At 67.8% G+C, this 56,634-nt stretch carries 51 protein-coding genes, 2 tRNA genes and 1 pseudogene (1 of these 54 only partly in view); 22 read left to right on the forward strand and 32 right to left on the reverse strand.

What is annotated here, in order from left to right; genetic code table 11:
- Positions 1–114: 114 nt before the first annotated feature.
- From H5U26_RS00005 to H5U26_RS00015, 3 genes and pseudogenes are all read left to right on the forward strand, one after another.
- Positions 115–750 (forward strand): annotated as a pseudogene (locus H5U26_RS00005) (cation transporter); the annotation flags it as partial.
- A 3-nt stretch (positions 751–753) separates the two neighbouring features.
- Entirely contained in the window at positions 754–1,266 is a 513-nt protein-coding gene (lspA, locus tag H5U26_RS00010; RefSeq protein ID WP_290615542.1) for a signal peptidase II, read from the forward strand.
- Positions 1,267–1,287: 21 nt separating this feature from the next.
- A complete protein-coding gene (locus H5U26_RS00015; RefSeq protein ID WP_004574636.1) occupies positions 1,288–2,577 on the forward strand; it encodes an ISL3-like element ISPpu12 family transposase in 1,290 nt (429 codons plus the stop codon).
- Between the two features lie 231 nt (positions 2,578–2,808).
- Here the strand turns inward: H5U26_RS00015 and H5U26_RS00020 are convergent, their stop codons facing one another.
- The 9 genes from H5U26_RS00020 to H5U26_RS00060 all read right to left on the reverse strand — a co-directional run bounded on the left by H5U26_RS00020 (position 2,809) and on the right by H5U26_RS00060 (position 13,512).
- A complete protein-coding gene (locus tag H5U26_RS00020) occupies positions 2,809–3,570 on the reverse strand; it encodes a copper resistance protein B (RefSeq protein WP_290615543.1) in 762 nt (253 codons plus the stop codon).
- Complete coding sequence (locus H5U26_RS00025) at positions 3,567–5,531, reverse strand: copper resistance system multicopper oxidase (RefSeq protein ID WP_290615544.1); 1,965 nt, start codon at positions 5,529–5,531, stop codon at positions 3,567–3,569. The genes H5U26_RS00020 and H5U26_RS00025 overlap by 4 nt, the downstream gene beginning before the upstream one ends.
- Complete coding sequence (locus H5U26_RS00030) at positions 5,521–6,165, reverse strand: cytochrome c (RefSeq protein WP_290615545.1); 645 nt, start codon at positions 6,163–6,165, stop codon at positions 5,521–5,523. Before H5U26_RS00030 ends, H5U26_RS00025 begins: the two co-directional genes overlap by 11 nt.
- Positions 6,166–6,282: 117 nt before the next feature.
- The gene (locus H5U26_RS00035; protein ID WP_145931136.1) at positions 6,283–6,708 is read right to left on the reverse strand and encodes a DUF411 domain-containing protein; all 426 of its coding nucleotides are present in this window, start codon (positions 6,706–6,708) and stop codon (positions 6,283–6,285) included.
- A gap of 109 nt (positions 6,709–6,817) precedes the next feature.
- Positions 6,818–7,249 carry a MerR family transcriptional regulator gene (locus H5U26_RS00040; RefSeq protein ID WP_068803549.1) on the reverse strand — a complete coding sequence of 144 codons (432 nt, stop codon included), beginning with the start codon at positions 7,247–7,249 and terminating at the stop codon, positions 6,818–6,820.
- Positions 7,246–10,410 (reverse strand): efflux RND transporter permease subunit, encoded by a 3,165-nt coding sequence (locus H5U26_RS00045; protein WP_290615546.1) that lies wholly within the window; start codon positions 10,408–10,410, stop codon positions 7,246–7,248. The genes H5U26_RS00040 and H5U26_RS00045 overlap by 4 nt, the downstream gene beginning before the upstream one ends.
- The gene (locus H5U26_RS00050) at positions 10,407–11,714 is read right to left on the reverse strand and encodes an efflux RND transporter periplasmic adaptor subunit (RefSeq protein ID WP_290615547.1); all 1,308 of its coding nucleotides are present in this window, start codon (positions 11,712–11,714) and stop codon (positions 10,407–10,409) included. Before H5U26_RS00050 ends, H5U26_RS00045 begins: the two co-directional genes overlap by 4 nt.
- Positions 11,711–12,985 (reverse strand): TolC family protein, encoded by a 1,275-nt coding sequence (locus H5U26_RS00055; RefSeq protein ID WP_290615548.1) that lies wholly within the window; start codon positions 12,983–12,985, stop codon positions 11,711–11,713. The genes H5U26_RS00050 and H5U26_RS00055 overlap by 4 nt, the downstream gene beginning before the upstream one ends.
- 119 nt (positions 12,986–13,104) lie before the next feature.
- On the reverse strand, positions 13,105–13,512 hold the full coding sequence (locus H5U26_RS00060) for a hypothetical protein (RefSeq protein WP_290615549.1): 408 nt from the start codon (positions 13,510–13,512) through the stop codon (positions 13,105–13,107).
- Between the two features lie 217 nt (positions 13,513–13,729).
- Here H5U26_RS00060 and H5U26_RS00065 point away from each other — a divergent pair, with 217 nt between their 5' ends.
- Both H5U26_RS00065 and mobH read left to right on the forward strand, forming a co-directional pair.
- Positions 13,730–14,299: a hypothetical protein gene (locus H5U26_RS00065; RefSeq protein WP_290615550.1), complete on the forward strand. Its 570-nt coding sequence runs from the start codon at positions 13,730–13,732 to the stop codon at positions 14,297–14,299.
- Positions 14,300–14,401: 102 nt separating this feature from the next.
- On the forward strand, positions 14,402–16,246 hold the full coding sequence (gene mobH, locus H5U26_RS00070; protein ID WP_068804053.1) for a MobH family relaxase: 1,845 nt from the start codon (positions 14,402–14,404) through the stop codon (positions 16,244–16,246).
- Positions 16,247–16,272: 26 nt separating this feature from the next.
- Here mobH and H5U26_RS00075 read toward each other — a convergent pair whose 3' ends face one another.
- Complete coding sequence (locus H5U26_RS00075) at positions 16,273–16,572, reverse strand: helix-turn-helix transcriptional regulator (protein ID WP_068804055.1); 300 nt, start codon at positions 16,570–16,572, stop codon at positions 16,273–16,275.
- A gap of 108 nt (positions 16,573–16,680) precedes the next feature.
- On the opposite strand from H5U26_RS00075, the gene H5U26_RS00080 reads away from it, so the two are divergent.
- Positions 16,681–17,307: a LysR substrate-binding domain-containing protein gene (locus H5U26_RS00080; RefSeq protein WP_290615551.1), complete on the forward strand. Its 627-nt coding sequence runs from the start codon at positions 16,681–16,683 to the stop codon at positions 17,305–17,307.
- Between the two features lie 16 nt (positions 17,308–17,323).
- Here the strand turns inward: H5U26_RS00080 and H5U26_RS00085 are convergent, their stop codons facing one another.
- The 6 genes from H5U26_RS00085 to coaBC form a co-directional block, all read right to left on the reverse strand.
- On the reverse strand, positions 17,324–18,592 hold the full coding sequence (locus tag H5U26_RS00085) for an integrase arm-type DNA-binding domain-containing protein (protein ID WP_068804059.1): 1,269 nt from the start codon (positions 18,590–18,592) through the stop codon (positions 17,324–17,326).
- A 440-nt stretch (positions 18,593–19,032) separates the two neighbouring features.
- A complete protein-coding gene (gene trpE, locus H5U26_RS00090; protein WP_290615552.1) occupies positions 19,033–20,514 on the reverse strand; it encodes an anthranilate synthase component I in 1,482 nt (493 codons plus the stop codon).
- 44 nt (positions 20,515–20,558) lie between these two features.
- Positions 20,559–21,230, reverse strand: a complete 672-nt coding sequence (gene rpe / locus H5U26_RS00095) for a ribulose-phosphate 3-epimerase (protein WP_290615553.1) — start codon at positions 21,228–21,230, stop codon at positions 20,559–20,561.
- Positions 21,231–21,232: 2 nt separating this feature from the next.
- Positions 21,233–22,618: a phosphomannomutase/phosphoglucomutase gene (locus tag H5U26_RS00100; RefSeq protein ID WP_290615554.1), complete on the reverse strand. Its 1,386-nt coding sequence runs from the start codon at positions 22,616–22,618 to the stop codon at positions 21,233–21,235.
- A gap of 34 nt (positions 22,619–22,652) precedes the next feature.
- Positions 22,653–23,108: a dUTP diphosphatase gene (gene dut / locus H5U26_RS00105; RefSeq protein WP_290615555.1), complete on the reverse strand. Its 456-nt coding sequence runs from the start codon at positions 23,106–23,108 to the stop codon at positions 22,653–22,655.
- On the reverse strand, positions 23,095–24,306 hold the full coding sequence (gene coaBC, locus H5U26_RS00110; RefSeq protein WP_290615556.1) for a bifunctional phosphopantothenoylcysteine decarboxylase/phosphopantothenate--cysteine ligase CoaBC: 1,212 nt from the start codon (positions 24,304–24,306) through the stop codon (positions 23,095–23,097). Before coaBC ends, dut begins: the two co-directional genes overlap by 14 nt.
- 56 nt (positions 24,307–24,362) lie before the next feature.
- Between coaBC and radC the strand changes: the two genes are divergently transcribed.
- Positions 24,363–25,037: a DNA repair protein RadC gene (radC, locus tag H5U26_RS00115; protein ID WP_290615557.1), complete on the forward strand. Its 675-nt coding sequence runs from the start codon at positions 24,363–24,365 to the stop codon at positions 25,035–25,037.
- Between the two features lie 91 nt (positions 25,038–25,128).
- Positions 25,129–26,433 carry an MFS transporter gene (locus H5U26_RS00120; RefSeq protein ID WP_290615558.1) on the forward strand — a complete coding sequence of 435 codons (1,305 nt, stop codon included), beginning with the start codon at positions 25,129–25,131 and terminating at the stop codon, positions 26,431–26,433.
- Here H5U26_RS00120 and H5U26_RS00125 read toward each other — a convergent pair.
- The gene (locus H5U26_RS00125) at positions 26,430–26,867 is read right to left on the reverse strand and encodes a TIGR04211 family SH3 domain-containing protein (protein ID WP_290615559.1); all 438 of its coding nucleotides are present in this window, start codon (positions 26,865–26,867) and stop codon (positions 26,430–26,432) included. The genes H5U26_RS00120 and H5U26_RS00125 overlap by 4 nt on opposite strands.
- 110 nt (positions 26,868–26,977) lie before the next feature.
- Here H5U26_RS00125 and H5U26_RS00130 point away from each other — a divergent pair, with 110 nt between their 5' ends.
- Both H5U26_RS00130 and H5U26_RS00135 read left to right on the forward strand, forming a co-directional pair.
- A complete protein-coding gene (locus H5U26_RS00130) occupies positions 26,978–28,105 on the forward strand; it encodes a GNAT family N-acetyltransferase/peptidase C39 family protein (RefSeq protein ID WP_290615561.1) in 1,128 nt (375 codons plus the stop codon).
- 7 nt (positions 28,106–28,112) lie between these two features.
- A complete protein-coding gene (locus H5U26_RS00135) occupies positions 28,113–29,591 on the forward strand; it encodes a RimK family protein (protein WP_290615563.1) in 1,479 nt (492 codons plus the stop codon).
- 31 nt (positions 29,592–29,622) lie between these two features.
- Here the strand turns inward: H5U26_RS00135 and H5U26_RS00140 are convergent, their stop codons facing one another.
- Positions 29,623–30,399, reverse strand: a complete 777-nt coding sequence (locus H5U26_RS00140; RefSeq protein ID WP_290615565.1) for an SDR family oxidoreductase — start codon at positions 30,397–30,399, stop codon at positions 29,623–29,625.
- Positions 30,400–30,921: 522 nt separating this feature from the next.
- On the opposite strand from H5U26_RS00140, the gene H5U26_RS00145 reads away from it, so the two are divergent.
- Entirely contained in the window at positions 30,922–31,404 is a 483-nt protein-coding gene (locus H5U26_RS00145; RefSeq protein WP_290615567.1) for a hypothetical protein, read from the forward strand.
- 784 nt (positions 31,405–32,188) lie between these two features.
- Here H5U26_RS00145 and H5U26_RS00150 read toward each other — a convergent pair.
- The 7 genes from H5U26_RS00150 to H5U26_RS00175 form a co-directional block, all read right to left on the reverse strand.
- Entirely contained in the window at positions 32,189–32,578 is a 390-nt protein-coding gene (locus H5U26_RS00150) for a type II toxin-antitoxin system VapC family toxin (protein ID WP_290615569.1), read from the reverse strand.
- Positions 32,565–32,828 (reverse strand): AbrB/MazE/SpoVT family DNA-binding domain-containing protein, encoded by a 264-nt coding sequence (locus tag H5U26_RS00155; RefSeq protein WP_290615571.1) that lies wholly within the window; start codon positions 32,826–32,828, stop codon positions 32,565–32,567. The genes H5U26_RS00150 and H5U26_RS00155 overlap by 14 nt, the downstream gene beginning before the upstream one ends.
- A gap of 89 nt (positions 32,829–32,917) precedes the next feature.
- Complete coding sequence (locus H5U26_RS00160) at positions 32,918–33,724, reverse strand: enoyl-CoA hydratase/isomerase family protein (RefSeq protein ID WP_290615572.1); 807 nt, start codon at positions 33,722–33,724, stop codon at positions 32,918–32,920.
- 101 nt (positions 33,725–33,825) lie between these two features.
- Positions 33,826–34,029, reverse strand: a complete 204-nt coding sequence (locus tag H5U26_RS14865) for a hypothetical protein (RefSeq protein ID WP_366055853.1) — start codon at positions 34,027–34,029, stop codon at positions 33,826–33,828.
- Positions 34,030–34,153: 124 nt separating this feature from the next.
- A complete protein-coding gene (locus tag H5U26_RS00165) occupies positions 34,154–36,193 on the reverse strand; it encodes an NADPH-dependent 2,4-dienoyl-CoA reductase (protein WP_290615573.1) in 2,040 nt (679 codons plus the stop codon).
- A gap of 58 nt (positions 36,194–36,251) precedes the next feature.
- Complete coding sequence (ispA, locus tag H5U26_RS00170; RefSeq protein ID WP_290615574.1) at positions 36,252–37,160, reverse strand: (2E,6E)-farnesyl diphosphate synthase; 909 nt, start codon at positions 37,158–37,160, stop codon at positions 36,252–36,254.
- An 8-nt stretch (positions 37,161–37,168) separates the two neighbouring features.
- Positions 37,169–37,405 carry an exodeoxyribonuclease VII small subunit gene (locus tag H5U26_RS00175; protein ID WP_290616825.1) on the reverse strand — a complete coding sequence of 79 codons (237 nt, stop codon included), beginning with the start codon at positions 37,403–37,405 and terminating at the stop codon, positions 37,169–37,171.
- A 135-nt stretch (positions 37,406–37,540) separates the two neighbouring features.
- On the opposite strand from H5U26_RS00175, the gene parE reads away from it, so the two are divergent.
- Positions 37,541–39,421 carry a DNA topoisomerase IV subunit B gene (gene parE / locus H5U26_RS00180; protein WP_290615575.1) on the forward strand — a complete coding sequence of 627 codons (1,881 nt, stop codon included), beginning with the start codon at positions 37,541–37,543 and terminating at the stop codon, positions 39,419–39,421.
- A gap of 15 nt (positions 39,422–39,436) precedes the next feature.
- Here parE and H5U26_RS00185 read toward each other — a convergent pair whose 3' ends face one another.
- Complete coding sequence (locus H5U26_RS00185; protein ID WP_290615576.1) at positions 39,437–40,192, reverse strand: alpha/beta hydrolase; 756 nt, start codon at positions 40,190–40,192, stop codon at positions 39,437–39,439.
- Positions 40,193–40,532: 340 nt separating this feature from the next.
- Between H5U26_RS00185 and htpX the strand changes: the two genes are divergently transcribed.
- The gene (gene htpX, locus H5U26_RS00190; protein WP_290615577.1) at positions 40,533–41,405 is read left to right on the forward strand and encodes a protease HtpX; all 873 of its coding nucleotides are present in this window, start codon (positions 40,533–40,535) and stop codon (positions 41,403–41,405) included.
- 78 nt (positions 41,406–41,483) lie between these two features.
- Entirely contained in the window at positions 41,484–42,707 is a 1,224-nt protein-coding gene (locus H5U26_RS00195) for a DUF1015 family protein (RefSeq protein WP_290615578.1), read from the forward strand.
- 66 nt (positions 42,708–42,773) lie between these two features.
- Here H5U26_RS00195 and cysS read toward each other — a convergent pair whose 3' ends face one another.
- Positions 42,774–44,150, reverse strand: a complete 1,377-nt coding sequence (gene cysS, locus H5U26_RS00200) for a cysteine--tRNA ligase (RefSeq protein ID WP_290615579.1) — start codon at positions 44,148–44,150, stop codon at positions 42,774–42,776.
- Positions 44,151–44,346: 196 nt separating this feature from the next.
- Between cysS and H5U26_RS00205 the strand changes: the two genes are divergently transcribed.
- Positions 44,347–44,862 carry a peptidylprolyl isomerase gene (locus tag H5U26_RS00205; RefSeq protein WP_290616827.1) on the forward strand — a complete coding sequence of 172 codons (516 nt, stop codon included), beginning with the start codon at positions 44,347–44,349 and terminating at the stop codon, positions 44,860–44,862.
- A gap of 21 nt (positions 44,863–44,883) precedes the next feature.
- The gene (locus H5U26_RS00210) at positions 44,884–45,612 is read left to right on the forward strand and encodes a UDP-2,3-diacylglucosamine diphosphatase (RefSeq protein WP_290615580.1); all 729 of its coding nucleotides are present in this window, start codon (positions 44,884–44,886) and stop codon (positions 45,610–45,612) included.
- A 138-nt stretch (positions 45,613–45,750) separates the two neighbouring features.
- Here H5U26_RS00210 and secF read toward each other — a convergent pair whose 3' ends face one another.
- From secF to queA, 5 genes are read right to left on the reverse strand one after another with little or no spacing between them, the layout of a single operon-like run.
- Positions 45,751–46,671 (reverse strand): protein translocase subunit SecF, encoded by a 921-nt coding sequence (gene secF / locus H5U26_RS00215; RefSeq protein WP_290615581.1) that lies wholly within the window; start codon positions 46,669–46,671, stop codon positions 45,751–45,753.
- Between the two features lie 4 nt (positions 46,672–46,675).
- Positions 46,676–48,547, reverse strand: coding sequence for a protein translocase subunit SecD (gene secD / locus H5U26_RS00220; protein WP_290615582.1), 1,872 nt, complete (start codon positions 48,545–48,547; stop codon positions 46,676–46,678).
- A 9-nt stretch (positions 48,548–48,556) separates the two neighbouring features.
- A complete protein-coding gene (gene yajC, locus H5U26_RS00225; protein WP_366055866.1) occupies positions 48,557–48,895 on the reverse strand; it encodes a preprotein translocase subunit YajC in 339 nt (112 codons plus the stop codon).
- 60 nt (positions 48,896–48,955) lie between these two features.
- A complete protein-coding gene (tgt, locus tag H5U26_RS00230; RefSeq protein WP_366055867.1) occupies positions 48,956–50,071 on the reverse strand; it encodes a tRNA guanosine(34) transglycosylase Tgt in 1,116 nt (371 codons plus the stop codon).
- Positions 50,068–51,114, reverse strand: coding sequence for a tRNA preQ1(34) S-adenosylmethionine ribosyltransferase-isomerase QueA (queA, locus tag H5U26_RS00235; protein WP_290615585.1), 1,047 nt, complete (start codon positions 51,112–51,114; stop codon positions 50,068–50,070). Before queA ends, tgt begins: the two co-directional genes overlap by 4 nt.
- A gap of 79 nt (positions 51,115–51,193) precedes the next feature.
- Here queA and H5U26_RS00240 point away from each other — a divergent pair.
- The 6 genes from H5U26_RS00240 to lon form a co-directional block, all read left to right on the forward strand.
- Positions 51,194–51,280 (forward strand) — tRNA-Leu (locus tag H5U26_RS00240).
- Positions 51,281–51,402: 122 nt separating this feature from the next.
- Positions 51,403–51,487 (forward strand) — tRNA-Leu (locus H5U26_RS00245).
- Positions 51,488–51,521: 34 nt separating this feature from the next.
- Entirely contained in the window at positions 51,522–52,805 is a 1,284-nt protein-coding gene (tig, locus tag H5U26_RS00250; RefSeq protein WP_290615586.1) for a trigger factor, read from the forward strand.
- Between the two features lie 44 nt (positions 52,806–52,849).
- The gene (clpP, locus tag H5U26_RS00255; protein ID WP_290615587.1) at positions 52,850–53,473 is read left to right on the forward strand and encodes an ATP-dependent Clp endopeptidase proteolytic subunit ClpP; all 624 of its coding nucleotides are present in this window, start codon (positions 52,850–52,852) and stop codon (positions 53,471–53,473) included.
- 141 nt (positions 53,474–53,614) lie between these two features.
- Positions 53,615–54,892 (forward strand): ATP-dependent Clp protease ATP-binding subunit ClpX, encoded by a 1,278-nt coding sequence (gene clpX, locus H5U26_RS00260; RefSeq protein ID WP_290615588.1) that lies wholly within the window; start codon positions 53,615–53,617, stop codon positions 54,890–54,892.
- A gap of 124 nt (positions 54,893–55,016) precedes the next feature.
- Positions 55,017–56,634, forward strand: the 5' portion of a protein-coding gene (gene lon, locus H5U26_RS00265) for an endopeptidase La (protein WP_290615589.1). It continues 800 nt past the right edge of the window; the window shows 1,618 of its 2,418 coding nt (coding positions 1–1,618); it begins with the start codon at positions 55,017–55,019; its stop codon lies off the right edge, out of view.

The raw sequence follows: 56,634 nt of genomic DNA on the forward strand, positions 1-56,634 counted from the left end.
GCGTACTCGAGATCGGAAAAGCTCGTTTGCATGACGTCTGCTCACCCCCGCTGCGGACCAGACCGCATTGTCTCAGGACCAAGGTCTCACGCCACCAAGACGTGGGAATAAATCAGCGTTTCCCTAGGCGCCTCGCTTCAGGAAACCGTCGCTGCAAATCCGGAGACCATCAAGGCCGCCGAGTTTTCGGCAGCTTCTGCTAAGCAAGAATCCGGGACCCTGCGCTGGTTGCTCGGCATCAATGCACTTCTGTTCGTGGTGGAAATGACTGCCGGTCTGATCGCCCGGTCCACCGGCCTGATTGGAGAATCCCTGGACAATTTTGCCGATGCGGCGGTGTACGGGCTTGCCCTTTATGCGGTTGGACATAGCGTGAAAATGCAGGTACGTGCCGCGCATCTTGCTGGTGTACTGCAACTGATCTTGGCTGTGGGCGTGCTCGTAGAGGTGGTGAGACGCTTTGTATTCGGTAGTGAGCCTGAATCGCTGGTGATGATGGCTATCGCATTCGTCGCATTGATTGCCAATACCAGTTGTCTGCTGCTCATATCCAAACATCGGGAAGGCGGGGCGCACATGAAGGCAAGCTGGATATTCTCGGCCAACGACGTGGTGATCAACCTGGGGGTCATCACCGCCGGCGCCCTGGTCGCGTGGACCGGTTCCAATTATCCGGATCTGATTATCGGCACCATCGCGGGGGGCATTGTACTTAACGGTGCCAGACGCATTTTGGCGTTGAAGGGTTAAATAATGCTCATTATTGGCAAAAAGCTCTCGCCGTATGCCCTATTGTCCATATCGGGCCTGCTGGCAGCGTCTGATCAGGCTGTAAAGTGGCTGGTGCAGCAATCAATGGCCTATGGCGAGTATGTTTCGGTGACCCCGTTCTTTAACTGGGTGCACCTATGGAACACCGGTGCCGCATTCAGTCTTTTTGCGAATGGTGGAGGCTGGCAGCGCTACTTTTTTACCGGAATCGCGGTAGTGGTCTCGATTTTTCTGATCAAGCTGATCCTTGAAAATCGTCATAAAGGAGAAGCCATCGCTTACAGTCTTATCCTCGGTGGCGCCATGGGCAACCTGATTGACCGGGTCTTTCGCGGCTATGTTGTGGATTCCTTTGATTTCTATTGGCGAGACTGGCATTGGCCGGCCTTCAACCTGGCTGATATTGCAATTGTCCTCGGTGCCTTACTTTTCGTTTCCAGCAGCTTGTTGGGTAAAAAAGCAAACACCAATGCCGAGTCGGATGGATCTGACTGACACCTACGCCTATACAACACCATGACCGAACTTCCCGACAACATCCTTCACCTGCCGCAATACCAAGTACTGGGCTGCAAATCAACCGACGACGAAATGCACTTCCAGGTGGACGTGCCCGATCCCATCGCCTGCGAGGAATGCGGCGTGCAGGGTGAGTTCGTACGGTTCGGCAAGCGTGACGTTCCCTATCGTGATCTGCCCATCCACGGCAAGCGGGTCACTCTCTGGGTGGTCCGCCGCCGATACACCTGCCGGGCCTGCAAGACAACATTCAGGCCCCAGCTACCGGAGATGGTGGACGGATTCCGTATGACACTGCGGCTGCATGAGTACGTGGAGAAGGAATCCTTCAACCACCCCTACACCTTTGTGGCGGCACAGACCGGCCTGGACGAGAAGACGGTGCGCGACATCTTCAACGCCCGCGCCGAGTTCCTGGGGCGCTGGCACCGCTTCGAGACGCCCCGCATCCTGGGCATTGACGAGCTATACCTGAACAAGCGCTACCGCTGCATTCTGACCAACATTGAGGAGCGAACCCTGCTCGACCTGCTGGCCACCCGCCGCCAGGACGTGGTGACCAACTACCTGATGAAGCTGAAAGACCGGCAGAAGGTCGAGATCGTCAGCATGGACATGTGGAACCCCTACCGGGCAGCGGTCAAGGCTGTGCTGCCCCAGGCCCGTATCGTGGTCGATAAGTTCCATGTGGTGCGCATGGCCAACGATGCCCTAGAGAGAGTGCGCAAGGGCCTCAGAAAGGAGCTGAAACCGTCCCAGAGCCGGACTCTCAAGGGAGACCGGAAAATCCTGCTGAAACGCGCTCACGAAGTCTCAGACCGGGAGCGCCTCATCATGGAGACCTGGACAGGCGCGTTCCCGCAACTGCTGGCCGCCTACGAGCACAAGGAGCGCTTCTACGGCATCTGGGACGCCACCACACGGCTCCAGGCAGAAGCCGCCCTGGACGAGTGGATAGCCACCATCCCGAAGGGCCAAAAGGAAGTCTGGAGCGATCTGGTCAGGGCAGTGGGAAACTGGCGCGAAGAGACCATGACCTACTTCGAGACGGACATGCCCGTCACCAACGCTTACACGGAGTCCATCAACCGACTGGCCAAGGACAAGAACCGTGAAGGGCGCGGTTACTCCTTCGAGGTGATGCGGGCACGAATGCTCTACACCACGAAGCACAAGAAGAAGGCACCGACTGCGAAGGTCTCTCCTTTCTACAAGAAAACCATCGGTTACGGACTGCCGGACTTCGCAGAGGAACTCAACTACGGAGTCGATCTATCAACCATCTGAGGGTGGTATCAGATTGATGGGGTGAAGGTGCCCCATCAACCATTAAATCCGTATACCCATAAATAACTAAGTCATTTTGAATTATTACGTTAATTTTGTTCCTGTGACTTTCGTTGGCTTCCTCTGCGAGGGTGTAAAAATTCCTAACACTTACGGTTGCCGTCTTTACAAGCCCAATGGGATGGGACAGATGGGTTACGCGCAACGTAACGCATCGCTCTTGTAGCGCCATCAAAACCACAGCCGCAACCCGGCCACCAGACCGAGGTTGCCGGTGTCCTCCCCTTCCGCGCGGGCGAAGTCGGCGGTGTCGCCGAGCTTCCTGACCCACTCGACGCCCACGTAGGGCGCGAATTCGCGGCGGATTTCGTAGCGCAGGCGCAGGCCCAGTTGCAGGTCGTTCAGGCCGCTGCCGACACCCCAGCTTTTCACCTGCTGCGCGGCGGCATTGACCTCGACCCGCGGCTGCAGGACCAGGCGCTGCGTGAGCAGCAGGTCGTACTCGAACTGGGCGCGCGCGCTCAGGTCGCCGTCCTCACTCACGAACAGGGCCAGATCGGTCTCGAAGCGGTACGGCGCCAGGCCCTGCACGGCCAGCACGCCGAAGGCGCGGTCGCGGTCCGGCCCGCTGCCGAAGGTGCGGTCGTAGCGCAGGCCGGCCTGCAGGTCCCAGTACGGCGCAATCAGCCGACCGTAGAGCGCCTGCCCTTCGAACTCGCCGTTGCTGTCCGAGACCGGGCTTTCGCCCTCGGTCTTCAGCCACAGGCGGTTGTAGTCGCCGCCGTACCAGCCCTGCGCGTCCCACAGCAGGTGGTTCGGCCCCTCGTCGTCGCGGTATTCGAGGCGGTCGATCAGGGCCAGCCCGAAGGGATGATCGTCTTCGTGCACGTGCGGGAAATCCGCCGGTGCGCCGGCGCCGGGTTCCGCCCCGTGAACCGCCGCGCCGACCAGGCCCAGCAGCGCCGCGCCGATGCCTCCGATAATGGGCTTCATGACACCACCTCCATGACGCGGAACATACCCATGTGCATGTGGTAGAGCAGATGGCAGTGCCAGGCCCAGCGGCCGGGTTCGTCGGCAGTGAGCAGCAGCGTCATGCGCTCGGCCGGGCGCACGTTCACGACGTGCTTGCGCGGGAGGTACTCGCCCTGGCCGTTGTCGAGCTCGACGAACATGCCGTGCAGGTGGATGGGGTGCTCCATCATGGTGTCGTTGACCAGCACGATGCGCAGGCGTTCGCCGTAGCCCACCTCGATCGGCGCCTTCACCTCCGAGAACTTCTTGCCGTCGAATGACCACATGAAGCGCTCCATGTGCCCGGTGAGGTGCAGCTCGAGCGTGCGCCCGGGCGGTCGCGGATCGGCGCCGGGCGCGCGGCTGCGCAGGTCGGCGTAGACCAGCACGCGGTGCTCCTCGCGGTCGAGGCCCAGGCCGGCCTCGGCGGTGCGGTCGCGCTGCACCATCGCCACCGCCTGGTTGCCGACGCCGTGCGTATCCGCGTCGTGCTGGCCGGCCACGGGCCCCGGCGCGGCGCGCTCGCGGCCGGTGCGCGCGCTGCGCACGCGTCCGGGCGCGAGGTCGAGGGGCGCGGCGTGCGCGCCATGCGGCGCGTGGTCGGTGCCGCCCAGCACGCCGCGGGACGGCGCGGCCGGCTCAGGACCGGCGTGACCGGCGTGGGGCGCACCGCCGGCCGGCGGGCCGTGGCCCATGGCGGCGTGATCGGCTGCGCTCGCACCGGCCGGCGCTGGGGCCGGCATGGCGTGACCCATCGCCGCGTGGTCCATGCCGGGCATGGCGGCCGCGGCCGACCCGCCACCGCCGTGGCCTGCGTGGCCGCCGGCGCCATGGTCCATGCCCATGTCCACCATCGTGCGGCGCACCGGTTTGCGCAGCGCCGGCACCGCCGCTGCCATGCCCGGCCGCGGGGCGAGCGTGCCGCGCGCGTAGCCGCTGCGGTCCATGGCCTCGGCGAACACGGTGTAGGCACGGTCCTCGCCGGGGGTGACGAGCACGTCGTAGGTCTCGGCCACGGCGATCTGGAACTCATCCGTCTCCACCGGCTCGACGTCCTGCCCGTCGGCCTGCACCACCGTCATCGGCAACCCGGGGATGCGCACGTTGAAGTACGTCATCGCCGAGGCGTTGATGAAGCGCAGCCGCACGCGCTCGCCCGGGCGGAACAGGCCGGTCCAGTTGCCGTCCGGGTGCAGGCCGTTCAGCAGGTAGGTGTACGTGTAGCCGGTGATGTCGGCGATATCCGCCGGGCTCATGCGCATCGCGCCCCAGGCAAGCCAGTCGCGCCAGCCCGCCGCGCCGCCGGCGATCACCTCGGGCAAGGTCACCTGCTGGAAGTTGTAGTAGTCGCTCTGCTTCTTGAGCTTCTTCATCACGGCCCACGGGTCCTCGAAGGTCCAGTCCGACAGAATCACCACGTAGTCGCGCTCGAAGGGCTCGGCGTAGCCGCCGGCGGGGTGGATCACCAGCGGGCCGTACACGCCGGTCTGTTCCTGAAAGCCGGAGTGGCTGTGGTACCAGTAGGTGCCGGCCTGACGCACCGGAAAGCGCGCCTCGAAGCTCTGCCCCGGCGCGATGCCGGGAAAGGTCACGCCCGGCACGCCGTCCATCTCGAACGGCAGCAGGAGGCCGTGCCAGTGAATGGAGGTGGGCTCGTCGAGCGTGTTGTGCACCCGCAGCCGCGCCTCGTGGCCCTCGTGCAGCTCGATGAGTGGCCCCGGCACGGTGCCGTTCAGGGTGTGGGCGTAGGCCTCGCGCCCCGCGATCGGGATGCGCGTGCGCGCGATGCGGATGTCGTACTCCGACGGACCGGGCTGACGGGCGCCGACCGCCCCGCCGATCGGCCGCGCCCACGCCGGCGCCAGCAAGTCGAGACCCGCGAGCGTGCCGCCAGCGGCCAAGCCAGCGAGCACGCGCCGGCGGGTACGGTCAGTGCGCATGGGCGTCGTCTCCTTGGTGGTGGTCGTGACCGCTGGGCGCCGGTGCGGCGGCGGGCGCCTGGTCGGGCGGATCAGCGCCGTCCGGGCCGTGGCGGTGGGCGTGGCCGTCGCCGGCAGGCAGGCGGCGGGCGCGTGCAAGCAGCGCGTCGTAGCCGGCGCCGTCGAGCCCCCGGGCCCGCCACAGAAAGGTCACGAGCTGCCACAGCTCGGCGTCCGTGTGGGTCGGGCCGAAGGCCGGCATGGCGGTCATGCGCACGCCGTTTTGGATCACCCAGAACGCCTCCTCGGGCGTGCGCCGCGCGGTGAGCTCGGTGAGCGCCGGCGGCGATGGGTTCAGGCCCGCGCTCTGCACCGTCGGCTCCCGCCCGGGCGGGGTGTGGCAGATCGTACATATCTCCTCGAAGGCGCGCGCGCCGGCGAGCGCGTGACCCGGATCGGCGGTGGACGGCACCTCGATGCCCGCGGCGCGGCGGGCCACCGAGCGCTCATAGGTGGTGTGCAGCAGCCAGGCCAGGATGGGCGGATCGCGCCAGCCGGCGGCGACGTTCGGCAGCCCGCCCAGGACCATGGCAAGCCCGCCCGCCAGCATCAGCAGCAGGCCCAGGACGACGCCCATCAGAAGCTGCTTGATCACGATTCACCTCCGCCCGGTGCGGCCGGGCACCTCACGCCGTGCGGCATATGCAGTCATGCTCGGACCTGGCACCAGGACACAAGTCAAGCGGCCGGTGCCGAGGCGCCGGGCACGCCCTCAGCGCCCGGCCGCCGGGTACTCGGCGAAGGTCCGCGGCGCACCCGTGCCCCACAGCAGCACCCGGTAGGGTTCCTGCCGATCGCCATGCTCCATGCCGGGCGAGCCCAGCGGCATGCCCGGCACCGCCAGCCCCTTTGCCGCCGGCCGCTGCTCGAGCAGACGGGCGATGTCGGTCGCCGGCACGTGGCCTTCGATGACATAGCCGCCGACTGTGGCCGTGTGGCAGGAGCCCAGCGACTGCGGCACGCCCAGGCGCGTCTTGACCGCCTGCAGGTCCGCCACGTCGTGCACCTGGGTCACGAAACCCGCCCCCCGCAGGTGCGCGACCCAGGCGCCGCAGCAGCCGCAGCTGGCGGTCTTGTAGACCGTCACTGCCGGTGGCGTCGCCTTGGCCCCACCGGGCAGCCAGCCGGCCACCAGCATCAACGCGGCGCCGATGGCCAGCACGCCGAGCGTTCGGCCCAGCGGCCGCGCACCAAGCTTCGAAAATACCCTCATGTCGTGTCCCCCATGACAGTGCGTGATGCGGCGTTCAGGCGTCGCCGACCCCGTTCAGAACATCGACCGGAACGCTGTCGAGCAGCGGGCACAGCCGCTGCGGGTCCGGCTGGCCGTCCGGTGCGGCCTGCCAGCGCGCCCGAAGTGCCTTCAGTCGGGCCTGCTTGCGTGCCAGCGCGCGGCGCTGCGCAGCGATGTCGGCCAGCCGCCGGTCGAGCAGCTCGCGCACGCCCGGACAAGGCGAACGGCCGGCGTCGGCCTCGTGCAGCAAGCGGGCGATGTCGCGCAGCGTAAAGCCCAGCGCCCGGGCGGCGACGATGAAGCGCAGCCGCACCAGCGCCGGCCAACCGAAACAGCGGTAGCCGTTGCCCGCATCGCGGCGGGCCGGCAGCAGTCCGCGCCGGGCGTAGTAGCGCACCTTGGCCGCCGGCACGCCGGCGGTGCGGGCCAGTTCGTTCACGGTCATGGCGATTCCTCCACGGCGAACAACCCAGGTGACGTCGAAGCGCCGCGATCACGGCGCCGCAGCAGCCGGTAGGCGGCCGGGATCACGAACAGGGACAGCAGCGGCGCCGTCAGCATGCCGCCCACCATGGGTGCGGCGATGCGGCGCATGATTTCGCTGCCGGCGCCCTCACCCCAGAAGATCGGCAGCAGGCCGGCGACGATCACCGCCACGGTCATGGCCTTGGGCCGCACGCGCAGCACGGCGCCCTCGCGGATGGCATCGCACAGGTCCGCTTCGCTCGATTGGCCCCGCTGCAGGCGCTCGCGCCAGGCGTTTTTCAGGTACAGCAGCATGATCACGCCAAACTCGGCCGCGACCCCGGCCAGCGCGATGAAGCCGACGCCGGTGGCCACCGACAGGTTGTAGCCGAGCAGGTACAGGAACCACACGCCGCCTGTGAGGGCGAACGGCAGGGTGGCCATGATCAGCAGCGCTTCGCCGCCGCGGCCAAAGCTCAGGTACAGCAGCACGAAGATGACCCCCAGCGTCGCCGGCACCACCAGCCTGAGGCGGGCGTTGGCGCGTTCCAGGAACTCGAACTGCCCCGAATAGACCAGGCTCATGCCCGGGTCGAGCTGCACGTCCCGCCCGATGGCGCGCCGCAGATCGCCGACCACCGCGGCCAGGTCGCGGCCATGGGCATCGATGTAGACCCAGCCACCAGGACGCGCGTTCTCGCTCCTGAGCATGGCCGGGCCATCGGCGACCTCGACGCGGGCGACCATCCCCAGGGTGATCTGGCTGCCGGCCGGAGTGATAAAGGGCAACTCGCGCAGCCGCTCCAGGGTGCCCCGCCAGGCGCGCGGGTAGCGCAGGTTGATCGGGTAGCGCGCGCGGCCGTCGACGACCTCGCCGATGGTCTCGCCGCCGATCAGGCCGGCCACCACCGACTGCACGTCGGCGATGTTCAGACCGTAGCGGGCAGCGGCGGCACGGTCGATGTCGATGTCCACATAGCGCCCGCCGGTGAGGCGCTCGGCCAGCGCGGAGCTCACGCCCGGCACCGTCTTGGCGACGCGCTCGACCTGCTGCGCAACACGGTCGATGGCGGCCAGGTCATTGCCGGCGATCTTGACCCCGATCGGGCTCTTGATGCCGGTGGCCAGCATGTCCAGACGGTTGCGGATGGGCGGGATCCAGATATTGGCCAGGCCCGGCACCCGCACCACGCGGTCCAGCTCGGCCTGCAATGTTTCCGGCGTCATGCCGGGCCGCCACTCGCTGCGCGGCTTGAACTGCACGGTGGTCTCGAACATCTCCAGCGGCGCCGGGTCGGTGGCGGTATCGGCGCGGCCGGCCTTGCCGAAAACGCGCGCCACCTCCGGCACGGTTTTGATCAGGCGGTCGGTCTGCTGCAAAAGCTCACTCGCCTTCTGCGCCGACAGCCCCGGCAGGGCGCTTGGCATGTACAGCAGGTCGCCCTCGTCCAGCGGCGGCAGGAACTCGCCGCCCAGGCGCGCCAGCGGCCACAGCGCGGTCAGGAACACCAGCCCCGCCACCGCCAGGGTGAGTTTTGGCCAGGCCAGGACCGCTTCGAGCAGCGGCCGATAGAGCCTGATCAGCACGCGGTTCAGGGGATTGCGGGTCTCGTCCGGCAGCCGGCCGCGAATCCAGTAGCCCATCAGCACCGGCACCAGCGTCACCGACAGTCCGGCCGCGGCCGCCATGGCGAACGTTTTAGTGAAGGCCAGCGGCCCGAACAGCCGGCCCTCCTGCGCCTGCAGCAGGAACACCGGCAGGAAGGACACGGTGATGATCAGCAGCGAGAAAAACAGCGCCGGACCGACCTCGGTGGCGGCCTCGGTCATCACCTGCCAACGGGCCTCGCCGGCCAGCGTCTGTCCCGGATGCACGTGCTGCCAGGCCTCGATCTTCTTGTGCGCGTTCTCGATCATCACGATGGCGGCATCGACCATGGCACCGATGGCGATGGCAATGCCGCCCAGCGACATGATGTTGGCGCTCAGGCCCTGCTGGCGCATGACGCCAAACGCGATCAGCACGCCCAGCGGCAGCGCCACGATGGCCACGCCGGCCGAGCGCAGGTGCCACAGGAACACCGCGCACACCAGCGCCACGACGATGAACTCCTCGATCAGCTTGCGCGCGAGGTTGTCCACCGCGCGGTCGATCAACTGGCTGCGGTCGTAGGCGGTGACGATCTGCACCCCCGGCGGCAGGCCGGCGCGCAGTTCGGCGATCTTTGCGTGCACGGCGCTCAGCGTGCTGCGCACATCCTTGCCCGAGCGCAGGATCACCACGCCGCCGACGGCCTCGCCCTCGCCGTCGAGTTCCGCCACGCCGCGGCGCATTTCCGGGCCGAGCTGAACCTGCGCCACGTCGCCCAGGGTGACCGGCACGCCGCCGACGAGCTGCAGCGGGATGGCGCGAAAGTCCTCCAGCGTCTTCAGGTAGCCGCTGGCGCGCACCATGAATTCAGCCTCGCCCAGCGTCAGCACGGCGCCGCCGGTCTCCTGGTTGGCGCCCTCGATGGCGGCGCGCAGCGCCTGGTGAGTGATGCCCAGCGCCGCCAGCTTCACCGGATCGGGCACGATCTGGTACTGCCTGACCATACCGCCTATGCTCGCCACCTCGGCCACGTTGGGCAGGGTTTTGAGCTCGAAGCGCAAAAACCAGTCCTGCAGGGCGCGCAGTTGCGACAGGTCGTGCCGGCCACTTTTGTCGACCAGCGCGTACTGGTAAATCCAGCCGACGCCGGTGGCATCCGGCCCCAGCGCCGGTCGGGCACCCGGCGGCAGGCGCGACTGCACCTGGCTCAGGTACTCCAGCACCCGCGAGCGCGCCCAGTAAAGATCAGTGCCGTCCTCGAACAGCACGTAGACGTAGCTGTCGCCAAAGAACGAGAAACCGCGCACCGTCTTCGCCCCCGGCACCGACAGCAGGGTGGTGGTCAGCGGATAGGTGACCTGATCCTCCACCACCCGCGGCGCCTGGCCGGGATACGCGGTGCGCACGATGACCTGCACGTCGGACAGGTCCGGCAGGGCGTCGATGGGCGTGCTGCGCAGGGCCCAGATGCCCCAGGCGGTGACCAGCAGCGTCGCCAGCAAAACCAGAAAGCGGTTGGCCACGGACCAGCGGATGACGCGGGCGATCACGGCGCGGCCCCCGCCCCATCCCCCTGAACATGCCCGCTGTGTGGCGCAGCCACTGGCCGGTCCGCAGCCGGGCCAACGCCGATGCCGAGCAGGCTGGCTTCCGAATCGACCAGGAACTGGCCGCTGGCAACGACTTGCTGGCCCTCGTCCAGGCCGGCGCGGATCACCGTTTTGTCGCCCAGCTCCGGGCCAAGGGTGACTTCCTGCGGCCGGTAACGTCCGCCGTCGCTCGCTACCATCACCAGCGCCCGCCGACCAGTGCGGATCACCGCCTCGGTCGGCACCGCGAGCGCCGTGTCCGCGCCGTCGCCGACCAGCTGCACCTGCGCCGACTGGCCGGGCCGCAGCCTGCCATCCGCGTTGGGCAGCTCGACCCGCACCCGCAGGCTGCGCGTGGCGTCGTTCAGGGTCGGCAGCAGCGCGGTCACCCGCCCGACAACCGTCTCCCCAGGCGCTGCGGCCAGGTGGGCTTCAGCACGCGCACCAACCGTCACCTGACGCGCCTGCGCCTCCGGCACTGCCACTTCCAGCCACACCGGATCGAGCCCGTTGATGCGCGCCAGCGTCTGGCCGGCGGCCAGGGTCATGCCGGCGCGCACGTCGAGGGACTCCAGCACGCCACCGATGGGCGCGCGCACCGTATGGCGCGCCTGTACAGCATCACCTCGCTCCAGTGCGCGAACCTCGGCCAGCGTCATGCCAAGCGACAGCAGCCGCTCGCGCGCCGCCGCCAGCAGGGCGGCATCATCCGCGCCGCGCACGGCGATGAATTCGTGCTGCGCCGCCGCCCATTCGGGCACCCGCAGCTGCGCCAGCGGCTGCCCGGCAGTCATCACATCGCCCGGCGCCAGTGGCCACACGCGCTCGACGAAGCCGGCAGCGCGGCTTTGCAGCACCGCCACTGCGCGCTCGTTCAGGCCGACGATGCCGCTCGCGTCGACGTGTGCCACAAGGGAAACGCGCTCCACCGTGGCCAGCCGCATCCCCAGGTTCTGGGTGAGGACCGGATCGATTTTCACGCCGCCCTGCCCGGCGGCCGGGTCCACCCCCTCGTCGGCGTAGCGCGGCACCAGCTCCATGTCCATGAACGGCGACTTGCCGGGCCGCTCGAAACGCTGCTGCGGGTACATGGGGTCGTACCAGTACAGCACCTCGCGCCGGGCGCCCGCGGCATCGCCCGGCGGGGCGTCAGGGGTAGCCGGTTCGGCGCTGCGCAGCGTCCACCAGCGGCCGGCCAGCGCGCCGGCGCCGCTACCGACAGCCGCCGCCACGAGCAACAACAAGACACTTCGGAACGCTTTCATGGCAGCTCCCCGGAGCCGGCATCGGCATAGGCGTAATGCAGCCGGGCCGCCATCTGCTGGCGCTCGCCGTGCAGGGCAATCGCCTCGAGTTCAGCCTCGATCCGCTCGCGACGGGCGCCGATCAGCTCGGTCAGGCTGGCCTGGCCGCCGCGCCAGGCGGCTTCGATCAGCGCGACCTTTTCCGCCGCCAGCGGCAGCAGTTGCCGGTTCTGGCGCGCCAGCGCCCGGCCCAGCCGACGGTACTCGGCAAGATCCGTGTCCAGCTCGGCGGCGTGTTCGCGCAGCGTGGCCTCCCGCTGTGCATCGAGCGCGTCGCGCTGCGCGCGGCGGGCGGCGATGGTCGGGTCCTGACGGCGGGCGGTGAACAGCGGCAGGTCGAAGCTCAGCTCCAGCATCGCCATGTCGCTGAACTGCGGGCCGCGCTGCTGATAGGCCAGCGCCAGCGCCCAGTCGGACTTCTTGGCCGCCTGCGCCTGGGCGATGGCGGCCTGGGCCACGCTCGCCCTGGCGTCGAAAACCGCCAGGTCCGGATGCGCGTGCAGGCGCCGCAGCAGCGCATCCCGGTCGATCGGCCAGTCGGGCACGGCGCCGGTGAGCGGCTCGCGCGCCGCCGCGCCGACCCAGCGCGCGAGGCGGGCGATAGCCTGCTCGCGCCGGGCTTCGAGTCGATCCTGCAAGGCGTCGATCGCGGCCGCTTCCTGGCGCGGCGCCACGGCGTCCGCCGCCGCGGCGCCGCCACCGGCAATCCGTGCCCGCACGCCAGCATCCAGCAGCCGGTTCTCGGCGCGCAGCGCGTCGATATGCGCCAGTTGCCGCTCCACCGTGTGGCGGGCGATCCAGGCCAGGGCCGCCTGCTGGCGCACCTGCTGGCGGGTGATCGCGATCTGCGCTGCAGCAACCGCGGCCTCGCCCTGCGCCACTGCCACGCGCGCCTGGCGCTTGGCCCGGTTGGGAAACTCCTGCCTCAACCCGACCCGGCGCATGGTCATGAAGTCCTCGCCGACCCGGTACCGGTCAGGACCGTTTATCGGCAGGTTGTCCAGGCCCAGGACGAGCTTCGGATCGGGCAACTGCCCGGCCGGCAACACGGCGTGGCGGGCGGCGGCGAGCTGCGCCGCGTCGGCACGCAGCGCCGGTGTTTCGCCAACTGCCAGCTCCAGTGCGCGGGCGAACGACAAGGGCTCGGCGCCCGCCAGGCCGGCGCATCCGGCCAGCAGCGCAAGCGCCGCCGCGCGGCCGAACCGGCCGGCAGGGGAAATAGGCGAGTGCATGCTCCAACTCCAAGCGAATCCGGTCGATTCGGGCGAGCGGTGGGCACGGTTCAAGCGCGCCCACCGACCGCACGAGAGCCGCTGCCCGGGCAGCGGCGACACGCGAGATCGTCAGGAAGTCAGATCAGAGTCGGGGGTCGCCAGACGGCGCAGGAATGGCAGGCAGCCACCAGTAAGCGCACGGGCAGCGCCCGCAGCGCAGCCCGCGGGCCAGGCACGGCGCCAGCGGAAGTCACCGCAATGCCAGGGCCACCGCACGGGCAATCCTGCCCGGCCTTGCACGCGCCGCCGGCCTGGTCGCCATGCTCACAGCAGGCATCCATGCCGGCCAGATCGCTGGCGGCATCGGTGACCGGCGCCGTCGCCTGCGACTGCGGGGGCGACATCGGGCACGGCGCCGGAACGTCAAGCACCCCCGCGCCGACCCGCAAGGGCAGCGCGGCACACAGCACACACAGCAGGAAGCGTTGCAGACGGCGCATGACGCGCCCTGTATGCCGCAACTGCCGGCGCGTGTCCAGCGCCACGGCGGATCCTCGCCGGCCACGGTTATGCTCGCCACCCCGCCTTGCCCAGGAGCCGGTCATGACACTCGCCACCGACACGGTTGCCACGCTCGCTGCCCGCTTACGGCAGGCCGCAGGCCAGACCTAGGCCACAGCGCCACTGAGCGACGCTTACCCCGACCTGACCGAGGCCGACGCCTACGCCATCCAGGCCGAGCTGCTGCGCCTGCACGGCGGCGTGCGCGCGGGCTACAAGCTCGGCTTCACCAGCGCCGCCATGCGCCAGCAGATGGGCGTGGAGCATCCCAACAGCGGCGTGCTGCTGGCGGACATGCGCCTGCCCGAGCCGCGCCTGCCGGCCGGCGCGCTGATCCAGCCTCGCGTGGAGCCGGAGATCGCCATCCTGCTCGGGCGCGATCTGCACGGCGAGGCGGTGACGTCCGAGCAGGTGGCGGCCGCCACCGCCGCCGTGCTGCCGGCCATCGAGGTGGTCGACAGCCGCTACCGCGACTACCGGTTCAAAGCGGTCGACAACATCGCCGACAACAGCTCGGCGGCGCGTTACCTGCTGGGCGCGCCGCGGGCGCTGTCCGATTGCGGCGACCTGCGCCTGGTCGGCGTGCTCCTGAGTATCGACGGCGTTGCCGTGGATCAGGGCCTGGGCGCCGCTGCGCTGGGTTCGCCGCTGGCCGCGGTAGCCTGGCTGGTCCGGCATTTATCGATTCGGGGGGCTTGCCGGGAGTACCCCATGCCGCATTCATCGTGGCGCCCGCGCAGCAGCGGCCCTATACCCAAAGGCTTCCGATAAAGGCCAAAGGGCCAGGAAGGGACAAGGGAAGGGAGGCCAAGGGGAAAGGCCCTACCCGAAAAGGCGACAAGGCCCCGCTCCCGCCGCTACCGCAGGTACTTCATGCTCGCGCTGTTCCAACGCAAAGGGCTGCCGCCTGGTCCTGGTCCATCGTCCGCCGGCATGCCGACGGGACTGACGCGGCCGGAATCGGCCGCATCGCTGCTGGCCACGCCGCGTCGGCAGAAACTGCTGGAACACATCTGGCAGCGCACGTCGCTGTCGCGCCGGCAGTTCGCCACGCTCTACCTCGCCCCACTGGAGCGCTACGCCGAGCTGGTCCAGCAGTTCCCGGCCTCCGAGAACCACCACCACGCCTATCCGGGCGGCATGCTGGACCACGGCCTGGAGATCGTCGCCTATGCGCTGAAGCTGCGGCAGTCATACCTGCTGCCCGCGGGCGCCACGCCGGAGGCACAGGCGGCCCAGGCCGAAGCCTGGACCGCAGGCACGGCCTACGCGGCCCTGCTGCACGACATCGGCAAGATTGCGGTCGATCTGCACGTCGAGCATGCCGACGGCAGCGTCTGGCATCCCTGGCACGGCCCGCTGCGAAAGCCCTACCGCTTTCGTTACCGTAAGGCGCGCGAGTACCGCCTGCACGGCGCCGCCACCGGGCTGCTCTACGCGCGCCTTCTCGATCCGGACATCTTCGACTGGCTGAGCGGCTATCCCGACCTGTGGGCCGCGCTGCTGTACGTGCTGGCCGGCCAGTACGAGCATGCCGGCACGCTCGGCGAGCTGGTCGTGCAGGCCGACCAGGCATCGGTCGCCCGGGAACTCGGCGGCGATCCCGGCAAGGCGCTGGCGGCCCCCAGGCATGCGCTGCAGCGCAAATTGCTCGACGGCTTGCGCTACCTGCTCAAGGAGGAGTTCAAGTTGAACCAGGCCGGCCCGGCGGATGGATGGCTGACGCAGGACGCACTCTGGCTGGTGAGCAAGACCGTCTCCGACAAGCTGCGCGCACATCTGCTGTCGCAGGGCATCGACGGCATCCCGGCGAGCAACACGGCGGTGTTCAACGTGCTGCAGGATCACGGCATCGTGCAACCGACGCCGGATGGCAAGGCGATCTGGAAGGCGGCCGTCACCAGCGACGCTGGCTGGTCGCACGCCTTCACCTTCCTGAAGCTCTCGCCGGCGATAATCTGGGAGGCCGCCGACCGGCCGGCGCCGTTCGCCGGCCGTGTGCAGGTCGAAGCGGAACGGGCGGAGCCGACGCCGCAGGCGCCGGCCGTGGCCGATGGGCCGCGCGTGGACGGCATCGAAGCTGCACCCGCGAGCACGGCGCCGATCGCATCCGCAGCGACGGACACCGGCATGGCCGCGCTGCTCGACCTGCCGGGCGACGCCGCTCCGCCCGTCGCACTGGAGGCCCCGAGTTGCCCTGTTGCCGCCGCCGAGCCGGCCCCTTCGACCGTGCCCCCGCCGCAGATGAGCCTCGCGCCTGCCCAGGATCGCGTGGAGCCCTCCGGGGCGCACTTCATGGCCTGGCTGCGTCAGGGGATCCAGACGCGCAGGCTCATCATCAACGACGCCAAGGCGCTGGTGCATACCGTCGCCGGCACGGCCTACCTCGTCAGCCCCGGCGTGTTCCAGCGCTACGCGCAGGAGCACCTTCAAGTCGCCGCGCTGGCCAAGCAGGAGAAGCTGGAGGGGTGGCAGTGGGCACAGAAGCGCTTCGAGAAGCTCGGGCAGCACCGCAAGCAGCCGAGCGGGCTGAACATCTGGACCTGCGAAGTCACGGGGCCGCGCAAGTCGCGCCGGCTGCACGGCTATCTGCTCGCCAGCCCGGATGCACTGTTCCAGGAGAAGCCGCCCGACAACCCATACCTGCGGCTCGTCAACGAGGCCGCAAAGCGCGAAGATTCAGCCCTTGGCGGCAAGGACGGCGACGATCAGAGGTAGGCATGCCGCCGCTGCGCAGGCCGGATTCAATCCGGGGATGGGGCCGACTCTGCCAGCTTGGCTTCGGTCAGCGTCATCAAGTGGGCGGAACTGCATTTCAGCGCACGGGCGATCTTGAGGATAAGCGGCAGCGTGGGGACATGCTCGCCGCGCTCGATCTTGCCCATGTGCGACCGTTCGATGCCGGCCAGGTGGGCCAGCGTTTCCTGAGCGATGCCCTGGCTGGTTCTTTCTTCCCGCACGGCCGTCCCAAACGCGATGGCGGGTTCCGCTTCGTAGGTGGTACTGCCGGTGGGGCGGCCCCTTTGGATCGAACGCTTTGGCATTGCCAAGAGCGTCGAACACGGTCACGATTTAAACCACGTTAAACTTAACTCATTCAGCGGCTTCGAGATTCAGGTGCCACCATATTCACTGCCTGAAGGGAGCCCGACGTGGAATCGAGTGACAGCACCGCCGAGATTCGCATGGCCGTCCTGGGCGAATGGGTGCCGCCCCAGCTCGCCGACGTGCTCGCCCTGCAGCGCGCCGAAGAGCCGCAGACTCACGCCGTCCTGGCCGGATGGACAGCTCCCGTTCAAGGCGCGGAGCTGCCGGGCGACGGCTTCGACTTCGCCCTGTCTGCGGCTGTCCGGCAGTGGCCTGGCTGGGTATGCGAGCCGCTGTGGCATGACACGCTGGCGGTCGCCGTGGCCAAGCGCTCCCACCTGCTGGCCCACCGTGAAGTGCCGTGCCAGGAAGTGCTCAAGCAGCCCTTGATCTGCTCGCGGTCCACGGCCGATGAACCATGGCGCGTGACCGCACAGTGCGTGTTCGAGAACGCGCTGCACGAGCGAGAGCAAACGGTGGAGACATTCGAGGTGACGATGACGCTGGTTGCCGCCGGGTACGGGATCGCTATTGCGCCTGCCGCGCGACTGGCGGGCTACCTGCGCCGAGGCATCGCCGTGCGGCCGCTGGCCGGCGCACCGACCATCGTGATGGTCTATCTGCTTCGCCCTGATGTCTCACTGGCAGGCTCACGGGCAAGATTCGTTCGACGTGCGCGCTCGCTGTCCTGAATACACCCCGCGGGCATCACTCGCGCTCGATGACTCTCAGCAGTGCCCTGCGCCGCTTGGACAGCGGGCCGAAGGCTTCCATGATCTCGCTCATCGAATCGCCGCGGGCCAGTGCATCCAGGATGTCAGCCCAGTCCTGCATGATGATCGCCCGCGACGCGATGTACTTCGTGTGGTCATACGGCGCGCGTGAGGAATCCTTCTTCCGCTTCGAGTGCGCCAGTTGCAGGTCGACTCGATTCTCGGGATAGCTCAACAATCCGAGCAGCGTCGTCGCTGTCGAACGGAAACCGTGCGACGAGAACTGGCCGCCGTAGCCCATGCGCTCCAACACCTTGTTGAGCGTCGTGGCGGACATCACTTCTCCCGGCTTTCGATAGCTGGGGAACAGCACCTTGCCACCACCAGTCAGCGTGTGGAGCTCCTTCAGCAGCATGATCGCCTGCTTCGAGAGCGGAACGATGTGAGGCTGGCGCATCTTCATGCGCCCTTCGGGAACCGTCCACATCGCATTATCCAGATCGAACTCAGACCAGTACGCCTTGCGCAGCTCGGCCGTGCGGACAAACGTCAGCGCCATCAGCCGCTGCGCGATCACGGTAGTCCGGTAGCCCGCATCATCCACGCTGTTCAAGAACTTCGGGATGTCCTGCCACGACAGCGGCGGGTTGTGCCGAACCCTCGGGCGCTTCACTGATTGCTTCAGCAATGCAGTCGGGTCGTTTTCGCAAAACCCCTCTCCCGATGCGTATGCGAAGAGCTGACCACTCCACTGCCGGATCAAGATCGCCACCGTAGGAGCGCCGCGGTCAACCACCCCTTGGATGATGGGCCGCAGGTGAGACGCCTTGATCGCGCCGATCGGCAGCTTGCCGAGCTTGGGAAACACGTCCTTCTCAAGATAGGTCTTCACCTGGCCGGCGTAGTAGTCGCTCCAATGCGCGTTGCTCGCCATCCACCTGCGGGCAACCTCCTCGACAGTGTGCTCGTTCCGCTCGACTTGGTTGGCGATCTTGACCCGCTTCTCCAGGATAGGATCGCGCCCCTCGCGAACCAGGTTGCGCGCCCAATCTCGCTCCTGTCGCGCAACCTCCAGAGTCACCTTGGGAAACGAACCAATCGAGTAGACCTGCGCGGCGTTGCCCAGGCGATACCGATACCACCAGAGCTTGCTTCCATTGGGCTGTATGCGCAGGAACAGGCTGCCGCCATCCCTGAGCGTGTAGGCCTTGGGCTTGGCTTGCGCCGTCTCGATCTTGCGTACGGTGAGGAGATTGAGAGCCATGTGTATAACGCCCTGCAGGGGACTCGTTACTCACATTGTTATACACTTTGGCAGTGGATTGGTCTAGCAAGTGACAGAACCCACCAGACTCTCAACCATTGCAAATCAACGCATTATGTATGCACCATGGAACTCGGTGGCATCCGGTGGAGCTCAATCGTAGTTGTCGAGCATGAAAACCATGCGCGCGGGGTCTCGGTGGCAGTGGGGCACAAACGCAAAGGGCGCGTATTTTCCGCTCAATGGCGGCGCAGGGGAAATCGCCCTGCCAGCCATCGGGAGACCGGACATTTTTCAGTCGGGGCTCAAGCCGGGCGCCACTGCGGCCGGTGCCCGGGAGGGACCTGGCCCAAGCACCCGCCCTGTAACGCCCCCTTTTTGAACCCGGCGCATTGCAGGCGCGCGGTTGCCTCAGATGCTGCCGGCCCGCTCCAACGCCCTCACGCCACCGCGTCCAGCCCGGCCTGCGCCATCTCGGCCGCCCGCAGCAGGGCGCGGGCCTTGTTCTCGGTTTCCTGCCATTCGCTCTCGGGCACCGAGTCGGCCACGATGCCGGCCGCTGCCTGCACGTACAACTGGCCATCCTTCACGATACCGGTACGAATCGCGATCGCCAGGTCCATGTCGCCCGAATAGCTGAGGTAACCGCAGGCGCCGCCATAAATGCCGCGCTTGACCGGTTCCAGCTCGTCGATGAGTTCCATCGCCCGCACCTTGGGCGCGCCGGTCAGCGTACCGGCCGGGAAGCTCGCCCGCAGCACATCCAGGTTGCCCATGCCCGGCCGCAGCAGGCCTTCCACGTTCGACACGATGTGCATGACGTGCGAGTAGCGCTCGATCACCATCTCGTCGGTGACCTCGACGCTGCCGATCTGCGCAATCCGGCCGATGTCGTTGCGGGCCAGGTCGATCAGCATCACATGCTCGGCGCGCTCCTTCGGATCGGCCAGCAACTCGTCGGCGAGGCGACGGTCCTCCTCGGGCGTGGCGCCGCGCGGGCGGGTGCCGGCCAGCGGACGGATGGTGACGCGGGTGCCGGCGGCGGTCGCCTCCTGGCGCACCAGGATTTCCGGCGAAGCACCGACGACCTGGAACTCGCCAAAGTCGTAGAAGTACATGTACGGCGAGGGATTGAGCGAGCGCAGCGCCCGGTACAGCGTCAGCGGCGACTGCGCAAAGGGCGTGCGGATGCGCTGGCCGACCTGCACCTGCATCAAGTCGCCGGCGGCAATGTAGTCCTTGGCACGTGCCACGGCGGCCAGGAAATCGGCCTTGGCGAAACCGCGCACCGATTCGCTGACGGCACCCGGCGGACTGGCCGGCGGCGCCAGCGGACTGCGCAACCGGACAAGCAAGGTGCGCAGGCGCGCCATGCCCGCCGCGTAGGCATCCGGCATGGCCGGATCGACGTAGACGATCAGGTAGATCTTGCCGGCCAGGTTGTCGACCACGGCCAGTTCCTGCGTCTCCAGCAGCAGCAGGTCCGGCGTGCCGATCTCGTCCGGCTGGTCGAAGCGGGCCAGCCGCGGCTCGATGTAGCGCACCGCGTCGTAGCCGAAATAGCCGGCCAGCCCGCCGCAGAAACGCGGCATGTCCGGCGGCACGTACACGCGCTGACGCTGCTGGTAGCGCTCGACGAAATCGAGCGGATTGCCGTCATCGCGCTCGATCACCACACCGTCCTCAACCACCTCGGTCGCGAAACCGCGGCTGCGCAGCAAACGCCGCGCCGGCAGGCCGATGAAGGAATAGCGCCCGAAACGCTCGCCGCCGACCACCGATTCCAGCAGGAAGCTGTTCGGTGCGTTCGCCAACTTCAGGTACAGCGACAGCGGGGTGTCGAGGTCGGCGTAGGTCTCCAGCGTCAGCGGGATGCGGTCGTAACCTTGCGCGGCAAGGGCGGCAAATTGGGCGTGATCCATGGCGCGGGCGGCGGGCGGCAAAAAAGGCCGGCAGTCTTGGCCGCTCAGGGAGCGCCGTCAAGCGCCGCGCGCATGGCGGCAAGGGTGGCCGCGTAATCGGGCGAGTTGAACACTGCCGAGCCGGCGACGAAGGTGTCGGCGCCGGCCCGCGCCACCTGCGCGATGTTGTCGACCTTGATGCCGCCGTCGACCTGCAGGCGAATGTCCCGCCCGCTGGCGTCTATCCGCGTGCGCACCTGCGCCAGCTTCGGCAGCGTGGACGGGATGAAGCTCTGCCCCCCGAAGCCCGGGTTCACCGACATCAGCAGGATCAGGTCCAGCCGCTCCATGACGTGATCCAGATGACACAGCGGCGTGGCGGGATTCAGCACCAGCCCGGCCTGGCAGCCGTGGTCGCGGATCAGCGACAGCGTGCGGTCGACATGCCGCGAAGCCTCCGGGTGAAAGCCGATCAGGCTGGCGCCGGCGGCGGCGAATGCCGGCACCAGCGCATCGACCGGCTGCACCATCAGATGCACGTCCAGGAAAGCCTGCGGCGCGTGGCGGCGCAGCGCCTCGACCACCAGCGGGCCAATGGTCAGGTTCGGCACGTAGTGGTTGTCCATCACATCGACGTGGATCCAGTCCGCGCCCGCCGCCAGCACGGCGTCCACTTCGGCGCCCAGGCGCGAGAAATCGGCCGACAGGATGGAAGGAGAGATGATGTAGTTCGACATGGTCAGAATGGCAGTGTCAGATCGGGCCGGACGCGCGCGAACAGCGCCCGGAATTGCGCCTCGATGCGCTCCAGCGCCGCCTGGTCGTCGGCCTCGAAGCGCATCACCAGCACCGGCGTGGTGTTGGAGGCCCGCACCAGGCCAAATCCGTCCGGATAATCGGCGCGGATGCCGTCGAGCGTGCTCACATCGGCGCCCGGAAAATCGGCCGCGGCGGTCAGGGTCTTCATCAGCGCGAAGTGCTCGCCTTCCTGCAGGTGCAAATGCAGCTCGGGCGTGCTGGCCGAGTCCGGGATGGCGGCGAAGACCTGCTCCGGCGTTTCAGCCTGGCGACTGAGGTACTCCAGCAGCCGGCAGGCGGCGTACACGCCGTCATCAAAGCCGTACCAGCGTTCCTTGAAGAAGATGTGCCCGCTCATCTCGCCGGCCAGCGCGGCGCCGGTCTCGGCCATCTTGGCCTTGACCAGCGAGTGGCCGGTCTTCCACATCAGCGGCCGGCCGCCGGCGGCGGCGATGGCACGCGGCAGGTGGCGCGTGCACTTGACGTCGAACAGGATGGTGGCGCCCGGCACGCGCGAGAGCACGTCGCGCGCAAACAGGATCATCAGCCGGTCGGCGAACACGATGCGCCCGCTGGCGGTGACCACGCCCAGGCGGTCGCCGTCGCCGTCGAAGGCCACGCCAAGGTCGAGACCTTTTTCGCGCACGCAGGCGATCAGATCCTGCAGGTTCTCCGGCTTGGTCGGGTCCGGGTGGTGGTTCGGAAAATTGCCGTCCACCTCGGCGAACAGCGGCACCACCTCGCAGCCGAGCGCCTCGATCAGCGCCGGCGCGCTGGCGCCGGCCACGCCGTTGCCGCAGTCGACGCCCACGCGCAGGCGCCGGGCCAGCTTCACGTCGCCCAGGATGCGCTCGCGGTACGGGGCGAGCGCGTCGGCCTCGCGCACGTGGCCGAAGCCGGTTTCAAGATCGTCCGCCTCGATCAGCGCGCGGATGCCCAGGATGTCCTCGCCGGACAAGGTCTTGCCGGCCACGACGATCTTCAGGCCGTTGTAATCGGGCGGGTTGTGGCTGCCGGTGACCGCCACGCCGCAGCCGGTGTCGAATTCGTAGCTTGCGAAATAGACCACCGGCGTCGGCACCATGCCGACGTCGATCACGCCGCAGCCGCTGGCCGCCAGGCCGCGCACCAGCGCATCGGACAGCGCCGGTCCCGACAGGCGCCCGTCGCGGCCTACGACCACCTCGCGGCAGCCGGCGCGGCGCACCAGCGTGCCGATGGCGCGGCCGATCTGGTACACGCCGACCTCGGTCAGGCTCTGGCCGACCACGCCGCGGATGTCGTAGGCGCGGAAGATTTCCAGGGGTGGCAGGCTCGCTGCGTTCATTGCGCGCTCGTCAGGTTGGGTTGAAAGGCAATTCTCAATCGCGGCCGGTGTGGCCAAAACCGCCGGCGCCGCGCGCCGACGGCGTGAAGCTGTCCACCACCGCAAACTCGGCCCGCACCACCGGCACCAGCACCAGCTGCGCGATGCGCTCGCCCGGCTCGATGGTGAACGGCGCCGCGCCGCGGTTCCAGCACGACACCATCACCTCGCCCTGGTAGTCGCTGTCGATCAGCCCGACCAGGTTGCCGAGCACGATGCCGTGCTTGTGGCCGAGGCCGGAGCGCGGCAGCAGCACGGCTGCCAGGCCCGGATCGGCGATGTGCAGGGCAAAGCCGGTGCGGATCAGCTCGGTCTGGCCGGGCGCCAGCGTCAACGGCGCATCCAGACACGCCCGCAGGTCGAGGCCCGCGGCGCCGTCGGTGGCGTGCTGCGGCAGCGGAAATTCGCGGCCCAGACGCGCATCCAGAACCTTGATCTCAACCCGGCGCATGCAGCCGCTGCGCAATCACGGCGATCAGGTCGCGCGCCAGCGTCGCCTTGCTGGCGCGCGGCAGTTCCCGCTGCCCGCCCGGCCACAGCAGCGTCAGCGCGTTGTCGTCCACCTCGAAGCCCTGGCCGGCGCCGACCGTGTTGGCGCCGATCAGGTCCAGGCGTTTTTCCTCCAGCTTGCGCCGCGCGTAGCCGAGCACGTCGTCGGTCTCGGCGGCGAAGCCGACCGTGAACGGCCGCTCGGCGAGCGCCGCCACCTCGGCCAGGATGTCCGGATTGCGCACCAGCTCGAGGGTCAGCGACTCGCGGGTCTTTTTGATCTTGTGCGCGGCCGGCTGCGCCGGACGGTAATCGGCCACCGCCGCGGTGCCGATGAACACATCCATGCCGGCCACCGCCTCCAGCACCGCGCGGTGCATGTCGAGCGCCGAGCGCACGCGCCGCACCGTCACACCCGGCGGGTCCGCCAGCGCCACCGGGCCGCTGATCAGCAGCACCTCGGCCCCCGCCGCGCGGGCGGCCTGCGCCACCGCGTAGCCCATGCGCCCGGAGCTGCGGTTGCCGAGGTATCGCACCGGGTCCAAGTCCTCGAAGGTCGGCCCGGCCGTGACCAGCACCCGCCGCCCAGCGAGCGGTCCTGGGGCCGGCTCACCGCCCAGCAGCGCCGCGCAGCGGTCGACCAGCTCCATCGGCTCCAGCAGGCGCCCGGCGCCGACCTCGCCGCAGGCCTGGCTGCCGCTGGCAGGACCCCACACCTGCACGCCGTCGGCCTGAAGCTGGCGCAGATTGCGCTGCGTGGCCGGGCTGTCCCACATGCCGGCGTTCATGGCCGGCGCGATGGCGATCGGCACCCGCGCCGCCAGGCAGCAGGCGCCCAGCAGGTCACCCGCCAGACCGTGCGCCAGGCGCGCCATGAAATCGGCCGTGCAGGGAGCGATCAGGATCAAATCGGCCCAGCGCGCCAGCTCGATGTGGCCCATGCCGGACTCGGCCTCGGCGCTGAGCAGGTCCTGATGCACCGGCTGGCCGCTGACCGCCTGCAGCGTCAGCGGCGTGATGAAGGCACCGCCGGCGGCCGTCAGCACCACCTGCACCTGCGCGCCCGCATCGCGCAGGCGGCGCACCAGCTCCGGCGCCTTGTAGGCGGCGATGCCGCCGGTGACGCCCAGCAGGATGTGTTTATTGGCAAGAGCGTTCATGATTGTGGGGCAGTTTAGCAGCGCGTTGTGACGGCTACTTTTACCGGAGGACCCGCATGGCAATCGTGGACTGGCACCCGGACGAGCGCCCCCGCGAGCGGCTGCTGGCCAGCGGCCCGGCGGCGCTGAGCGACGCCGAACTGCTGGCCATTTGTCTTCGCACCGGCGTGCGCGGCGAATCGGCGGTCGATCTGGCGCGCAACCTGCTCGCCGAACACGGCGGCGTGCGCGGCCTGCTGACCGGCGATCGCCACGCGCTGCTCGGGCGGCGCGGCCTGGGCGCCGCCAAGTACGCGCAGCTGCTGGCGGTGGCGGAACTGGGCCGCCGCTACGCGCAGGAAGTGCTGCGCCGCGGCGAGGCGCTGGCCTCGCCACAGGCGGCGCGCGATTACCTGGCCATGCAGCTGCGCGACCACCCGCAGGAGGTGTTCGGCTGTTTGTTCCTGGACAACCGCCACCGCGTGCTGGCCTTCGAGGAACTGTTCCGCGGCACCGTGAACGCCGCCAGCGTCTACCCGCGCGAGGTGGTGCGCGCGGCGCTGCGCCACAACGCGGCGGCGCTGATCCTGGCCCACAACCACCCATCCGGCGTGGCCGAGCCCAGCGACGCGGACCTGAGCCTCACGCGACGCCTCAAAACCGCCCTGGAACTGGTCGACGTGCGGGTGCTGGACCACATCGTCATCGGCGATGGACAGAGCACCTCGCTGGCCGAGCGCGGGCAGTTGTGAGCAGCCCGGCAGCGCGGCGGGGCACAATCGGACCATGCCGCCCGATCCCGCCTCCATGATTTCCGACCCACCCGCGTCAGGCGGACCGTCGATGCTGCGGGCGCTGCGCCACCGCAACTTCAAGCTGTTCTTTTTCGGCCAGCTGCTGTCCCTGCCGGGCACCTGGATTCAGATGGTGGCGCAGTCGTGGCTGATCTACCGGCTGACCGATTCAGCCGTGCTGCTGGGGCTGGCGGGCTTTGCCAGCCAGTTTCCGGTGTTCCTGATCGCGCCCCTGGGCGGCGCGCTGGCGGACCGGTTCAGCCGCCACCGGCTGCTGATCGGCACGCAGCTGGCGTCGGCCGTGCTGGCGCTGGCTCTTGCCGCACTCACGCTCAGCGGGCAGGTCGAGGTCTGGCATGTATTCACGCTGGCCTCGCTGCTGGGCGTGGTCAACGGCTTCGATCTGCCGGCGCGCCAGGCGTTCACGGTCCAGCTGGTGGGTCGCGACGATCTGCCAAACGCCATTGCGCTCAATTCGTCGGCCTTCAATGCCGCGCGCCTGGTCGGCCCGGCGGTGGCCGGCGTGCTGGTGGCGGCCGCCGGCGAGGGCTGGTGTTTTCTGCTCAATGGCGTCAGTTACGCGACCGTGCTGGCGGCGCTGCTGGCGATGCGCCTCACGCCGACCGAAAAGCCGATTCATACCGGCTCCGTGCTGGCGCACATCGTGGACGGCGTGCGCTACGTGCGCGGCCATCTGCCGATCCGCAGCCTGCTGTTGCTGCTGGGCATGGTCAGCCTGGCCGGCATGCCGTACGCGGTGCTGATGCCGGTGTTCGCGGACCGCATCCTGCACGGCGGGCCGCAGGGACTGGGCATTCTGATGAGCTGCGCCGGCGGCGGGGCATTGGTCGGCGCACTGCTGCTGGCGGCGCGGCGCAGCCCACGCGGGCTTGGTGCCTGGGTGCCGTGGGCGGCGTTCGGATTTGGGCTCGGCCTGGTCGGCTTTTCGCTGTCGCGCAGCTTCTGGCTGTCCGGCGCGCTGCTGGTGCCGACCGGCTTTGCCATGATGGTGCAGATGGCCGCTTCCAACACGCTGCTGCAGATGATGGTGCCCGATGCCCTGCGCGGACGGGTGATGTCGCTTTATTCGATGATGTTCATGGGCATGGCGCCGCTGGGCTCGCTGCTGGCCGGCAGCCTGGCCGGGGTGATCGGCGCGCCCGGCACGGTGGCCGGCGGTGGCGCGCTGTGCATGCTGGCGGCGCTGTGGTTCAGGCGGCGCTTACCGCAGATTCGCGGCGCCATCCGCGGAGCCGGTTCGGGCGAGCCGGCTGCCGATGGCCGCGGCGCGCAGCCGGTGGACGGCGCCCGGCGGCCTGAGCCGCAATCCGGGGCGCCGGAACGGCTGGACTAGCGAAAGCCGCCGTAGCCGCGGCGCTTGCGGCCGCCCAGCCATGGCAGGATGAGGCCGAGCAGCAAGCCGGCCATGAGCACCGCGGCGCCGGTCACGAACCAGCGGCGGCGGTCATCGGTCCGCAAGGCAGCCGCTTCGTCGCGCAGCCCGTCCACCTGCGCCTGCAGGGACTGGATCTGCTCTTCGAGCTGCCGGTTCTGGCTGGCCAGCGCCGCCGCTTGGCCGGCCGCTTCCTGCAGGGCCGGTTGCTGCGCCACCAGCGCCTCGTGTTCGCGCTGCAGGGCACGCAGTGCCTGCGCCGGCTCCACCGCCGGCTGGCGCGCCGGTTCCACCATGGGCTGGCGCGGCGGCTCCTGGCCGGCTTCGATGGCCAGGGCCCGGCCGCTCACCAACACGGCAAGCGCGAGCGCGAACACACATCGATTCAAGGTCATGGGCGACAGGTCTCCGGCAACGCAGCGCGGCATTCTAGCAACCCGCCCCGGCCAGCCCGGGGCCACGCCTTACAATGCGCGCCAACCCTGCCCGCGGTATGCGCCCGCCGATGATCCGCCCCGCCACGCTGGACGACCTGGATGCCCTGGTCGAGATCGAGGAGCGCTGTTTCGACAGCGATCGCCTGAGCCGGCGCAGCTTTCGCCACCTGCTCACGCGCGGTCACGCCGCAACCCTGGTCGCCGACGAGCATGGCGCGATCCGCGGCTACGGCATGGTGCTGTGCAACGCCGGCACCTCGCTGGGGCGCCTGTATTCCTTCGCCGTCGATCCGGCAGCCCGCGGCCGCGGGCTCGGCCATCGGCTGCTGGAGGCCTGCGAGCAGGCGGCGCTGGCGCGCGACTGCGTCACGCTGCGCCTTGAAGTGCGCCCCGACAACGCGGCCGCGATCCGGCTCTACGAGGCCCACGGCTACCGCCGCTTCGACGTGGTGGAGGACTACTACGAGGACCACGCCGAGGCGCTGCGTTACGAGAAGCAGGTCGCGCCGCACCTGAAGCCCGACCTGGTGCCGGTGCCCTACTACCAGCAGACGCTGGATTTCACCTGCGGACCGGCGGCGCTGATGATGGCGATGAAGGCCCTGCAGCCGACCCTGCGCACCGACCGCAAGCTCGAACTGCGCCTGTGGCGCGAGTCGACCACCGTGTTCATGACCTCCGGCCACGGCGGCTGCGGCCCGTATGGCATGGCGCTTGCGGCCTGGCAGCGCGGTTTCGACGTCGAGGTGTTCGTCAACGACGAGGGCGCGCTGTTCGTCGATTCCGTGCGCAGCCCGGACAAGAAAGCCGTCATCACCCTGGTGCAGGAGGACTTCCTGGACCAGCTGCGTGCCCTGCCGGTGCCGCTGCACCGCGGTGCCGCCAGCCTCGACCGCTTGCAGGCGGCATTCGCCGACGGCGGCATCCCGATCGTGCTGATCAGCTCGTACCGCATCTATCACGAAAAATTTCCGCACTGGCTCGTGGTCACAGGCTTCGACGACCGCTACGTGTACGTGCACGATCCCTTCGTCGACGCCGAAACCGGCAAGACCCGCATGGACTGCATCAACATGCCCATCCTGAAGAAAGACTTCCAGCGCATGGCCCGCTACGGCAAGGCCGGCCAGCGCGCCACGCTGGTGATCCGCCGCCGCGCGAATGCCGCCAGCGTGCCGGCCGTGGCCGCCGGCTGAGGCGCCGATGTCGGTTCATCTGATCGTGGTGGAACACCGCCGGGACTGGCCGGCCCACTTTCCGCCGGCCATGGTGGTCACGGTGCAGGACTACCTGGCCACGCCCGAGTACCAGAAGCTGCGCGACGTGCGCGTGCTGAACCTGTGCCGTGGCTACCGGTACCTGAGTCTGGGCTACTACTGCTCGCTGCTGGCCGAGGCGCGCCGCCACCGGGTGATCCCGGCCATGCGCGCCATCACCGACCTGTCGGCCAAGGCCATCTACAGCCTGGGCGCGGAGGATCTGGACGCGCAGGTGCACCGCTCGCTGTCGAGGCGGATCGCGCGCCAGGCCGGTCGCAGCGAATTCGAGATGGACATCTACTTCGGTCGCTGCGCCGACGAGGCGTTGCAGGACCTGGCCGAGGAAATCTTCGAGCTGTTCCCGTGCCCGCTGCTGCGGGTGCAGTTCGAGCACGACAGCAAGTGGCGCATCAGCGCCATCCGGCCGCTGGCACTTGGCGCCATCCCCGCCGAGCAGCAGGCGCTGTTCGTGGCCAGCTTCGAGGCCTACGTCAGCCGGCGCTGGCGCTCGCCGCGGGTGCGCGAGTCGGCCCGCTACGACATCGCCATCCTGCACAACCCGGCCGAGAAGCTGCCGCCGACCAGCGCCCGCGGCCTGCAGCGCTTCATCCGCGCCGGCAAGAAACTCGACCTGTCGGTGGACCTGATCGAGCGCAAGGACTACGGCCGGCTGGCCGAATATGACGCGCTGTTCATACGCGAGACCACGGCCATCGACCACCACACCTACCGCTTCGCCAAGCGCGCGCAGGCCGAGGGCATGGCCGTCATCGACGACCCGGACTCGATCGTCAAGTGCACCAACAAGGTCTACTTGCACGAGCTGCTCAGCGCCAATCGCGTGCCGGTGCCACGCACGCGCGTGCTGCAGAAAGGCCAGCTCGATGGCCTGGCGCTGGATGCGGTGACCTACCCGGCAGTGGTGAAGATTCCGGACGGTTCGTTCTCGCGCGGCGTGCACAAGGCCGAGAATCGCGAGCAACTGGAGCAGTACGCACGCGAGCTGTTGCGCGAGTCGGACCTGATCCTGCTGCAGGAATTCGTGTACACGGAGTTCGACTGGCGCATCGGGGTGCTGAACCGCAAGCCGATATATGCCTGCCAGTACTTCATGTCCAAGCACCATTGGCAGATCGTCAAGCACGGCGCCGACGGCCAGTTCACGGAAGGCAACGCCCGCACCGTGGCGGTGGAAGACGCCCCGCCGCAAGTCGTGAAAACCGCGCTCGCCGCCGCCAACCTGATCGGCGACGGCTTCTACGGCGTGGACATCAAACAGGCCGGCGAGCGGGTGGTGGTGATCGAGGTCAACGACAACCCGAACGTCGACCCGGGCATCGAGGACGCGGTACTGGGCGATCGCCTGTACGAGCTGATCCTGGAAGACCTGGCGCGGCGCCTGGACGAACGGCGCGCACGCTAGGGCCGCCGCTGCCGCCTTTTCTCGATTCGGCTCAGCGCAGCGTCAACCCGCCGTCGGCGACGATCACCTGACCGGTAATCCAGCGCGCGTCGGTCGAGCACAGCAGCGCGATCACGCGCGCGATGTCGTCGGCCTCGCCCACCCGCCCGCGCGGCGTGCGCTTGACCCACTCGGCCGCTGCGGCGGCGTAACCGCCCGGCTCGTGCGTGTCCGCCCACAGGCGCGCCGAATCGGTGGCCACGAAGCCCGGCACCACGCAATTGGCGTTGATGCCCAACGGCGCCAGCTCCGCCGCCAGGTAGCGCGTCAGCGTCTCCACCGCCGCCTTGGCGGCGCCCAGCAAACCATGCCCCGGCAGACAGCGCAGCGTGTCGAAGCCGGACACGGTGACGATATTCCCGGCCCGCCCCTGCATCAGCGGCACCGCCGTGCGCACCAGCGTCAGCAACGACTGCACGCTGGTGTCCAGCGTCATGCCGATGTTGTGGGGGGCCAGCTCCAGCAGCGGCTTGAAGGCTGTCGAGGCGGCATTGGCGACCAACACATCGAGCCGCCCGAACTCGGCTCCCACCTGCTGCACCAGCGCCGCGACGGCCTCCTGGTCGCGCAAGTCGGCACGCACGGCGATGGCGCGCACACCGGCCGCGCGCGCCTCGCTGCACACCGCCAGCGCAGCTTCCTCGTCACGCCGGTAATGGACCGCGATGTCTGCGCCGCGGCGCGCCAGCAACAGCGCCGTGGCGCGACCAATGCCGCGCGAGCTGCCGGTGATCAGCGCCACCTGGCCGCGAAAAGGCTGTTCTGCCATGACTCCCCCAATACTCATCGTGCTGACTGCACGCGCAGCGTGCCCAACAGGCAGTGTGCCGGAGTGGACGTGCCCGAACAAAGGCCGGCGCCCGCGCCAGGGTGACAGCGATCAGCGCCGTGGGTAGTTCGCGTGGTCCGCCAAGGCGCGAGGTCATATCCCGCGCGAACTGTGGTCAGCCGCCTACCCAGTTTGTCCCCCTTACCTCGCGGAACAGCCTTCGACATGGGAACGGGGCCTGTCCCCGGTTATTCCTTCGGGGGTGGCGCTTGCCGTGGAACAGGATGTATCGTTTTATTCAGTGGACGTAGGGAGTCTCGGCCCGCTTGGCGTACCCCCGCCGCCGGACCGCTCCCGAACTTGGTCCAGCAGATCGGGTAGCGAAGCGGAGGGCGAATGGTGGATAATCCGGCATGGCCATTCAACTTGCGAATTTATAAAGACTGTTCCGGAAATTCATGCCAGATTGCACGCCAAATGGTGTACATATTACGCTATGTGGCTAGATAATTAGGAGTGTGCATGGTCGAGTGTCAGCAATTGGCTTCAGTGCCGCCCATCTGGGTGACCACTCTAGCCGCACTACTCACACCGACAATCGCGATCATCGCGGTTTACATCGGATGGCAACAATGGCGCACGAATAGAAACAAACTGAAGTTGGATTTGTTTGATCGTCGATTCACGGTGTACGACGCCGCTCGAACTCTGATAGGTCGCGTGCTTACACAGTCCCATGCCAAAAATGACCAAATCTTGGAGTTCCTTACTGGAACACGAGAAGCAAGGTTCCTTCTCGACAAACAGATTGCCGAATACCTGTTTAAGGAGTTTCATCTCAAAGCCATCTTATTGTTGACTCTACATTCTGAACTTGAAGGGTCGCCGGGCGGGACTGAGCGGACCAAGAACATAGAGCACAGGCGCGAGGTGCGCAATTGGTTCGAGCAACAGTATGACGTACTAGATGAAAAATTCTCGAAGTACATTCAACTTGAGCACTAGCTACATAACAGCACATTCGAGTGGGACGCGCGCAAAAAGCGGCGCGCGCCCCACAATGTGCACGTTGGGCGTCTAGCTCGCGAAGGAATGCTTATGGCAAATAATTCAAACGAAATCACCAAGGCATTTTGCGCGCTTGGCGACTACTTCTCCCGAATGGGGGGCGCCGCTCGATACTTCAACATGCCTGAGTCCGACATACCGCTCTACATAGCTTGCCAGTTGGCAAGTAAACATTGTCCATCCTTCGAGCAGAACGAGTATGTAGTTCCTCAATTCATCGAGGCTGCATCACCCGTATTGAAGGAAGTTCACTCTCACTTGGAAGTGGTTACTGCTCAGGGCGATGAACTGGCGGGCCTAATTTGTGAGTTTGTGAATTTTGTCAACTCAAAGCTGAAGGAACATGACCGGTCATCCCGTTGGAACCGATTCACTGAATGGTCAAGCAGAACATACGCCCAACCCATCATTCCACACGACGCTGCGCGATAAAGCCGCGCAGCAACCGTAGCCTGGATGAAGCGCAGCGGAATCCGGGATGATCCGCCCAACGCGGACTTCGTTTGCTACGCCATACTACGGACGGCGATAGGCCGCGTTCGGCGCGAGCCGAATTTCGGACAGCCCGCCGTAGGATGGGTGAAGGCTGCCAAGCCGCAACCCATCATCCGGGGCCGGGCACACGCCGGACCCCGCGCCGGCAATCCGGCAGCCTGTGCCTATTTGCGGATTGATGGGTTTCGCTGTGCTGCACCCATCCTACATTCGGATTTCAGCCCGCCTAGGGCCGCTCCACGCGTCGGTCGGTGTGCTTCCTGGCGTTCTTGATGAAGCTGGTATCGAAGGTCTTGAGCGAGTCTTGTTCCTTGCTCAGGGCAAGGTGAAAGGCATCCGCGAAGTCAAAGCCGGCTTCATGCCAGTCGATCACCTGGGCAATGAGTTGCCCGTCGCTCACCGTGACGTTGCGCAGGCCGCAGATCCGTCGCAAGGCCGTGCATATGTCTGCGGGGCTCAAGTCAAAGGCAGCGCGCAGGACCCATTCGGTTTCCAGCAGCACCGTATCCGGGATGAAGATGTCATCGGAAGCGAACAGCTTTTGGCTGGCCTTGCTCTGCGCCGCGTCGTCGCTTACTAGAAGGCGCACCAGAACGTTGGTATCAATTGCTGTCACGCCACTTCCTGCGCATGTCCTGAAGCAGTGCAGCTTCGATCTGGGCATCGGTCTTGGCGGCAACCTTGCCGCTGAACATGCCGATGACCTCGGAAAGCTCCGAGGGGGCAAAGGGGGCCTTGGGCTTCAGAAGCAGGCCATCCCCGGTGTCTATCACCATGAGTTCAAGGCCAGGTTCCCAGTGGTGGGTGCTGCGGAAGGCCTTGGGGATGATCACCTGGCCCTTGCTGGAAAGCTTGGTGGTTTTCATGAGGCGCTCGGGAAGTAAGAGTCAGGTAAGACTATGCCTGGGGGGCAGGCCGGTCAAATCGAGCGGCGCTGACCCTGCCCGGCAGGCGCTTACTCACCCTCCCGCCCCAAACGCTCCCAGTCGAAGGCCAGCGGCTGGCGATCCAGCGTGCGCTGCACGGCGTCCTGGTAGTAGTCGGTGCCCATGCATACGGCCTGGGCATGGCTTTCCAGGTCTTCGAGCGCGTGCGCGTCCAGGTGCAGGGCCTGGTTCAGGATGTTCTTGGACAGGCCCAGCGCCTCGCGCGAGGCGTGGCAAAATCGCTTGGCCAGCGCCTGCGCGGCGGGCATCAGCTGCTGCGGCGGGTGCAGGGCATAGACGATGCCGAGTCTCTGCGCTTCCTCGGCCGGCAGGACGCGGGCCGAGTAGATCAGCTCCTTGGCGCGCGCCAGGCCGACCACGCGCGGCAGCAGGTGGAACATGCCAAGGTCCGGCACCAGACCGATGCGCCCGAACACGGCGCAAAAACGGGCACGCGGCGTGGCCAGGATGAAATCGGCCGCCAGCGCGAACGAAAAGCCGGCGCCGTAGGCCGAGCCGTCCACGGCCGCGATGACCGGCATTTCCAGATCCACCAGATCGCGCAGCCAGCGGTGCACGGCCTTCACCCGGCCGCGCGAGGCGTGCGGCGGGCGTCGCTGCTCGCTCATGCTGCGCAGATCGCCGCCGGCGCAGAAATGCTCGCCGGCGCCGGTCAGGATCAGCGCGCGTATCTGGGTGCTCGCCGCCAGTTCTGCGACCACGTCGGCCATTTCGGCGCGCATGGTCATGTCCAGGGCGTTGCGGGCCTGCGGACGGTTCAGGGTCAGCGTGGCGATGCCGTCGGCAACGACGAAGTCGAGCGTGGTGTAGGGCATTGACGGCTCCGGCGGGTGTGCGGCCAGTCACTCCAGGACATTCACCAACGAACCGGCATGCCGGCGGCTTGGCTGCCGGGATGAACAGCCGCGCACCAGTGTCAGCGCAGCAACTTCGTCAGAATGCCCCAGAGGCTGAACGTCGTCCTCGAATAGACACAGTTATAAGCGGCCCGCCTCGGGTTCGTCAGCCAGCCCCAACCGCGGGGAGCTTTCAGGCCCAGGTTGTGGCGGATGAATCGGGCGGGAGAGGTACGCGCCGCGATCATCTTTCTCAGAGACGGCTTTCGGACGCCGAATTTCATACTGGCCCCTCCGCTACAGGGCTGCTGAACCCGCCTGAGCATGTCCTTTTGGAAACAGACACTGCGGTGCGAGGCCATCGACGCCATGAATTTCCGCCAGGCCGCCTCGGCTGCATCGTAGTCCCTAGCCCAGCGTGGCGGCCAGCTGCGTTCCCTCGGCAATCGCGCGCACGGCGTTGAGCTCGCCGGCCTCACGCGCGCCGCCAATCAGGTACGCCGCCACGCCGGCTGCCTGCAGCGCGCTGAACAGTGCCTGCTGCGGTTCCTGTCCGGCGCAGATCACCACGTTGTCCACCGCCAGCAGGCGCGGCTCGCCCTGCACGGCCAGGTGCAGCCCGGCATCGTCGATCCGGGCGTACTCGACGCCCGTGAGCACCTGCACGCCGCGCTTTTGCAGCGTGAGCCGATGGGCCCAGACGGTGGTCATGCCAACGCCGCGGCCGAGCAGGCCCTCGCTGCGCTGACACAGGTAAAGCGTGCGGGCACTGGGCACGGCCGCCGGCTCGGGCAGCAGGCCGCCGCGGGCGCCAAGCTGCCGGTCCACACCCCACATCTGCAAGAAGCCGTCGATGTCCGGCCGGGCCGGATCCTGCCGCGGGTCGGCATGGGCCAGATACTCGGCCACATCGAGCCCGATGCCGCCGCCACCGATGATGGCCACGCGCTGGCCGACCGGCCGCTTGCCGGTCAGCAGCTCGGCGTAGTCGAGCACCATCGGGTGGTCGATGCCGGCGATGTCCGGCCGGCGCGGTCGCACGCCGCTGGCCAGCACCACGGCGTCGAAGCCGGCGCCGATCAGTTCCGGCGCATCGACCCTATGGTTCAGGCGCACCGCGGCGCCCAGCAGTTCGAGCTGGCGGGCGTAGTAGCGGATGGTCTCGGCGTAATCGCCCTTGCCGGGAATGACCCTGGCCAGGTTGAACTGGCCGCCCAGTTGCGGGGCGGCTTCGTACACGGTGACGTGATGTCCGCGCTGCGCGGCGCCAGCGGCAAAGGCCAACCCCGCCGGCCCGCCGCCGACCACGGCCAGGCGCTGCGGCGTGCGCACCGGCGCCGGCAGCGGCTCGGTCTCGCGGCAGGCGCGCGGGTTGACCATGCAGCCGCACAGCTGGTCCCGGAAGATCACGTCCAGGCAGGCCTGGTTGCAGGCGATGCAGGTGTTGATCTGGTCCGCCCGGCCCTCGCGCGCCTTGCGCACGAACTGCGGGTCGGCCAGGAATGGCCGCGCCATCGACACCATGTCCGCCTCGCCGCGCGCCAGCACGGCTTCGGCCTGGGCCGGGTTGTTGATGCGGTTGCTGGCGATCAGCGGCACCGACAGCTCGCCGCGCAGGCGCGCCGCGGCAAAGGTGAAGGCGCCGCGCGGCACCATGTGGGCGATGGTCGGCACGCGCGCCTCGTGCCAGCCAACGCCGGTGTTGAACAGCGTGACGCCGGCCCCTTGCAGCGCGCGGGCGGTGGCAACGATCTCGGCCCAGTCGGCGCCGTCCGGAATCAGGTCCAGCACCGACAGCCGGTACATGAGGATGAAATCGGCGCCCACCCGCTCACGCGTGCGCCGCACCACTTCCAGTGCGAAACGCTGGCGGTTCTGAAGGCTGCCGCCCCAGGCGTCGTCCCGCTGGTTGGTGCGCGGCACCAGGAACTGCGTCAGCAGATAGCCCTCGGAGCCCATGATCTCGACGCCGTCGTAACCGGCCTCGCGCGCCAGCGCGGCGCAGCGGGCGAAGTCCTCGATGGTGCGTTCGATGTCGGCCTCGGTCATCGCCCGCGGCGCGAGCTTGTTGATCTGCGCGCGCACCGGTGAGGGCGCGACCAGGGCGCCGTGGCGCGAGTAACGCCCACCGTGCAGGATTTGCAGCAGGATCTTGCTGTCCGCGGCGTGCACGGCGGCAGTGATCAGGCGGTGCTCGGCGACCTGATCGGCACGGTTGAACACGCTGCTGCCTTCGGACAGGCGGCCCTCGTCGTTGGGCGCAAAGCCGCCGGTCACCATCAGCGCCACGTCGGCGCGGGCGCGCTCGGCAAAGAACGCGGCCGATTTTCGAAACCCGTCCGGCATGTCCTCCAGCAGCGTGTGCATGGAGCCCATGAGGATGCGGTTCTTGAGCGTGGTTAAGCCCAGGTCCAGCGGCGCGAACAGGTGCGGATACAGGGCGTGCATCGGCTGTTTCCCCTCGATGACCTGCCGTGCTGCGGCAGATTGGAGTTTTTTCGGATTCTCAGGCTTGGCGCGACAGGCTGTAGGCAGCCAGTTGTCGCAGCCGCTCGCCGGCCGCGCCCAGCGACGCCAGGGCAGCGACCGCGCGCTGGTACTCGCGCCGCGCCCGGTCGTGGGCGCCGTTCAGGCCCAGCAGCGCCGGGAAGGTAGCCTTGTGGTGGGCGGCATCGGCACCGGCGGTCTTGCCCAGCGTGGCGGTGTCGCCCTCGACATCCAGAATGTCGTCGCGAATCTGGAAACACAGGCCCAGTGCCTGCCCATACTCGCCCACAGCGGCCAGCTGCGGCGCCTGCGGCGCCAGCACGGCAAGCGCGCCCAGGCGCACGCTGGCGGCGATCAGGGCGCCGGTCTTGCCGCGGTGCACGGCTTCCAGCTCGGTGATTGAAAGACGCCTGCCCTCGGCGGCCAGGTCGAGCGCCTGCCCACCGGCCATGCCGCGCACGCCGCTGGCGACGGCCAGTTCCTGCAGCATGGCCAGGCGCTGCGCGACGGGAATGACGCCGGCATCGGCCAGAACCTCGAAGGCCAGGCTCTGCAGCGCGTCGCCGGCCAGAATGGCGGTGGCCTCGCCGAAGGCGCGGTGGCAGGTCGGCTTGCCGCGGCGCAGGTCGTCGTCGTCCATGGCCGGCAGGTCATCGTGCACCAGCGAGTAGGCGTGGATCAGCTCCACGGCCGCCGCCGGGGCATCGAGGGCATCGCGATCGGCGCCCAGCGCCTCGCCGGTGGCGTACACCAGCGCCGCGCGCAGGCGCTTGCCGCCGCCCAGCGCCGCGTAGCGCATGGCGGCGGCAAGCTGTGCGACGGGTAAATCGGCCGGCGGCAGCAGGCGTTCGAGCGCCGCTTCGCTGCGCGCGCGGACCGTTGCCAGAAATGCTTCCAGCGGCGTTTCGATCGACGTTTCGATCGACATCGGGGCGCCTATTCGGCCGGCTCGAAGCCTTCCAGGCGCAGCTGGCCGTTCTGCTCGACCAGCTGCTGGACCTTAAGTTCCGCGCTTTTGAGAGCCAGCTGACAACTGCGGGCAAGCTGCACGCCGCGCTCGAAATCGCGCAGCGAGTGCTCCAGGCTCAGTTCGCCGCGTTCGAGCTGCTCGACCAGGGCCTCGAGCTCGGCCAGCGCGGCCTCGAAATCGGGCGCGGCCGGCGCCGCTTCCATGCCGGTCGTGGCATCGGCGGCCGGCGCCGCGGGCTTACGCTTGCTGGTCATAGTGGCTAGCATAGCGCACCCTTCGCCCGCCCCGGCAGCCCTGCGCCGCCCGTCCGCCCGCCGTTTGCGGCCCGCCCGAGCCTGATGAATCAAACCTACGACGCCGCTTCCATCGAGGTCCTGACCGGCCTCGAGCCGGTGCGCAAGCGCCCCGGCATGTACACCCAGACCGAACGCCCCAACCACCTGGCGCAGGAGGTCATCGACAACGCGGTGGACGAGGCGCTGGCCGGTTACGCCCGGCACATCGCCGTCACCCTGCACGCCGACGGCTCGCTGTCCGTGCGCGACGACGGGCGCGGCATGCCGGTCGACATCCACCCCGAAGAAGGCCTGCCGGGCGTGGAGGTGATCCTGACCCGCCTGCACGCCGGCGGCAAATTCTCGAACAAGGCCTATCAGTTCTCCGGCGGCCTGCACGGCGTGGGCGTGTCGGTGGTCAACGCCCTGTCGTCGCGGCTGGAAGTGACGGTGTGGCGCGACGGGCGCGAGTACAAGATGGCGTTTGCCAACGGCGAGAAGGTCACCGACCTGCACGTGATTGGCGAGGTGCCCCGGCGCACCACCGGCACCGAGGTGCGCTTCTGGCCGGATCCGGCGTTTTTCGACCAGCCGAGCTTCCACGTCGGGCGCCTCAAACACCTGCTGCGCGCCAAGGCGGTGCTGTGCCCGGGCCTGGAGGTCAGCTTCACGGACCCCAGCGGCACCGAGACCTGGCTGTACAAGGACGGCCTCGGCGAGTACCTGAGCAGTGCCGTGGGCGATCTGCCGCGGCTGCCGGAGACGCCGTTCACGGCCAGTTTCAGCGCCACCAACGAGGCCGCCGATTGGGCCGTCACCTGGCTGCCGGAAGGCGGCGAGACGATCGCCGAAAGCTACGTCAACCTGATCCCGACCGCGCAGGGCGGCACGCACGTCAACGGCCTGCGCACCGGCCTGACAGAGGCCATCCGCGAGTTCTGTGAGTTCCGCAACCTGCTGCCGCGGGGCCTGAAGCTGGCCCCCGAGGACGTGTGGGAGAACGTCGCCTACGTGCTGTCGGTGAAGCTGCGCGAGCCGCAGTTCACCGGCCAGACCAAGGAGCGGCTGTCGTCGCGCGAGTGCGTCGCCTTCGTGTCGGGCCTTGCCAAGGACGCGTTCAGCCTGTACCTGAACACGCACACGCAGATCGGCGAGCAGCTGGCGGAACTGGTCATCAGCCGTGCCGCCCGGCGCCTGAAGGCCGCCCGTCAGGTAGTGCGAAAGCGCATCACCTCCGGCCCGGCACTGCCCGGCAAGTTGGCCGACTGCACGCTGCAGGACCCGGCGCGCACGGAGCTGTTTCTGGTCGAGGGCGACAGCGCCGGCGGCAGCGCCAAGCAGGCGCGTGATCGCGAATTCCAGGCCATCCTGCCGCTGCGTGGCAAGATTCTGAACACCTGGGAAGTGGACGGCGCCGAGGTGCTGGCCTCGCAGGAAGTGCACCACATCGCCATTGCCGTGGGCATGGACCCGGGCTCGAACGACCTGTCCGGCCTGCGCTATGGCCGCATCTGCGTGCTGGCCGATGCCGACTCCGACGGCGCGCACATCGCCACGCTGCTGTGCGCGCTGTTCGTGCGCCATTTCCCGGCCCTGGTGGCGGCCGGCCATGTATTCGTGGCCATGCCGCCGCTGTACCGCATCGACGTCGGGCAGCACCAGTTCTATGCGCTGGACGACACCGAGCGCCAGGGCGTGCTGGATCGCATCGCGGCCGAGAAGATCAAGGGCAAGGTCAACGTGCTGCGCTTCAAGGGCCTGGGCGAAATGAACCCGCCGCAGCTGCGCGAGACCGTGATGGCGCCCGACACGCGCCGCCTGGTGCAGCTCACCGTCGACGACGGCGACGACACCAACGCCCTGCTCGACATGCTGTTGGCCAAAAAGCGCGCCCAGGATCGGCGGCGCTGGCTGGAGGACAAGGGCGACCTGGCGGAGGTGTAAGAGCGCGCGAGACTTTCAGTCCGCGTGCTCGCACAGGGCATCCACCGTGCCCGTCAGACGGCGCAGGTCGTCCGGATTCGACAGGCGGTGATCGCCGTTCTTGAGCAGGGTCAGCGCGACATCGTCGCCCTGCAGGCGCTCGACCAGGGTGATCGACCGCTGCCACGGCACGTCACTGTCGCGCATGCCATGCAGGATGCGTACCGGGCATGAGATGTCGATCGGCGCATGCAGGAGCGCATGGCGGCGGCCATCCTCGATCAGCCGGCGCGTGATCAGGTACGGCTGTTCGCTGTACTCGGACGGCCGCTCGATGTGGCCGTCGCGCTGCATGCGCTCGCGCTCGTCGGGCGTCAACTCGTCGTCCCAGATCGCCTGCGTGAAATCCGGCGCCGGCGCCAGCAGCGCCAGCGCGCGCACCCGCTGCGGACGGGCCAGCGCCAGCAGCAGGGCGATCCAGCCGCCCATGGACGAGCCGACGATCACCTGCGGGCCCGCGGTCAGTTCATCCAGCACCGCCAGCGCGTCGCCCAGCCAGTCGCCGATGCAGCCGTCCGCAAAGCGCCCGCCGGACGCGCCGTGGCCGGAATAATCGAAGCGCAGGAAGGCGCGACCCTGCTGCCGGCAATGATCGGCGAGGGCGGTGGCCTTGCTGCCGCTCATGTCGGACATGAAGCCGCCACAGAACAGCACGCCGGGCGTGCGGCCGGCGATTTGCTCGTAGGCGAGGCGATGGGAACCGCGGTCCAGGAACTGCATGACGGGGATCAAGAGCTGCTCCAGAAAATTATTTTGCGATCGCAAAAAAATAGGTTGACAGGATCGGCAGGGGGCTTTTAAGATTCGTCCCGACGTTCGCAATGAACGTCGTTTCTCCTCCTCTTAACCTCCAATCGGGAGTGCCTCGGCCCTCCCGATTTTTTTGACCTTGCGGAAAACGATCGTTCGGCAGGGCCATTTCGTGATGTCATGGCCACATCTGTTCGGGTGGCTGGGCGAGAGTAGCGAAATTTCGCGCCGAGTGTTGCCCGCCTGACTTGAACCGGACCCGCCTCGCCCCTATCTTGGCAGCCAGTTCGTCCCGTCGCGGATGCCAAGTCAAGGAGCTTCCATGAAGCGGATCGTGCTGTTCGTCCTCACCAACCTGGCGGTGCTGCTGGTCCTGAGCGTCGCCCTCAGCATCATCATGCCGCTGCTGGGCATTCGCCCGGAGCAGGGGGGCATGGCACCGCTGCTGGTGTTCGCCGCGGTGTTCGGCATGGGCGGCGCGTTCATTTCGCTGGCGATGTCCAAGTGGACCGCCAAGCGCATGGTCGGCGCGCAGGTCATCGACCAGCCCCGCAACGACACCGAAACCTGGCTGCTGAACACCGTGCGCCGGCAGGCCGAGCTGGCCGGCATCGGCATGCCGGAAGTGGCCATCTACGATGCGCCGGACGTGAACGCGTTTGCCACCGGCATGAGCCGCAACAACGCGCTGGTCGCCGTCAGCAGCGGCCTGCTGCGCGCCATGTCGCGCGACGAGGCCGAGGCCGTACTGGGCCACGAGATCAGCCACGTCGCCAATGGCGACATGGTGACCCTGACGCTGATCCAGGGCGTATTGAACACCTTCGTGATCGTGCTGTCGCGCCTGGTCGGGCAGTTCATCGACCGCGCCGTGTTTCGCAACGAGGACGGTCATGGCGCCGGCTTTTTCATCGCCACCATGGTGGCGCAGCTGCTGTTCGGCATCGTCGCCAGCGTGATCGTGATGTGGTTCAGCCGGCAGCGCGAGTTTCGCGCCGACACCGGCGGCGCCCAGCTGGCGGGGCGCGGCAAGATGATCGCGGCCCTGCAGCGCCTGAAGGCCGCCCACGAACCGCCAGTGCTGCCGGAGCAACTGGCCGCGTTCGGCATTTCCGGCGGCAAGGGCATCTCGCGACTGTTCATGTCGCACCCGCCGCTGGAAGAGCGCATCGCCGCCCTGCAACAGGCGGCCTGACCGCGTATCAAATCAACCAGCGCCTGGTTCCCGCCGGAGCCAGGCGCTTTTTTGTTTGTTCGTTTCGAGGATTGCCCGATGTCCCTGATTCGCCCGTTTCGTGGTCTGCGCCCGGCTCCCGGACGCGCCAGCCAGATCATCGCCCCACCCTACGACGTGATGAACACGGCCGAGGCGCGCGCCATGGTCGAGGGCCGGCCGCTGAGTTTCCTGCACGTGTCGCGGCCGGAAGTGGACCTGCCTGCGGACACCGATCCCTACGCCGATGCCGTCTACGCCAAGGGCGCCGAAAACCTGCGGCGCATGATCGCCGACGGCGTGCTGCGCCAGGACGACGCGCCCTGCTACTACGCCTACCGGCTGGTGATGGACGGGCGCGCGCAGCTCGGCCTGGTGCTGGCGGCCTCGGTCAAGGCCTACGACGAGAACCGCATCCGCCGCCACGAGTTCACCCGCCCGGACAAGGAAAACGACCGCGTGCGGCACATCGACACCAGCAACGCGCAGACCGGGCCGGTGTTCCTGGTGCATCGCGCCACGGCGGCGCTGGACGGCGTGCTGGCTCGGGCCAGCCAGGGTGAGCCGGCGGCCGACGTGGTGGCCGATGGCGGCGTGCGCCACACGCTGTGGGTGATCGATGCCGCCGCCGACATCGCCGCCATCAGCGCGGCGGTCGAGGCGCTCGGCGTGCTGTACATCGCCGACGGCCACCACCGCAGCGCCGCCGCCTCGCGCGTGGCCGCCCAGCGCGGCGGACCGGCGGATGCCGAGCACTGGTACTTCCTGGCCGTCAGCTTTCCGCACGACCAGGTGAAGATTCTGGACTACAACCGCCTGCTGACCGACCTGAACGGTCTGGACGAGGCCGCCTTCAAGGCGCGCGTAGCCGAGCATTTCCAGATCGAACCGGTCACCGGCGAGGCGCGCCCGTTGGCTGCCAACACATTCGGCATGTACCTCGGCGGCCAGTGGTACCGGCTCACGTTGAAACCTGGCCGGGTGCCGGCCGATCCGGTGGGCCGGCTCGACGTGAGCCTGCTGCACCAGTACCTGATCGAGCCGATTCTTGGCGTCAGCGACCCACGCCGCGACAAGCGCATCGATTTCGTCGGCGGCATCCGCGGCCTGGGTGAACTGCAGCGCCGGGTGGACAGCGGCGAGATGGCGGTGGCCTTCGCCCTGTATCCGACCTCGCTCGAAGACCTGATGGCGGTGGCCGACGCCGGCCAGGTGATGCCGCCCAAATCGACCTGGTTCGAACCGAAACTGGCCGACGGCATGGTCAGCCATTTGCTGGACTGAGCCCGCAGCCGAGCCCGCTTCGCAGACTCTCTGCGGCTCGGGAACTTCCCTGGCGGCAGGCCGTGCCTAGCGCCGCCGCCAGGCGGTCCCCGACGGGCCGTCCTCCAGCACGATGCCGGCCGCGTCCAGTTGCGCGCGGATGGCATCCGCCCGCGCGAAATCGCGCGCCTTGCGGGCGTCGATGCGGGCCTGCACCAAGGCGTCGATTTCCGCATCCGACGGGCCTTCGGTACCAACGGTGCCCTTCAGAAATGCCTGCGCATCGTCCTGCAGCAGACCGAGCACGCCGCCCAGGTGGCGCAAGGTCGCGGCCAGGCGGGCCACCGCCGCCGGCTCCTGCGCGCGGTTCAGATCGCGCACCAGCTCGAACAGCACCGCGATGGCGCCGGGCGTGTTGAAGTCGTCCTGCATGGCGGCATCGAAGCGCGCCACATAGTCAGGATCAGGTTCCGCGCCCGTGGCGGCACCGGCCTTGGCCAGCGCCAGGTAGCAGCGGGTCAGGCCCTCGCGGGCGGCATCGAGCGCGGCATCGGAGTAGTTCAGCGCGCTGCGGTAGTGGCTGGCGAGCAGGAAAAAGCGCAGCACTTCCGGCTGGTAGCGGGCCAGCACCTCGCGGATGGTGAAGAAGTTGCCGAGCGACTTCGACATTTTCTCGTCGTCGATGCGCACGAAGCCGTTGTGCATCCATATGTCGACATAGCGCTCGCCGGTGGCCGCCTCGGACTGGGCGATCTCGTTCTCGTGGTGCGGAAAGATCAGGTCGTGCCCGCCGCCGTGGATGTCGAAATGGGCACCCAGACAGGCCGTGGACATGGCCGAGCACTCGATGTGCCAGCCCGGCCGGCCGGCGCCCCACGGGGAGGGCCAGGCCGGCTCGCCCGGTTTGGCGGCCTTCCACAGGGCAAAGTCGAGCGGATCGGCCTTGGCCTCGTTGATCTCCACCCGCGCGCCGGCCCGCAGATCCTCCATGACGCGGTGCGACAACTGCCCGTAGCGGTCGAAGCTCTGCACGGCGTAGTAGACGTCGCCGTTGTCCGCCCGGTAGGCGTGGCCGCCCTGGATCAGCATCTCGATCATGCGCACGATGTCGCCGATGTGCTCGCTAGCGCGCGGCTCCTGATCCGGCGGCAGCACGCCCAGCCGCGCCAGATCCTCGTGCATGGCGGCGATGTAGCGCTCGGTCAGGGCCGTGGTGGACTCGTTGTTCTCGGCCGCGCGGCGGATGATCTTGTCGTCGATGTCCGTGATGTTGCGCACATAGTGAACCGTCAAGCCCAGGTGGCGCAGGTAGCGCACCACCATGTCGAACACCACGAACACCCGCGCGTGACCCACGTGGCAGTAGTCGTACACCGTGGCGCCGCACACGTACATGCGCACCGTGCCGGGAACCAGGGGGCGCAGCGGCTGCTTGTCGCCGGTGAGGGTGTTGTGAATCAGCATGCGTGGGCCGGGTCGGAAAAACGGGCGCGGAATGATACCGCGTGGCCTGCGCGGACCCGCCGGGACGCCGCCCGCCCCATGCTAGAGTAGCCACCCCGTTTTACCTCTCCCGCTGCGCGCCATGCCGTTACGCCTGCTCCTGTCCCTGGTGCTTGGCCTGCTGCCGCTGGCCGCTCCTGCCAAGGAAGCCACTGCCATGCCGGTCAATGTCTTGCTCGAAACCAACCTCGGCGCCATCACCCTGGAGCTGTACCCGGACAAGGCGCCCAAGACGGTGGCCAATTTCACCGACTACGTGCGCGCCGGACACTACAACGGCACCGTGTTCCACCGCGTGATCCCGAATTTCATGGCCCAGGGCGGCGGCTTCACGGCTGATTTGCAGCAAAAGCCCACCAACGCGCCGATCACGAACGAGGCCGACAACGGCCTGCAGAACCTGCGCGGCACCATCGCCATGGCGCGCACCGGCGAGCCGCACTCGGCCAGCGCGCAGTTCTTCATCAACGTGGCCGACAACGCGTTCCTGAACTTCACCGCGCCGACCCGCCAGGGCTGGGGCTACGCCGTGTTCGGCAAGGTCACCGCCGGCATGGACGTGGTGGATGCGATGGTCGCCCTGCCGACCGGCGCTGCCGGGCCGTTCGGCTCGGACGTGCCCAAACAGGCCGTCGTGATCGAATCGGCGCGAGTGCTCGACGCCGCCGAATAACGGCGGGCAACGCGGCTGCCGATGCTGCGCATCTTCATCGCCGACCTGCACCTGCGTGCGGACGCGCTGGATCAGGCGCGCTTCGTCGATTTCCTGCAGGGCTTCGGCGCGCACAGCGAGCTGTACGTGCTGGGCGATCTGTTCGACCTCTGGCTGGGCGACGATCTGGACCTGCCGCGCTACCGGCCCGTCATCGGCGCACTGCGTGCCTATGACGAGCGCGGCGGCGTGGCGCGCATCATGGTCGGCAATCACGACTTTCTGATCGGCGATGCGTTTTTTGCCCAAACGCGCGCCCGCCCCTTGCCCGACCCGACCGTCATCGAACACGCCGGCCAACGCCTGCTGCTGACCCACGGCGACGCGCTGTGTCTGGCCGACGTGGACTACCAGGCGTTTCGGAAGCGCATTCGCCAGCCGGCGTTCGTGGCGCAGTTTCTGGCCCAACCGGCCGAACAGCGCATCGCCATCGCGCGCGAATTCCAGGACGGCAGCCGCACCGCGACCGCCAGCAAACCGGCGGCGATGATGGATGTGGATGCCGATGCCGCCAATGCGGCCCTGATCGATGCGGGAGCCGGCCTGCTGCTGCATGGCCACACACACCGACCCGGCGTGCACCGATTGCCGGCTGGCCGGCGGGTGGTGCTCGGTCCGTGGTTCGAGAAAGAAAGCGCCCTGATCTGGCCGGCCGATGGCGCGCCGCAGCCGCTCAACATGGGCTGTAACGCGACCGACATCGTCGGCTGAACCAGGCCCGTAGAGGGAATCGGCGCCCTGCCGCGTGACCCACACTCCGGTGCGCAGCTTCGCTGCCCCCTGATTCGTGCGGGAACCTCATCGCCCGGTATGGCCGGGCTCCTGCATCATCCGCGATGCAAACCCGCCTCAGGGCGTCTGCGCGCCTTCCTTGACCGGCGCGATCATGTCGCGCGCCGACAGACCGGTCGGCAGCAGCGACCAGCTGGCCACGTAAATGGTCGAGTAGGCGCCCGCCAGCACGCCGATCAGCATCGCCAGCGAGAAGCTGTGGATGGCATCGCCGCCGAACAGCACCAGCGGCAGCAGCGCCAGCACCACGGTGGCGGTGGTGGCGATGGTGCGCGTCATGGTCTCGTTGACCGAGCGGTTGATGACCTCGCGCGTGCTGGCCTTGCGCATGCGCGGGAAGTTCTCGCGGATGCGGTCATAGATGACCACCGTGTCGTTGATGGAGTAACCGATCACGGTCAGCACCGCCGCCACCACAGTCAGGTCGAATTCCAGCCCGACCAGCGCGCAGAAGCCGACCGTGATGATGGCATCGTGCGCCAGCGACACGACGGCGCCGATGGCGAAGCGGTACTCGAAGCGGAACGCCACGTAGGCGCCGATGGCCAGGATGGCGTACAGCAATGCCAGCGCGGCGTTGGTGACCAGCTCATCGCCGACCTGCGGCCCCACGAACTCCACCCGCTGCAGGGTGATGTTCTGACCGCCGCTGCCGAGCGCCTCCAGCACGCGTGTGCTCAGCTCGCCCGTGGAGCCGGCCACACCCGCCGGAATGCGCACCAGTACCTCGCTGCGGGTGCCGAAATACTGCACCACTGCGCCTTCCAGGCCGTGGCCGGCCAGCGCCGCCTGCACCTGCGCCAGTTCCACCGGCGCCGGGTACTGCACCTCGACCAGCGTGCCACCGGTGAAGTCGATGCCGAAATTCAGGCCCCGTACGGCCAGCGCCAACACCGACACCAGCACCAGCACGCCGGACAGCGTCAGCATGACCGGCGCATAGCGCATGAAGTCGACTTTGAAAGCTTGCTGTGCCATTGGCCTAGCCCCGCGCGGCTGCTGCCGCGCGGCGAGCGCGCGGCTGGATGAGGTTGACCATGGCACGCGTCACGAACACCGCCGTGAACACCGTGGTGACGATGCCGATCGACAGCGTGACGGCGAAGCCCTTGACCGGACCGGTGCCGAAAATGAACAGCAGCAGGCCGGCCAGCAACGTGGTGACGTTGGCATCCAGGATGGTGCCGAAGGCCCGCTCGTAGCCGGCCGCGATGCTGGCCTGCGGCGAGTTGCCGTTGCGCCGTTCCTCGCGGACGCGCTCGTTGATCAGGACGTTGGCGTCCACCGCCATGCCCAGCGTCAGCACGATGCCGGCGATGCCCGGCAGGGTCAGCGTGGCCTGCAGCAGCGACATGATGGCCAGGATCAGCAGCAGGTTGCCGACCAGGGCGAGGTTGGCAATCATGCCCAACGTGCGGTAGCGGATGGCCATGAACAGCACTACCAGCAGCAGCGCCGCCAGCACCGCGCGCACGCCCTTGTCGATGTTCTCCTTGCCCAGGCTCGGGCCGATGGTGCGCTCCTCGACGATGGCCAGCGGCGCCGCCAGGGAACCTGCGCGCAGCAGCAGCGCCAGGTCGCGCGCCTCGCGGGCGTTGTTCATGCCGGTGATCTGGAAACGCCGGCCGAGGCGATCCTGGATAACCGGCGCCGTGATGACTTCTTCGGTGCGGCGGCTTCGGCGCTCCAGCTTGCCGTCCGCGCCGCGCACGGTGTCGGTCGTGTTCTCGATGAACACCACCGCCAGCCGGCGGCCGATGTTCTCGCCGGTGACGCGCTCGAAGATGCCGGCGCCGCGACCGTCGAGGGACACGTGCACGACCGCCCCGCCGCTTTGCTGGTCGAAGCCCGAGGCGGCGTCGGTGATGTACTCGCCGGTCAGGATGGCCCGGTCCTTGATCAGGATCTGCCCGCCGGCGCGCAGCGGATACAAACGCGAACCAGGCGGCACGCGCCCGGCCAGCGCGCCGGCCAGGTCATGCTCCTCGTCCACCAGCTTGAATTCCAGCGTGGCGGTGGCGCCCAGCACTTCCTTGGCACGGGCCGTGTCCTGCACGCCCGGCAGCTGGACGATGATGCGGCTGTCACCCTGCTGCTGCACGATCGGCTCGGCCACGCCCAGCTCATTGACGCGGTTGCGCAGCGTGGTGATGTTCTGCTGCAGCGCCAGGCGGCGCACCTCGCTGCGGTAGGGATCGCCGAGACGCCCGATCAGGCGCTGGCCGTCGTCGGCCGCCGTGTCGACCACCAGCTCCGGATGTGTGCGGGCGATCAGCGCCTGCGCCTTGCCGACGTCCTCGGCCGAGCGCAGGCGCAGCTCGACGCCACTGGTTTCGCCTTCGGCCACGCGGCGCACCCACTCGTAACGCAGCTTTTCCTCGCGCAGCAGCTGGCGCAGGTCATCGACCAGTCGCTCCTCGGCCGCGCGCACCGCAGAGGCGGTGTCGACTTCCATCAGGAAATGCACGCCACCGCGCAGGTCCAGACCCAGGAACATCGGCTGCGCACCGATGCGCGACAGCCACGGCGGCGCCGCCGGCACCAGGTTCAGGGCCACCGTGTAGTCCTGACCCAGGGCGTCGCGCACGGCGTCCTGTGCTTTCAGCTGCTGGTCGGTGTCGACAAAACGCAGCGTGACGCCATCGGCGGACGGCGTCAGCGACTTGGGCGAAACACCAACGGCCTTGAGCGCAGCCGTGATTTTTTCGGTCGTGACGGCATCCACCGCCCGCCCACGCTGGCCGGAAATCTGCAGCGCCGGATCGGTGCCGTACCAGTTCGGCAAGGCATACAGGGCGCCCACGGCCAACACCAGGGCGATCAGCAGATTGGCCCACCAGGGGTAGCGGTTCATCGCTGAGGCTCAGATGGACTTCAGCGTCCCTTTGGGCAGCAACTGGCCAACAGCGCCTTTTTGCACCTTGACCTCGACGCCGTCGGCAATCTCGACCGCCAGATACTGCTCGGTGACACGCGCCACGCGCCCGGCCAGGCCGCCGGCCACCACCACCTCGTCGCCGACCTTGATCTCGGCGATCATCTTGCGGTGCTCCTTCTGCCGCTTCATCTGCGGCCGGATCATCATGAAATAGAACACCACGAACAGGGCCAGCACGAAGAACATGCTCTCGAAGCCCGGCGGCGCACCGGCACCGGCAGCAGCCGCGGGCGCCGGCTCGGCAAAGGCGTTCTGGATGAACATCGACATGCGGTTGTTCCTGCAACAGCGGAGCGTTTGCCGCCCCCACAAAAAGGCGCCGGATTATGCCACAGGGGGTATGGGCAACCCCTGGCGGGTATAGAAGTCGGTCACGAAGGCGGCCAGCGTGCCGGACGCAATGGCCTGCCGCAGGCCGGCCATCAGGGTCTGGTAGTAATGCAGGTTGTGCAGCGTGTTCAAACGCATCCCCAGCAACTCGCCGGCCTGGTCCAGATGCCGCAGGTAGGCGCGGCTGTGATGCTGGCAGGTGTAGCAGGCGCAGCCCTCCTGCAGCGGACGGGTGTCGTCGCGGTAGCGGGCGTTGCGCAGGCGCAGCACGCCGCTGTCGGTGAACAGATAGGCGTGGCGGGCGTGGCGGGTCGGCATCACGCAGTCGAACATGTCCACGCCGCGGCGCACGGCCTCGACGATGTCCTGCGGCGTGCCGACGCCCATCAGGTAGCGCGGCTGGCCCGCTGGCAGGCGCGGGCCGAGGAAATCGAGCACCCGCAGCATGTCCTCGCGCGGCTCGCCCACCGACAGGCCGCCGATGGCGTAGCCGTCGAAGCCGATCTGCTGCAGGCCGGCCAGCGAGGCGGCGCGCAAGTCCTCGTAAACGCCGCCCTGGACGATGCCGAACAGGGCTGCCGGATGATCGCCGTGCGCGACCCGGCTGCGCGCCGCCCAGCGCAGGGACAGCTGCATCGACCGCTGCGCGGTAGCGTGATCGGCCGGGTAGGGCGTGCATTCGTCGAAGATCATCACCACGTCGCTACCCAGGCCGTGCTGCACGGCAATCGCCTCCTCCGGCCCCAGGAAGACGCGGCTGCCGTCCACCGGCGAGCGAAACCACACCCCCTGTTCGCTGATCTTGCGCAGCGTCTTGAGGCTGTAGACCTGAAAGCCGCCGGAGTCGGTCAGGATCGGCCCCGGCCAGGCCATGAACCCGTGCAGGCTGCCGTGCCGGCGCACGATGTCCACGCCCGGGCGCAGCATCAGATGAAAGGTGTTGCCAAGCAGGATCTGCGCGCCGGCGCCGGCCACTTCCTGCGCCGTCAGGGATTTGACCGTGCCCTGCGTGCCGACCGGCATGAAGGCCGGCGTGTCCACCACACCGCGCGCGAAATTGAGCCGGCCGCGGCGGGCCGCGCCGTCCGTGGCCAGCAGTTCAAAGCTCAGGGGCATGCTGTCGGCTCCACGGGCCGTTCCACGAACATCGCGTCGCCGTAGCTGAAAAAGCGGTATTCCTGCTGCACGGCATGTCGGTAGGCGGCCATCACCGGCGCATAACCACCGAAGGCGCACACCAGCATCAGCAGGGTCGATTCGGGCAGATGGAAATTGGTCAGCAGCGCATCGACCACCCGAAACCGGTAGCCGGGCGTGATGAACAGCGCCGTTTCGCCGTCGAAGGGCGCAAGCGCCCCGCCGGCCGCCGCGCTTTCGAGCGCCCGCACCACGGTCGTGCCGACCGCGATGACCCGCCCGCCGCGCGCGCGCGTGGCCGCCACCTGCGCGCAGACCTGCGCCGGCACCACCACCCGCTCGGCGTGCATGCGATGGGCGGCCAGATCGTCCACCCGCACCGGCTTGAAGGTGCCGGCGCCCACGTGCAGCGTCAAGTAACCGATCTCGACGCCTACGGCCTGGACCTGCGCCAGCGTTTCGGGGTCGAAGTGCAGTCCCGCGGTGGGCGCCGCGACCGCACCCGGATGGCGGCCGTAGATGGTCTGATAACGACTGTCGTCGAGCGCGTCCGCGGCGCGGCTGATGTACGGCGGCAGCGGCAGTTCGCCCACCTCATCCAGCCACTCGCGCAGCGGCAGATCGAAATGCAGGCGCCAGAACTCGCCCTCGCGATCACCGACGCTGGCCATCACCCGCTGCCCGCCGCCAAAAAACTCGAGGCGCGCGCCGGCCGCCAGCGACTTGCCGCCGCGCAGCTGAACAAGGGCTTCCCGATCGCCCGCCAGGCGCTCGATCAATGCCTCGATACGCCCGCCGCTGGCCCGCCGGCCGCGCAGCCGGGCGCGAATCACGCGCGTATCGTTCAGCAGCAGCAGGTCACCGGCGCGCAGCAGGGATGGCAGGTCGGTGAAGGCAAGGTCGCGAACGGCCGATCCGGCCGGCAGGTGCAGCAGGCGACTGGCGCTGCGCTCGGGCAGCGGCTGCTGGGCGATCAGCGCCTCGGGCAATGCGTATGTGAAGTCCTGGCGCCGCATGGGGCCGCGGATGGTAGCAGAGGGCACACCGGCGGCTTGAGTCCGGCCCGCCGGATGCCCATACTAGGCGCCCCTCCCGGCCGGGATGGCGAAACCGGTAGACGCGCCAGACTCAAAATCTGGTGGGGGTAACCTCGTGAGAGTTCGATTCTCTCTCCCGGCACCAGAAAATCCGCCGGCATCACCCGCTCGAGCGCCGACTGCAGCAGGCCGAGGCCAGCGCGGACCGTCCGACAGCCCCGGGCGCCTTCGGTATACTGCCGCGCTGAAAAAACGACGATTTGCCTTGCGAAAGTGGCGGAACTGGTAGACGCACTGGTTTTAGGTACCAGCGGGGCAACCCGTGAGAGTTCGAGTCTCTCCTTTCGCACCATTGCCTCCCATTTACTCAACCTCCCGAATCCGTAATGACCACTTCCCTGGAAAGCACCGGCGCCCTGCAGCGTCGCCTGACGTTGACCCTGCCCGCGGACGAGATCGAGCAACAGGTCGCCGCGCGCCTGAACCAGCTGGCGCGCCAGGTGCGCGTGAACGGCTTTCGCCCCGGCAAGGCGCCGCTGTCGGTGGTGCGCCGCCAGCACGAGGCGCGCCTGCGCGACGAGGTGGTGGGCGAGCTGCTGCAGGGCAAGTTCATCGAAGGCCTGGGCGAGCACCAGTTGCGCCCGGCCGGCAACCCGGACATCCGCGCCGAACCCGCCGATGGCGGCGAGGCGCTGCGCTTCTCGGCCAGTTTCGAGGTATTTCCGGACATCACCCTGGCGGACCTGAGCGGCGTGACGCTGAGCCTGCCCACCGCCACCGTGACCGATGCCGACGTCGAGAAAATGCTCGACCGCATGCGCCGCCAGCGCGCCGAGTGGCCCGAAGTCGCCCGTCCGGCCGCCCGTGACGACCGCGTCATGATCGACTTCGTCGGCACCATCGACGGCGAGGCCTTCGAAGGCGGCACCGCGCAGGACGTGCCGATCGTTCTGGGCAGCGGCACCCTGATCGGCGATTTCGAGGACCAGTTGCTAGGCGCCAGCGCCGGTGAGGAGCGGACCGTCAAGGTCACCTTCCCGGCCGACTACCCGCGCGACACCCTGGCCGGCAAGGATGCCCAGTTCGCGGTCACCGTCAAGGCCGTGCAGGAAATCGCGCTGCCGGAAATGAACGTCGAGTTCGTGCAGGCCTTCGGCATCGAGGATGGCGACCTGGATGCGCTGCGGGCGCGGCTGCGCGAGCGGCTCGACCAGGAGCTGACGACCGCGCTGCGCCGGCGCCGCAAGGCGGCCGTCATGCAGTTGCTGGAGCAGCAACACCAGTTCGACCTGCCGCGCCGCCTGGTGCACGAGGAGGCGCACAGCCTCGCCCACCTGGCCCAGCAGCGCAATCCGGCCGTCGATCCGCATGCGGACATGGCGCCCTACGAGGCTGAAGCCGAACGACGGGTCAAACTTGGCCTGTTGCTTGCTGAAATTACCCGGCGCGAAGGCATCAAGACCGACCCGGCTCGTGTGCGCGCCGAAATCGAGCGCATGGCCGCCGGCTTCGACGACAAGGACATGGTGATCAACTGGTACTACAGCCAGCCGGAGCGCCTGCAGGAAATCGAAAACATGGCGCTCGAAGAGCAACTGGTCGACTGGGTGCTGTCAAAGGTGCAGGTCACCGAAGAGGTCTTGTCCTTCGACGACACCGTCGCCACCTGAAGCCGAACGCACGCAGCACCCTTACACCACGGAGCATTGCCTTCATGACCGACCCGTTCCACAGCCTGCCCGGCCCCGTTGCCCAGGGCCTCGTGCCGATGGTGGTGGAGCAAACCGCCCGCGGCGAGCGCGCCTACGACATCTTCTCGCGCCTGCTCAAGGAGCGGGTGGTGTTCCTGGTCGGCCCGGTCGAGGACCACATCGCCAATCTGGTGGTGGCGCAGCTGCTGTTCCTGGAGTCCGAGAACCCGGACAAGGACATCCATTTCTATATCAATTCGCCGGGCGGCTCGGTCACGGCCGGCCTGGCCATCTACGACACCATGCAGTTCATCAAGCCGGCGGTATCGACGCTGTGCATCGGGCAGGCGGCCAGCATGGGTGCCGTGCTGCTGGCGGCCGGCGCGCCTGGCAAGCGATTTGCTTTGCCCAACTCGCGGGTGATGATCCATCAGCCGCTGGGCGGCTTTCGCGGCCAGGCCTCGGATATCGAGATCCACGCCCGCGAGATGCTCAAGATTCGCGATCTGCTGAACGATATCCTGGCCGGGCACACCGGCCGCACGATCGACCAGATTCGCCAGGACACTGACCGCGACAACTTCCTGTCGGCGAAGGAAGCGGTCGAGTACAACCTGGTCGACAAGGTCATCGACAAGCGGGTGTGAGCGCTGGACGGACCGACGAAAGGTTTCTTGCAGGTGCCGTTGGCGGTATAAATTTGCTGACGAGGGATTCTGAAACGGGGCGCACCACCGGCTTTCGACGGCCGGCCCGGACGCCGAAGCAGTGACTTGCAGGATGAGGTTATGAGCGACGACAAACGCAGCAGCGACGGCGAGAAGCTCCTGTACTGCTCGTTCTGCGGCAAGAGCCAGCACGAGGTGCGCAAGCTCATCGCTGGCCCGTCGGTATTCGTCTGCGACGAGTGCGTCGAGCTGTGCAACGACATCATCCGCGACGAGGTGGGTGAGAAGGCCGCCGACGAGCGGCGCAAGCGCCTGCCGACCCCGCGCGAGTTGTGCAAGCACCTGGACGATTACGTCATCGGCCAGGAGCAGGCCAAGAAGATCCTGTCCGTCGCCGTCTACAACCATTACAAGCGCCTCGACGCCGGCCAGCAGAAGGACGAAGTCGAGCTGAGCAAGAGCAACATCCTGCTGGTCGGGCCGACCGGCTCGGGCAAGACCCTGCTGGCCGAGACCCTGGCGCGCATCCTGAACGTGCCGTTCACCATCGCCGACGCCACCACGCTGACGGAAGCCGGTTACGTCGGCGAGGATGTCGAGAACATCATCCAGAAGCTGCTGCAGAAGTGCGACTACGACGCCGAGCGGGCGCAGACCGGCATTGTCTACATCGACGAAATCGACAAGATTTCGCGCAAATCCGACAATCCGTCCATCACCCGCGACGTGTCCGGCGAGGGCGTGCAGCAGGCGCTGCTGAAGCTGATCGAGGGCACCATCGCCTCGGTGCCGCCGCAGGGCGGGCGCAAGCACCCGCAGCAGGAATTCCTGCAGGTGGACACGCGCAACATCCTGTTCATCTGCGGCGGCGCCTTCAATGGCCTGGAGAAAATCGTCCAGCAGCGCATGGAGAAAGGCGGCATCGGCTTCTCGGCCGACATCAAGAGCGATGCCGAGAACAAGGACACCAGCCGCCTGCTGGCCAAGGTCGAACCGCACGATCTGATCCGTTTCGGCCTGATTCCGGAGTTCGTCGGCCGCCTGCCGGTCGTGGCGACGCTGAGCGAACTGAACCGCGAGTCGCTGATCCGCATCCTGACCGAGCCGAAGAACGCCCTGGTCAAGCAGTACCAGAAGCTGTTTCGCATGGAAGGCGTGGAACTGGAATTCCGGCCCGAGGCGCTGGACGCCATCGCCGACAAGGCCATGGAACGCAAGACCGGCGCCCGCGGCCTGCGCTCGATCCTGGAGCATGCCTTGCTCGACATCATGTTCGAGCTGCCGTCGATGCGAAACCTGAAAAAGGTCGTCTTCGACGACAACATCTTCGGCGCCGAAGGCAAACCGCTGCTGATCTACGAAGACGCGCCGTTGCAGCAAAGCGCTGCCGGCGACTGAAAGCGCCACCCCGCCCGGTCCGGCAAGCCGCCCGGTCGGGGCTTGAGTTCGACCGGCGCCGCCTCCATCTGTTGCGCATGGCGGCCGCCGCGCTGCCCTTCCCCACTGCCGAGGCCTACCCCGGGTGACCGACCGTAAGCACAAGCGCTCCGACGCTGATTCCGATTCCCTGACGCTGCCGGTGCTGCCGCTGCGTGACGTGGTGGTATTCCCGCACATGGTGATCCCGCTGTTCGTCGGGCGGGAAAAATCGATCACTGCGCTTGAACTGAGCGACGCCCACGACAAGCGGATTTTCCTGGCCGCGCAGAAAGACGCCGGCATGGACGATCCGAAAGCGGACGACATCTACACCGCCGGTACCGTGGCGCACGTGCTGCAGATGCTCAAGCTGCCGGACGGTACGGTAAAGGTGCTGGTCGAGGGCATCAGCCGGGCCAGCGTCACCGAGTGGTCACAGCGCGACGGCTGTTTCATGGCCAAGCTGGCCATCCCGCAGGCAGCCGAGGTCGACCCCAAGGAAGACACGGTCCTGCAGCGCAGCGTGCTGGAACAGTTCGAGCAGTACGTGCGTGGCAGCAAGAAGATTCCGCCCGAGGCGCTGACGGCACTGGCCGAGATCAGCGACTCCTCGCGCCTGGCCGACACCATCGCCGCCCACCTGCCGGTGCGCCTGCCCAAGAAGCAGGAACTGCTGGAAATCGTCGACGTCGTGCCGCGCCTCGAACATCTGCTGCATCTGCTGGAGACCGAGATCGACCTGCTGCAGGTCGAGAAGCGCATGCGCGGCCGGGTCAAGCGCCAGATGGAGAAAAGCCAGCGCGAGTACTACCTGAACGAACAGATGCGCGCCATCCAGAAGGAACTGGGTGAGCTCGAAGACGGTGGCAACGACCTGGACGAACTGGAACGGCGCATCGAGGCTGCCGGGCCGCCCAAGGCGGTACTGGCCAAGGCGCGCAGTGAACTGGCAAAGCTGCGCATGATGTCGCCGATGGCGGCCGAAGCCACGGTGGTGCGCAATTATCTGGACTGGATCGTACAGCTGCCGTGGCGCACGCGCAGCCGCGTGCGGCGGGATCTGGACCAGGCCCAGCAGGTGCTGGAGCGGGACCACTACGGCCTGGAGAAGGTCAAGGAGCGGATTCTCGAATATCTGGCCGTGCAGCAGCGGGTGCGCAAGCTCAAGGGTCCGATCCTGTGCCTGGTCGGCCCGCCGGGAGTGGGCAAGACCTCGCTCGGGCGTTCGATCGCCAACGCCACCGGGCGCAAGTTCGCCCGCATGTCACTCGGCGGCGTGCGCGACGAGGCTGAAATCCGCGGCCACCGGCGCACCTACATCGGCTCCATGCCGGGCAAGGTGTTGCAGAACCTGGCCAAGGTCGGCACCCGCAATCCGGTGTTCATGCTCGACGAAGTCGACAAGATGGCCATGGATTTTCGGGGCGATCCGGCCTCGGCGCTGCTCGAAGTGCTCGATCCGGAGCAGAACCACGCCTTCAACGACCACTATTTGGAGGTCGATTACGACCTGTCGGACGTGCTGTTCGTGGCCACCGCCAACACGCTGAACATCCCCGCGCCGCTGCTGGACCGGATGGAAGTGATCCGCCTGGCCGGTTACACGGAAGACGAGAAGCTGAACATCGCCAAGCGCTACCTGGTGCCCAAGGCGCTCACCGACAATGGCCTGAAGGACACCGAAATCGCGTTCTCGGACGAGGCGTTGCGAGCCATCATTC

Origin of the sequence: Immundisolibacter sp. (assembly GCF_014359565.1) — a bacterium.
GTDB lineage: Bacteria > Pseudomonadota > Gammaproteobacteria > Immundisolibacterales > Immundisolibacteraceae > Immundisolibacter.

Coding starts and splice junctions, on each gene's coding strand:
- lspA (WP_290615542.1), top strand. CDS start 754: ATGCTCATTATTGGCAAAAAGCTCTCGCCGTATGCCCTATTGTCCATA.
- H5U26_RS00015 (WP_004574636.1), top strand. CDS start 1,288: ATGACCGAACTTCCCGACAACATCCTTCACCTGCCGCAATACCAAGTA.
- H5U26_RS00020 (WP_290615543.1), bottom strand. CDS start 3,570: ATGAAGCCCATTATCGGAGGCATCGGCGCGGCGCTGCTGGGCCTGGTC.
- H5U26_RS00025 (WP_290615544.1), bottom strand. CDS start 5,531: ATGCGCACTGACCGTACCCGCCGGCGCGTGCTCGCTGGCTTGGCCGCT.
- H5U26_RS00035 (WP_145931136.1), bottom strand. CDS start 6,708: ATGCTGGTGGCCGGCTGGCTGCCCGGTGGGGCCAAGGCGACGCCACCG.
- H5U26_RS00040 (WP_068803549.1), bottom strand. CDS start 7,249: ATGACCGTGAACGAACTGGCCCGCACCGCCGGCGTGCCGGCGGCCAAG.
- H5U26_RS00050 (WP_290615547.1), bottom strand. CDS start 11,714: ATGAAAGCGTTCCGAAGTGTCTTGTTGTTGCTCGTGGCGGCGGCTGTC.
- H5U26_RS00055 (WP_290615548.1), bottom strand. CDS start 12,985: ATGCACTCGCCTATTTCCCCTGCCGGCCGGTTCGGCCGCGCGGCGGCG.
- mobH (WP_068804053.1), top strand. CDS start 14,402: ATGCTCGCGCTGTTCCAACGCAAAGGGCTGCCGCCTGGTCCTGGTCCA.
- H5U26_RS00075 (WP_068804055.1), bottom strand. CDS start 16,572: ATGCCAAAGCGTTCGATCCAAAGGGGCCGCCCCACCGGCAGTACCACC.
- H5U26_RS00085 (WP_068804059.1), bottom strand. CDS start 18,592: ATGGCTCTCAATCTCCTCACCGTACGCAAGATCGAGACGGCGCAAGCC.
- trpE (WP_290615552.1), bottom strand. CDS start 20,514: ATGGATCACGCCCAATTTGCCGCCCTTGCCGCGCAAGGTTACGACCGC.
- rpe (WP_290615553.1), bottom strand. CDS start 21,230: ATGTCGAACTACATCATCTCTCCTTCCATCCTGTCGGCCGATTTCTCG.
- H5U26_RS00100 (WP_290615554.1), bottom strand. CDS start 22,618: ATGAACGCAGCGAGCCTGCCACCCCTGGAAATCTTCCGCGCCTACGAC.
- dut (WP_290615555.1), bottom strand. CDS start 23,108: ATGCGCCGGGTTGAGATCAAGGTTCTGGATGCGCGTCTGGGCCGCGAA.
- coaBC (WP_290615556.1), bottom strand. CDS start 24,306: ATGAACGCTCTTGCCAATAAACACATCCTGCTGGGCGTCACCGGCGGC.
- radC (WP_290615557.1), top strand. CDS start 24,363: ATGGCAATCGTGGACTGGCACCCGGACGAGCGCCCCCGCGAGCGGCTG.
- H5U26_RS00120 (WP_290615558.1), top strand. CDS start 25,129: ATGCTGCGGGCGCTGCGCCACCGCAACTTCAAGCTGTTCTTTTTCGGC.
- H5U26_RS00125 (WP_290615559.1), bottom strand. CDS start 26,867: ATGACCTTGAATCGATGTGTGTTCGCGCTCGCGCTTGCCGTGTTGGTG.
- H5U26_RS00130 (WP_290615561.1), top strand. CDS start 26,978: ATGATCCGCCCCGCCACGCTGGACGACCTGGATGCCCTGGTCGAGATC.
- H5U26_RS00135 (WP_290615563.1), top strand. CDS start 28,113: ATGTCGGTTCATCTGATCGTGGTGGAACACCGCCGGGACTGGCCGGCC.
- H5U26_RS00140 (WP_290615565.1), bottom strand. CDS start 30,399: ATGGCAGAACAGCCTTTTCGCGGCCAGGTGGCGCTGATCACCGGCAGC.
- H5U26_RS00145 (WP_290615567.1), top strand. CDS start 30,922: ATGGTCGAGTGTCAGCAATTGGCTTCAGTGCCGCCCATCTGGGTGACC.
- H5U26_RS00155 (WP_290615571.1), bottom strand. CDS start 32,828: ATGAAAACCACCAAGCTTTCCAGCAAGGGCCAGGTGATCATCCCCAAG.
- H5U26_RS00160 (WP_290615572.1), bottom strand. CDS start 33,724: ATGCCCTACACCACGCTCGACTTCGTCGTTGCCGACGGCATCGCCACG.
- H5U26_RS14865 (WP_366055853.1), bottom strand. CDS start 34,029: ATGAAATTCGGCGTCCGAAAGCCGTCTCTGAGAAAGATGATCGCGGCG.
- H5U26_RS00165 (WP_290615573.1), bottom strand. CDS start 36,193: ATGCACGCCCTGTATCCGCACCTGTTCGCGCCGCTGGACCTGGGCTTA.
- ispA (WP_290615574.1), bottom strand. CDS start 37,160: ATGTCGATCGAAACGTCGATCGAAACGCCGCTGGAAGCATTTCTGGCA.
- H5U26_RS00175 (WP_290616825.1), bottom strand. CDS start 37,405: ATGGAAGCGGCGCCGGCCGCGCCCGATTTCGAGGCCGCGCTGGCCGAG.
- parE (WP_290615575.1), top strand. CDS start 37,541: ATGAATCAAACCTACGACGCCGCTTCCATCGAGGTCCTGACCGGCCTC.
- htpX (WP_290615577.1), top strand. CDS start 40,533: ATGAAGCGGATCGTGCTGTTCGTCCTCACCAACCTGGCGGTGCTGCTG.
- H5U26_RS00195 (WP_290615578.1), top strand. CDS start 41,484: ATGTCCCTGATTCGCCCGTTTCGTGGTCTGCGCCCGGCTCCCGGACGC.
- cysS (WP_290615579.1), bottom strand. CDS start 44,150: ATGCTGATTCACAACACCCTCACCGGCGACAAGCAGCCGCTGCGCCCC.
- H5U26_RS00205 (WP_290616827.1), top strand. CDS start 44,347: ATGCCGGTCAATGTCTTGCTCGAAACCAACCTCGGCGCCATCACCCTG.
- H5U26_RS00210 (WP_290615580.1), top strand. CDS start 44,884: ATGCTGCGCATCTTCATCGCCGACCTGCACCTGCGTGCGGACGCGCTG.
- secF (WP_290615581.1), bottom strand. CDS start 46,671: ATGGCACAGCAAGCTTTCAAAGTCGACTTCATGCGCTATGCGCCGGTC.
- secD (WP_290615582.1), bottom strand. CDS start 48,547: ATGAACCGCTACCCCTGGTGGGCCAATCTGCTGATCGCCCTGGTGTTG.
- yajC (WP_366055866.1), bottom strand. CDS start 48,895: ATGTTCATCCAGAACGCCTTTGCCGAGCCGGCGCCCGCGGCTGCTGCC.
- queA (WP_290615585.1), bottom strand. CDS start 51,114: ATGCGGCGCCAGGACTTCACATACGCATTGCCCGAGGCGCTGATCGCC.
- tig (WP_290615586.1), top strand. CDS start 51,522: ATGACCACTTCCCTGGAAAGCACCGGCGCCCTGCAGCGTCGCCTGACG.
- clpP (WP_290615587.1), top strand. CDS start 52,850: ATGACCGACCCGTTCCACAGCCTGCCCGGCCCCGTTGCCCAGGGCCTC.
- clpX (WP_290615588.1), top strand. CDS start 53,615: ATGAGCGACGACAAACGCAGCAGCGACGGCGAGAAGCTCCTGTACTGC.